Below are 55,580 nucleotides of genomic sequence, written 5' to 3'. Positions count from 1 at the left end.
CCGATAGCGTCTATCCGTCCTATCCGTACTGGGCGGCGATATCGTTCACGGCCGCGCGGACATCTTGCCGCCGATAGCCGAGCAGAGCGGTTTCCACGGGATCGGGTTGGTAATCGATGAAGTTGCCGCGCCCTTGCGGGATCGCCACGTCGGGCAGCAGGGGCATTTCCGCGTCCCGTTCCTCCAGTTGCACATCGGGCCGGCCGGCCGCGTCGAAGAACATCTGGAAGTAATCCCGGAACGACAGATTTTCGTCACCGACGAGATAGGCCTTGCCCGGGGCGCCCCGTTCCAGCGCGCCTTCGATCGCTTCGGAAAGCGAAGTGAATGACATGAAATTGGTGCCGCCGGTCGGTGCGTAATGCGGGATCGGCAGGTTTCCCTTGGCCCACTGGGCGTAAGGTTCGAAGATCGCGCTGGGCAGGCCGGGGACGGTGCCGACCATGAAGGGGGCATTCACGCTGCAGACGTCAAAGCCAGCGCGACCCTCGGCACGCGCCCCTTCGCAGGCGGCAAGGCGCGATTGAATGTAGACATTGCCGTCCAGCAGGTGCGGAGCGGCCTGGGGGTAAAAGCTGCCGAGTTGCACCGCACGGGATACGCCCGCCTCGCGTGCGGCGGCGAAGAACGCGGGAATGGCCACGTCATTGGCGTGGCGTAGCCATGCCCCGAAGTCCGCCCCTGCGGGCACATGGCGCGGATCGTTACCGGCGGCAAAGACGACCCAGTCGAACCCCGCCAGTCGATCCGGGGTGAAATCGCCGGTCACATAGTCGCCCTGGAGATAGGCGAGCTTGGCCATCGGCGTGGCGGCATTGGCGCCTATACCGCGCCCGGTGATGGTGACCTGATGGCCTTTTGCCGCAAGATGAAGGGCGGCATGGCCCCCAAGGGCGCCAGTGCCCCCAACGACGAGAACTTTCATGGACAATCTCTCCGTACAATTGTGGTTCTATCGGTTTTCATTCGGCGGGGGCGGCGGGCCCGGATCGCCGACCGGCCGGTTCTCTTCCCAGTCGACGATCAGGTGCCTGCGGGTGAAGCGCCAGTCGGCACCATCCCGCCGCCATTCGTCCTGATAACGGATCGCCCAGCACATCAGGGCGTCTGGACCCTCTGCATTCGCAATGCGATGTTCCGCCGTGCACAGGGTCTCTCCACTGGCGTGGTCGCCCGCTATTTCCACGATCTGATCGTGGACGATGTGGCGGGTGGCCTTGAACGCGTGCGTCAGAAAATCGATGGATTGCAGGCAGGCCTCGATACCGCTCGCCACGAAACCGGGGCCGGCGATTTCCACCTCCTCTGCAAGAACTGCGCGCCAGTCATCCTTTGAGCGGCGGTCGGCGCCCCGCGCATAGAGTGCGGCGGCGCGGCGCAGGGCGGCGCGATCCTCGTCCTGCGGCGTCATGACGGGACTTTGAGGCCGTTGGCGCTGATGATCGGTACAACCGTCCATTCGCCTTGCGGGGTCTGCATCCAGCCCGAGGCCGCGAGTGCGCCTCCGTCAACGTGGATGGCTGTTCCGGTCACCCAGGAGGCAAGCGGGCTTGCAAGATAGAGCGCGGCTCCGGCGCAATCGGATGGATGGCCGAAGCGGCCGAGCGGGATCCACTTGTCCATATGGTCGCGGTGTTCGAGCGGGATCATGAGGCCCAGCGCGACTTGCGGCGTATCGGTGGTTTCCGGGGCGATGTCGTTGACGCGGATGCCTTCGGGGGCGAGTTCGAGTGCAAGGCTCTTGGTGAAGCCCACCAGCCCCGACTTGCCAGCCGCGTAGACCGAGCAATAGGGGATGCCGCGATAGGCCTCGATCGACGTGATGTTGATGATGGAGGACCCGTGCCCGGCCGCGCGCAGCAGGGGAATCATCGCGCGGTCCATCCGCAGGATATGGCCGAGATTGGTATCGAGAATTTCGTCGATCTCGTCTTCGCCCAGCATTTCGAAGGGGCGTGCATGCACGAAATGGCCGACGTTGTTGACGAGCACGTCCAGTTTCCCGAATTCCGACGCGATCCGCTCTGCAAGAACCTTCGGGGTTGCACGCTTGAGCACATCGCATTGAATGACTCGTGTGCCGGGCAGGTCGGCTTCCACGGCCTTCGCGCGTTCGGCATCGATCTCGGCAATGATCACCTGGGCGCCGGCGTCGTTGAAACTTTCCGCCACGGCTCTCCCGATACCGACGCCACCGCCCGTGACGAGAACTGTCTTTCCGGTGAAATCGAGCGCCTGCTGGGGATGGAATGGGGTGCCTGTCTGGCCCATCGTTTGCAATCCTCTCGTTATGTTTTTCAAATCGCAATATGCGTCGTAAAAACATTAAATCAATGCGCAAATATGGATATAGATTCGATAATAGCCCGTTTATGTTCCGTTAAATGGTTTCCTGTTTGCGAGATGGTTCCCTCTCGATTCAGGCGTCACCCAAGGGGTACATTGAGGATCGTTCAGTGGCAGGGCCGCCCTCTCTGGATTTTATGCGGATATTTTTGAGGTAAAAAATACGCAAATTGTACCTTGAAAAGGTAGTTTGCGTAATATAGCGTGATATCAATCGCACAATTTGCCGCATTGGTGAGGGCGCGACGGGAGGACGCAAGTGCCGTGGCGCTGGCGGCTACGCAGGGTGGCGTGATGCGAACACGGCCGCGCTCTGCGCGGGCCCGACCGTCGGGTGCTTGAGATCGTGAAAGCGGATTGAAATGGAATTCACGTTTACCGACGAACAGCGGATGATTGCGGAGACGGCGCGTGCCTTCTTCTCCGAAAATGCGACCAGTGCGCGCACGCGCGCGGCAATGGAGGGTGAAGGCATCGACCGGGCGCTGTGGCGTGATTTCTGCCAGGAACTGGGCTTTTCCGCTATCTCCATCGCGGAGGATGTGGGCGGGGCGGGCCTTGGCCTTGTCGAACTGGCCATCCTTGCCGAGGCGGCAGGCGCACATGTGGCTGCGTTGCCGATGCTGGGCAGCCTGATGCTGGCCGCGCAGGCGATTGCGGCAGGCGGCAGTAAGGTGCAGCGCGAGGCGTGGCTACCCGCGCTTCTATCCGGTGAGACGATTGCCGCTTTCGTCGAAGATGCCGGGCTGGAAGTGCGCGATGGGAAGCTGACCGGCGGTTCCGGCTTCGTTGCGCATGGTGCGCTGGCCGAACTTTTCGTGGTCACCGACGGCAGCGGCGCATGGTTGGTGCGGCGCGATGCGGCGGGGGTTTCCGTCTCTGCGCAGACGACGATGGATCAGACGCGCCCGCTGGCTGAAGTGCGTTTCGACGGCGCTGCGGCGGAAGCCCTTGCCGACCCGGCCGAAGCGCTCGCCGCGGCCAACCGCGCCGCGCTGGTCGGTCTGGCTGCCGAAGCGCTGGGCGGGGCGCAGGCCAGCCTGGATCGTACGGTGGAATATGCGCGGGAGCGCGTGCAGTTCGGCCGGCCGATCGGCTCTTTCCAAGCCTACAAGCACCGCCTTGCCGACATGATGGTGGAAATCGAGCAGGCCCGTTCGGCCGTTTACTGGGCGGCCTGCGCGGTGGACGAGGGGAGCGAGGAAGCTCCGCTGGCACTCCATGCCGCCAAGTCCTTCGCCGCCGATACCGCTTTTCGCTGCGCGGCGGACATGATTCAGCTCCACGGCGGTATCGGCTTCACATGGGAGCATGACACGCATCTGTTCTTCAAGCGCGCGCGTTCGATCCAGACGCTGCTGGGCAAGGGGGACTGGCACCGCGAACAGGTGGCCGCGATGATTTTGGGAGAAGCGGCATGAAGCTGGGATTTTCGCAGGCGGATGAGCATTTTCGCCAGGAATGCGCCGATTGGCTCAACGGCCAGATGGCGGGTGAATTCCGCGACATCAAGGGCATCACCAAGCTGACCGGCAGCCCCGAACGCCGCAAGGAATGGGAAAAGCAACTCGCCGCACATCGCTGGTCGTGCATCGGCTGGCCGGAGCAGTGGGGCGGGCGCGATGCGACGCTGGCCCAGCAGGTGATCTTTGCCGAGGAATATGCCCGCGCCGGCGTACCGGGCCGCGTCAACCACATCGGCATCGAACTCGCTGGGCCGACGATTCTGACGTTCGGCACCGAAGAGCAGAAGCAACGCTTCCTGCCCGGCATCGCGGCGGGTGAGACGATCTTCTGTCAGGGCTTTTCGGAGCCCAATGCCGGGTCCGACCTTGCCGGCGTACGCACCAAGGGGCGGCTGGAAGACGGGGAATGGGTGGTCAACGGCCAGAAGATCTGGACCAGCCTTGCCCATATCTCGGACTGGATCTTCGTGGTCACGCGCACGGAAGAGGGCAGCCAGGGCCCGCGCGGGCTGACCTTCCTGATGATGCCGATCGACCAGCCCGGTATCGAAATCCGCGGCATCCGCCAGATCAACGGCGATGCCGAATTCAACGAGACGTTCTTTACCGACGCTCGCTGCCCGGCGGACAGCTACATCGGCACAGTGGGCGAAGGCTGGAAGATCGCGATGGGCCTGCTTGCCTTCGAGCGCGGCGTGTCCACGCTGGGGCAGCAGATGGGCTTCCGCAACGAATTGGACGAGATCATCGCTGCCGCCAAAGCCAATGGCGCGGCGGGCGATCCGCTGATCCGCCAGCGTTTGGCCAAGGCAGAGATCGGCCTGCGCCTGATGCGTTACGGTGCGCTGCGGATGCTTTCCAACACCGATCATTCGCGCATGGATGGCGCCGCGCTGACCTACAAGATCCAGTGGGCGACATGGCGCCGCAGCCTTGGCGAGCTGGCGATGGACGTGCTGGGGCAGGCGGGCGAAGTCACGCCGCATCAGGATTACGAATGGGATACGCTGCCCAACCTGTTCCTGTTCAGCCGGGCGGACACGATCTACGGCGGCACCAACCAGATCCAGCGCAACCTGATCGCCGAGCGCGGCCTTGGCCTGCCGCGCGAACCGCGCTGGACGGCCTGACGCCGCGATGGAGCCGGAGGACCCGTTCGAGCGGCTGAAGTCCATGCCCCCGCGCGGGCATCACGCCCTGCTGGGCATCTATCACGTCGCGGCCGGGGCGGACTGGGCAGAGCTGGCCTGTCCGTTCTCGGCGGGATTCCTGATGGATGCCGGGGTGGGGTTGGTTTCCTCTGGTCCGGTCATCTCGCTGATCGATGCGGCGGCGGGGGCGGCGATCATTGCGCGCACGCGGCGGTGGGAGCCGATGGCGACGCTCGACCTCAGGGTCGATTACCTGCGCGCGGCGCGTCCCGAATGCACGCTCCACGCCCGCGCCACCTGCCACCGGGTGACGCGCCGCGTGGCCTTCACCCGCTGCGAAGTGCACGACGGCGATCCTGCCAATCCGGTTGCCTTCGCGGCCGCCAGCTTCTTTTTCACGAGCGAACCATGATCGAACGCGCCCCTTATGCACAATTGCTGGGTGTGCGCGAATGGACCGACGCGCAGGGCAATACCGGCCTCGTCATGCCGGCGTCCCCCGCGTTGGAGGGGAGGCAGGGTTTTCTCTATGGCGGCGTGATCGGCAGCCTGCTAGAACTCGCCTGCCTCGCCGCGCTGGCGGGGGAAGGTGAAGTGGCGGGAGAGCGCCCCCGCCCGATCAACATCACCATCGATTTCCTGCGCGGCGGGTTGATGGTCGAAAGCTATGCCCAAGCGCGCATCGTGCGCCTGGGCAAACGGGTGGTGAATGTGGACGCGACCTGCTGGCAGGCGGATCGCGAGAGCCCCATAGCCACCGGCCGAATGCACATCCTTAGAGCTTAATGGAAAGATCGATGCCGTAAGTCGCCGGATCATCGAACAGTGCAGCAGCGGTCACGCCGGTATTGGAGATGATGTTGATCTGCTGCTTGTTGGTGAGATTGCGGCCCCAGAGCGAGACGGTCGCCGTCGTCGGCCCCAGCGGCAGGTCCATCAGCGAGAGCCGCGCATTGAGCGTCAGCAGTGCCTTCTGGGTGTTCTCCGCATTCATATAATCGTTGGTGTAGGGCAGGCCCGCCGCCGCGAAGCCGGCGCTGCTGAACACGCTCGTGCCGACCACGATCTTGGAGCGCAGCGCCCCGTCCACGCGCAGGGCAAGACGCATCCCGTCATCCAGCGGCTGCACGTATTCGGCCGAAAGGTTCGACATGAAAGTGGGGCGCATCGTTTCGGGATAGTCTGAAACTTTGCTGACGCCGCCGCTCGCCAGAACTTCGGGCGAGATTTCCAGATACTTGAAATCGGTGACGCTGCCGCTGGCGCTTAGCGTCAGGTTCTCGATGGGGATTGCGGTCACTTCGAACTCCAACCCGAAGGCGCGGGCCTTGCCGAAGTTGGCGGTGTATTGGGAGGAGACGATCGGCTCGCAAATGCCGCTGGGCGAAGTCACGCAGCCGGATGAGGCGAAGATGGGCGTCTGCAGGTTGGAATACCGCACATGGAACAAGGCCAGGTTGGTACGCAGGCGGTGGCCCAGCCAGTCGGCCTTCAGCCCGCCTTCCCACGAATAGGCGCGCTCCTCCTTGTAGGGGATCGCTGGGCCCTGGAACACTTTGCCGGTCACGCTGTCCACCGCCAGCGGGCCCGCCGCCGTGCCGCCGGCGATGAAGCTGGTGACGTATTTGGCATAGAGCAGCAGGTCGCGCGAAGGCTTGTAGGTGACGTTCGCGAGGTAGCTGAAATTACCCTTCGAGTATGTGTAGGTCGATCCCGGCTCGCCCGCCGAAGTATCGAAGAAGGTCTTGTCGTCCTGCGTGTAGCGGATGCCGCCCGTCACATCGATCTGGTCGGTGGCGTGCCAGGTCGCCTGTCCATAACCGGCGACTTGCCGGACCTTGAAATAGAAGCTGCGGTCGAAATCGGTGATCGGCGTGCCGGGATGGGCATTGCCGGGGAAGATCTGGAAGGTATCGACCACCGGCAGACCGAACGGATTCTCTCCCGGCGGGGTGCGGCGGTTGTAGTAGAACAGGCCCGCCGTCGCCGCCACGGGCGTGGTGTCCACGTTAAACTGCAATTCGTTGCTGAACTGGCGCAGCTGGTTGCAGCAGCGCACCGACAGCGGAGAGAGCGGCGCGAAAGCGACGGGCGAACCGTCCGGCCCATAGGCGATCGGCACCGTCAGCGTGCCGGTTCCGTCCAGGTTCGAGGTGAAGGCATTGCGATCCAGCGAACGCCAGCTGGTGGTGTTCTTGATCGTCAGATGCTCGTTCGCGCGATAGGTGCCGACGATCAGGTGAGAGGTCGTCTTCGTCACGCTCTTGGTCGTCGTGTCGTTGAACACCACGTTGCCGCGCTTGGTCTGGATATAGTCGTCCAGCGTGGGCCCGCCGAAATAGACTTGCGAGGCGGTCAGTTGGTAGGCGGCGATCCCGCCTGGCGTATCGGGAAAGCCTAGCAGATAGACCGGCGGGGGCGAGAATTCCTGACGCGACCAGTCGAACTTGTAGTCGATCGTCAGGTCGTCCAGCGGTTTCCAGCGCACGGCCGCGTGGACGGCATCGGTGGTGCTTTCACCCAGCCGCTTGACCGACGTCAGCTTGCCCACTTCGCCCGAAGTCTCGTTCGAATAGTCGAGCGTGATCTGGTCGTAATTGCGCACGTCGTTGCGCTTTTCATTGTGGAGGTAGCTGACGGCCGCACTGATTCCGTGCCATTCGGGCAGATCGATCCGCGTCTTGCTGCGGAAGGAGCCGAAGCGGGCATAGCTGAAATCCTGCTTGGCCGCGAAGACGCCGCGCGGGCCGGACGTGATGTAGTTGATCGCGCCGCCGGTGGAATTGGTGCCGAACAGGGTGCCGGCGGGGCCGCGGATCACCTCGATCCGCTCGATATCGGCAACGTCGAAGATGATGCCGCTGAGCGAGCCGAGATAGACCCCGTCGATGTAGTAGGAGATGCCGTTGTCCACCGTCGGGTTGGACGCCGCGCCTGAAACCTGCCCGCGCATCATCGTGGAAGGGATCGCGTTGCCGCCCGGTTGGGTGACGACGTAGAGATTGGGCGCGACCGAACGCAAGTCGGCGATATTCTCGATCCGCGAATTGGCGATCTGGTCGGCGGTGATGGCTGTGACGGCGACCGGCACGCTTTGCAGGTTTTCCGAACGCTTCTGAGCGGTAACGATGATTTCCTGAATGGTGGTCACCGGCTGTGCGGCGGCGTCAGGTGCGGTCTGCGCGGACGCTGCCGTGGCCGTTATGGCCAGCCCCAAGGCCAGCGTAGAGCAGCCCGCGAAACGCGCGAGGTTCAGGTTCTTCATGCAAGTGCCTCCCCAATTTTTGTGGTTTTGTTCTGCCGTTCCGGTCGGTCTTCGCCTGTTTTGAGATTTCGGTGTGGCCGCAGATAGCCGCATCATCCCCTGATGCGCGTGCAGCCGTTCCGGCCCGCGCGGTACCGCGCGCCGCCGGGTCGGCCGGCCCCGCAGGACGCGGGACCGGCCTGGGAGGAGGCCGCCTTACTCGGCGGCCTGGAGAGTCGGTTGGTAGTCGGGATCATCCTCGTTGCAGAGGCGATTGGTATCCAACCAGAGCCCTTCCTCTGCCGGCGTGATCCCCAGTTCGCGGCGGATGTCGACGATCTGCTGGTCAACCCGCGCGCGCCAGTCCACCAGCATCAGCGGCATGGTCCAGTTGCGTCCTTGCTCGGCACCGCGGAATTCGGCTTCCAGATTGACGACCATCGCCTCCGGATAGTGCAGCCCGTCCTTCAGAATCGTCTTGGCCTTCAGGTAGAAGGCGATGCGCGAGAAGAAGGCGGAAAGCTCCGGATGGAAATAGCGCGCCTTGGCATGCATATTCGCGGTCAGCAGCGCGATCTCGCCGCCGTGGTTGGGGCCGAAGCCGGTCACCATATGCTCGATATCATGCGTCAGCGCGGTCTGGCGCAAGTAATAGGTGAAGTCGTTCACCACCTGCACTTCCTGGAAGAACAGGTCCAGCTGATAGCCCGAGTTCACCATGAAATCGCGGATCGCCGCGCCCAGCGTGCCGGGGGCGCAGTGTTCCAGTTCGGCGATGGTGAAGTCCGCCAGCCGCTTTTCCTCCAGCCAACGGCGGAATTCGGGCAGGCGGGCCTTCTCCATCTCGAACAGCTGGATGATGCGGGGCATGTCCTCCAGCTCGTGGAAGATCTGCGCGACTTCGGGGATATAGGCGGTGTTGGGCAGGTCCGGCCCGTTCCGGCGCAGCATTTCCTGCGCGATCAGTGCGCGCAGCGGCGCGTGGTTGAGATAGCGGGAGGAACTGACCAGCACAGAGCTTTGCGTGGTGATCGCCTTGATCGCGCCGTTGAAATAGGCGCGGTCGGCATCGCCGATCGTGGCTTCATTCATCGAGACATCCTTTCCTGCGTGGGGCGCGCTTCTCTCCTTGGGAAGCGCTGCCCCGGTTGGTCTTGTCAGGTCATTCGGCAGCTTCCGCGAAATTGCCCAGCGGCTGGATTGCGGGGGAGAGGAACTGGCCCGGCTTGGCGCCGGTATAGGCCCCGTTCTCGAACGTGGGCACGCCGTTCACCAGCGTCAGGCGGGTGGGCATCGCCTTGCGGGTGAAGCGCCAGGAATGGCCGCCGCGCCCGTCCGGCACGTCATGCGCCTTCTCCATCTCGCGCCGTTCCACTTCGGCAAGGTCGAACACGGCGATGTCCGCACGCTTGCCTTGTGCGATCACACCCCGGTCGTTGAGGTTGAAGTGGCCCGCCAGCTTGCCGGTCATGACGTGGACCGCCTCCTCGATGGAGAGCGAGCCTTCCTCGCGCACGTACTGGGTCAGCAGCAGCGCGTTCTCGCCGCCGCCGCAGAGCATCTGCAAATGCGCCCCGGCGTCGGAGATGTTGCCCACCGTCTTGGGATCGCGCATCAGCTCGATCGTCAGCGCCTCATCCTTGGGGAAGGGCGCCATGTGCACGGTGGAACGGGTGCCGTTGGCCAGAATCCACTCCGCCATCGCGTCGGATCGGTGCAGCCCGCGCTCATCGGCATAGGCTTTGAGCGTCACGTTGACCGGGCCGGTGCCATTCTCGCTGTCGATTAAGTTCAGCGCTTGCGGGTTCTTCAGCGGCGAATGATCCCAGGCGTTCTCGTCCCAGCTCTTGCGCGCGCGTGCCCGCCAGTCCAGATCGGCCAGCAGCCGCGCCTTCTCGCCATGATCCTCGGCCATGACGACTTCGTGCCACACATAGTCGTTGGATTGCGCGAAGATCAGCGACTTGACGATGGAAAGCACATTGGTGGGCGAAACGTGCGCGAAGCCGGGCCAGATATCGACATCCGACTCCCGCATCGTGCGCAGGCTTTCCTGCATAGCGGGCAGGATCGCCTTCTGGAAATCCAGCGTCGGCACTGCGCCCGCGATCTGCACGCGGATCTTGCGACCGCCCAGCAATTTCGCCAGCCGCTCAAGGTCGGCCGGGCCGGTCATGCGCATGAAGGTATCGACGATCACCTGGTAGCAGCAGTTGGGATAGCGCTCCATCACGTCGAACAGCGCGGCGAATTCTGCATCGTTGGCCTTCAGTGTGGGCACCGGGCGGTCCTGACCGTCATGATCGTGCAGATTGTCCGACATGCCCAGCGCGCCCGCCGCCAGCGCATCGTCCAGCAATTCGCACATGCGCGCGATTTCCTCGGGCGTCGCCTCGCGGTCCCACGCTTCCACGCCCATCGCGGCAAGGCGGATGGCGATATGGCCGACATAGGCGGCATAGTTCAGCGGCACCGTCACGTTCCGCTCCACCGATGCGCGGTATTCGGACCATGTGTTCCAGTCCCACGGCAAGTGCTGCAGGAACGGGCCTTCGGGAATATCCTCGAAGAACGAGAAGATGCCGATCATCTCTTTCTGCGCGGGCATGTAACGATGGAGCGGCGCGGTGGAAAAGCCGCAGTTTCCCAGGATCATCGTCGTCGCGCCATAGCCGGGCAGGGGATCGAGATCGGGCTGCCACCACATGGTGCCGTCGTAGTGCGTATGGCTTTCGATGAAGCCGGGGGTGACGTAGCAGCCTGCCGCATCGACCACGCGCTCGCCGCGCGGCTCCAGGCTGGGGCCGACCTCGGCGATCATGCCGCCGGTCACGCGCACATCGGCCGCGTAGGCCGGGGCGCCGGTGCCGTCGACCACGGTGCCGTTCCTGATCAGGATATCTTCCATTTTCGGGCATCTCCCACGCTGTTTTTGTCCCGACCCTCCAAGTGGCCGCCGGGCGATCGTTGTCGCCAGGAGAGGATAGAATGGGGTGGCTTTGAGCCGAAGAAACGGCTTGAAAATCGTATCATAATCTGCGCCCATGCGTATCGAAATGCGATACGATTCCACAAGCGATGCGATGCTCGGTGTGCTGCGCCGCCACTTGCGGCAGGAGGGTTGGACGGCGCCCCGTTTGGCCGAAACGATGGGCGTTTCGGAGGCGACGGCAAAGCGCTGGATCGTCGGCAAGGGACTCACGCTTGACCGGCTGGAACGCATGGCCGAACTGTGCGGAACCACCATTTCCGAACTGGCGCGGGAGGCGGAGCAGGCGCGCACCGGCCTCGCCCGCGAACTGACTTTGGCGCAGGAGCGGGCGCTCTCTGCCGACGTGTTTCTCTCCACCCTGTTCATGGCGCTTCTGGCAGGGGCCAGCCCACGCGAGATCGGTGAGGATTTCGGCCTTCCGCGCGCCACGCTGGATGCGGCCCTGCTGAAGCTGGAGCGGTTGGCGCTGATCGACCGCCTGCGCGGCGACCGTGTGCGCCCGCGCGTCGACCGGGCGCTGATCTTCCGGAAGTTGCCGCTGCGCAAGCTGTTCGAAACCCACCTGAAACAGCAGTTCATGGCGATGGATTTCGGCGCCCCCGATGCTGTTTACACTTCCGAACTGATCAAGCTGTCCGAAGCGGGGGTCGGGCAACTGGCCGAACTGATCGAGCGATTGCGCCGCGACGTGCAGGCACTGGGCGCCCGCGACCGTGAAACGAGCCTGCGGCCGGGACGCTGGCTCACCTTGCTCTGCGCGCTTCGGCCTTTCGATACGAGCGGAATAGCCGATGCCGCCGCCGGCCTGACCTGACGGCGATCAGGCCAGTTTCGGCCGGCGCCCCAGCCAGCGGACTGCGAACCACAACGCCAGCACGGCGCCCGATGCGGCTAGGATCGCCAGCGCGGCGGAGGCTCCGGCGTGGAGGCGGACTGGATCGAGCGCGAACTGCACCAGGAACGGGCCGCCGAAAATCGCCCCTTTCATCAGGCCGATCACGCGCCCACGATTGCTCTCGTCCGACAGGCCGATGGCATAGACCATCAGGCTGGGCATCAGCACGCCGATCCCCACGCCCTCGATCGCCATGCCGCAGGCGACCATCGGCGCCGTGGGCGCGTAGGCCATGATAAGCAAGCCGAAGCCGCTGCACGCCGCGCCGAAAACGAAGGCCAGATCCAGCGAGATCATCCGCCGGATCCGGCCATAGGCGAAACCGGTGAGCACCACCGTTGCCGCTCCGGACAGCGCGACGACGGCCCGGCCCGAACTGGTGGCCACGCCCACATCGACCAGCCGGTGCGGCAGATAGGCAGACGTGCCGGTTGCGATGCTGCCGACGATGAGGCCGAAACCGAAGATCGAGGGCAGTAGTCTTGCCGGAATGCCCGATGCCGCCGCCGCCCGCGCTCGCGCGGTGACGGCCGGTTTTTCGGGAATTCCTGCCAGCGCCAGCGCCGCCGCGACAAAGCCCACGGCATAGATCAGGAACGAGGTTCGCCACGCGGTGTCCGCCAGAGAACCGGCGACGATGGACAGCGCCATGCCCGCCAGCGCGCCGACAGACGGGATCACGCCGGACCAAACATTGCGCCCCTCCTCGTCCCAGTAATCACCGATCACCGAGAACGCCGCCGCGCCCATCGATCCCAGCACGATGCCGACGATCAGGCGGCCGAGAACCGCCTGCTCCAGCGTCGCCGCGAACAGTATGCCGCAGCCGGCAAGGCCGTAGAGCAGGCCGGAAACGAACATCACCCGGCGGTGGCCCAGCCGGTCCCCCAGCCAGCCGCCCAATGGCGATCCGATCAGCACGCCAAGGCCCAGCACGGTCAGCACCATGGTCACGGTGACATGGCCGCTTGCCGTGCCGAACTCACGCTCGATCTGCGGCAGGATGGGTGAAAGCGTGCTGTTGGCTACGCCGCTCATCGTTGCGAAAGCGATCAGCGCGGCGCGGCCGGTGAGTCCCAGCGGGGAAGGGCGCACGGCGTTGGATATACCGAGGCGGCTCATGCGCCGACTTCCGGGCGCCAGGCAACGCCGTTGATATGCCCGCCGCCGTCCACGAACAGCGTGTTGCCGGTCATGTACCCGCCGCCCTCGCTCGCCAGAAACACGGCGACTGGGCCGATGTCCTGCACGGCGTGGCCGAAGCGGCCTGCCGGCACTTGCGACAGGATTTCGTCCGCCTTCGCCGGATTGGCCTCGAAATAGTCGCGCGCCTGTGGGCTGGTGGCGGAGGGACAGATCACGTTGCAGGTGATCCCATGCGGGCCCCATTCGACGGCAGCCGTGCGGGTCAGCGCGCGCACGGCTTCCTTGCTGGCGTTATAGCCGGCGGTGAACATATGCGCGTTGACGCCGTTCAGCGAGCCGAGGTTGATCACTCGGCCGTAGCCTTGCGCCTTCATCACCGGAAACGCGGCGCGCATGGCGCGAAACACGGCCCAGTAATTGAGGTCGAAGCTCGCCGCCATGTCTGCATCGCTCTGGTTTTCCAGTCGCTTGGGAAAGCTAGCCCCGGCATTGTTGACCAGCACATCGAGCCGGCCGAGCCGCTCAAGCGTTTCCGCCACCATCCGCTCGATCTGTTCGGCCCGGGTCACGTCGATCTGCAGCGCGAAGGCGCGCACGCCGTGCGATTCGCGCAGCCATTCGGCCTCATGCTCAGCTTCGTCCAGACGGCGCTGCGCGATGACCACATCGGCGCCCGCCTCGGCCATGGCACGGGCAACGCCCTGCCCCACACCCTGTCCGCCGCCGGTGATCAGTGCGGCGCGTCCTGCCAGCGGCCGGGCGCCTTGTACCATCGCATCGTCCTTCATCGAGCTTGTCCAAGCCCCGCGCTTTCGGCGGAAATCACGGCGGGATCACCGGAGTGCAGGAACCAGAGCGCGTCGCGTCGAACGATGCGCCAGCCTACGGTGCGCCTTTGCCAGCGGTCGACATATTCGCCGGTGGAATCGAATATCGCGCCGAGTGGATCGTCCTGCCGCTGGTGCCGTGCCTGCACATAGGCGCGGCTTGTGGCTTCATCGCCGTCGATATCGACGATCATGCTGCCGATCAGATGTTGCGTGGGGCCGCACCGGTCGAGATAGCGGCGCATGTTGCGCTCCAGCGCGTCAATACCGATTTCTTCGCCCACGCCGTAGTTGAAGGTGAGGTCATGGGCGAAGACATCCGAAAGTTCGTCCCACTTTTTCCGGTCAAGGATTCTGGCAAATCGGGAAAGTCCTCTCACGATCTGCCTCTCGTCGAGCAAGGTCTGGATTTCAATCATCGCAGCATCCCTGTTGCGGCTTCAGTCGGCGAGCGCGGGGTAGTCGGTATAGCCGCGCCGGTCGTCGCCCATGCCGGTGTAGAAGGTTGCGCGATCCGCCTTGGCGAGCGGGGCGCCTACGCGCAGCCGCTGCGCAAGATCGGGGTTGGCGATGAAGGCGAACCCGAAAGAGACGGCATCGGCCTTGCCCTCGGCCAGCACGGCGCGCGCTTTTTCGGGCGTGAGCGCGCAATTCTCGATTACCGGGCCGGACCAGTGTGCGCGCACCAGTTCCAGCGCGTCAAAGCCGGTATTGGGGATGTGGATCAGGTGGCAATAGGCCAGCCCCAGCGGGGCGATGGCATCCAGCAGCGCCGCATACGTCTCGGCCGGGTCGGCATCGGCCATGCCGTTGAACGTGACGCCGGGGCAGATGCGCAAGCCCACGCGGTCTGCGCCGATGGCCTTGGCGAGCGATTCCAGCACTTCCACCACGAAGCGCACGCGGTTCTGTGCCGAGCCGCCGTAACGGTCGGTCCGCTGGTTGCTGTTGGAAGACAGGAACTGCATCGGCAGGTAGCCGCTGGCGCAGTGGAGTTCGACGCCGTCGATCCCCGCCGCGCGGGCATTGCGCGCGGCGGCCACGTATTCGGCGATGACGCCGTTGATCTCGCCGGTGTCCAGCGCGCGCGGCATTTCGGTGGGCACCGGCACGCCGTCGGGACCGGGAATCGGGTCCGGGCAGGGCAGCGCGGACGGAGCCACGGTTTCGGCGTCGGCGGCCTTGTTGGCGCGCACCGATGCGCGGCCGACATGCATCAGTTGCACGACGATGCGGCCGCCTTCGCCGTGAACCGCGTCCGCCACCTTGCGCCAGCCTTCGACTTGTGCGGGCGAATGGATGCCCGGCGTGCGCCAGTACCCCTTGCCGGTGGGGGAGGGCTGGGTGCCTTCGGTGACGATAAGCCCGGCCGATGCGCGCTGGCGGTAGTATTCCACCATCAGGTCAGTCGGCTCGTCCTGCGGCCCGGCGCGATCGCGCGTCATGGGGGCCATGACCACGCGGTTGGCCAGCTCGATGGCGCCAAGGCGGGCGGGTGTGAAAAGCGGATCCATGGCGCCCCTCAGCTACGCACACGCGGACGGGGCAGCGGGGCACCGCGCCGCATCGTTTCGATGAATTTTTCCAGCGGCGCGGGCGCGTCTACCGGGCCGTCGTGCGCCATGCCATGGCGATTCCAGTAGGTTTTCCAGCTTGGGAACAGGTCGTGGAAGCTGCCTTCGTAGGGGGGCTCACCCGGCCAGCGCATCTTGCGCTCACCGATCGGCGGGCGGTTCAGGTCGCTGGCGTACCAGTAGAGCGGCAGGCGGCGGCGGAAAAACCAGCGGCCGTCGATCCGTTCGTACCGGTCGAAATACATCATCTGCATGACCACCCAGTCGCCGCCGGCCTCATGCTCGTTCTTGGAATAGACGACGCCCTGCGCATTGTCGGCATCGTCGAAGTCGATCACATGGCCGCCGATGTGGTGCGAGGTGCCGGTGAACTGGCGCGAATGCGTCTCGTCGAACCAGTCGCGCAGGGCTTTGCGACCAGACTGGCCGCCGCCGACTTTCACGTCTGCGGGAAACAGGTTCACCCACGCATCGCTGTCACGCATGTCGAGCGCGAGGGCGTACTTGGCGGGAAGCTGGCGGATGGCGTCCAGCGATTCAAGGCGGTCTATCCGCGCCAGCAAGGCGTCGTTTCCAGGCATTGCGATCTCTTGAAAAAGAGTGAGTTCAGGCGGCGAGCGGGGACAGGCGGCCAAGGCAGCCATTGGCCCAGCCCAGGATGTCCTCGCCCCCGGTGGAGACGAGTTCGTCGACATCGCCGATCAGCAGATCATGCGTGCCGTAGGCCACACGCTCGCGGATGTGGCAGAAGATGTTGGCGGGGGCGCCCTCGATGAACCAGACCCGGCCCCGGCGCTGCCATTCGGGCTGGGTGAAGCGCAGCGCGCGCGCTTCCGGCCGGGCGAAAGGCTCCATGTGACCTTGCCGCGCGCTATCCAGCAGGTTGATGCAGAATTCGCCGCTGCGCACCAATGCGTCGTGGCTGGAGCCCGAACGGTTGACCGCGATCGCCATCGAGCACGGCTCCAGCGAGACGGGCATGATTGCCGACATTGCAAGGCCCACCGGATCGCCGGTCTCCGGATCGAAGCTTGTGACCACGCCGACGGGTGCTGGAAGGTGACGCAGCACGTGCTTCAGCCGGGCATCCAGCGTGGGTTGTTCCAGGGTGCGGTTCAGTGCCGCCTTGGCATCGTTCATGTGCCTGCTCCCGTAAGTCACCGGGAGCTACGCAAGCGCGTGCGACTCAACGATGACGTTTTAGATTTGCGTCATCGTATATATATTAAATTACGCAAATGCAAACCAGAATGGGCTCCATCCGATCAATTCGCGAAATCTGGCGCTCAATCCTCGTCGGCAATGTGGTCCGGCGGGGTGATCTTGGCCATGCGCGCCTCGTACTTCACGGTGCTGACTGCGATCGAGGTTTCGACATGGTGCACGCCGTCGATCATCAGCACGAGCTCAGAGGCGATGTGTTGCAGCATCTCCAACTCGTCGAACAGACAGAGCGCGGCGATGTTGAACTGGCCCATCGTCACCAGCACGGCATTGATTTCCGGCAGTGCGCCGATCGCTTCCGCAACCTCGCGCACGCGGTGCACGTCGGCCTGCACGTTGATGAAGGCCAGGCGCGATTTCTTGCCCATTTCGAAGCCGGTGATCGCGGTAAAGGCGATCAGGCCGTCCTGCTGCAGCCGCTTGATACGGCCGCGCACGGTGCCTTCGGTAACGCCCAGTTCCGCCGCGATCTTGCGGTTGGAAACGCGCGCGTCACGCGCAAGCAGGTCGATCAGCTGGTGGTCGAGTGCGTCGAGCACGGGGGAGGACATTGTTCAGCGATCCCTTGCTTCGATCGGCGCGACGTCGAACTGGTACTTGATGATATCGACGACCACGGCGGGCGTCAGCGAGCGGATGCCGCGCACGGTGGACAGATCGTCGAGCAGGAAGCCGGACAGATCCTCGAACCCCTGCAGCGCCACCAGCATGTCGATGTCGTACCGGCCGGTGACCAGATGCACGGCGAAGACTTCGGGCAGCGCGGCCAGATCTTGCGCCACGTCGTTTACTGGGCGGCCGTCCACTTCCACCGCGATTTTGAGCAGCACGTTGTAGCCGTGGGCGGAGAAGTCCGAAACGGCGACGACGCGCAGCTGGTTGGCATCTTCCAGCCGCTTGATGCGGGTGGAAACGGTGGTGGCGGTCAGCCCCAGCGTCTCGGCAATCTGCTGGTTGTTGGCGCGGCCGTTGAGGCGCAGCAACTCGACGATCTTGGCGTCGGTCGCATCGAACTGGAACGTTTGCGTCATGTCTTCCGGCAACCTGCTTCCCGAACGGAGCGTGGAACGAGCGGCCGGTTTGCGCATGGAGCGCTTGCTCGTCAACCTCATAGTGACTGCTGGAAACGCGCGGCAAGGCCGAAAACCGAAGCGCCAAAGCCGCTTACTTGGTGCGACGATGGTGTGTATGCGTAGAATTCAGATTGTGCATCTACGCGGCGTAAATCGGCCGTTTCCATCGTTCGCCCCCTTTTCCCTTGATCGCGTGTGCCCGGCCTCAGGCCGGTTGCGGATGGCGGGCCGCGGCGATTTCCCGCACCGCCTCGGCCGCGCCACGCATCGCCCCCTCGATGTAGCCGACGCCGTTGGCATCGCCCACGACATGGACGTTGAAGCCCGCCGCCTCGATCGCCTGCGCCAGCGACAGGTCGCCTTCCGCCCCGCGCGCGACGATCACGTTGTCCGCCGCCACGCTCCGCACCTGCCCCTCATTGTCGGTGAAAGTCACCGTGTCCGCACCGATGGCGATGTCGCTGGCGCCGCCGTGCAGGCCCACGCCATGCTCTGCCAGTTCGGTCAGGATGCGCATCCGGCGCACCAGCATCAATCCGCGCCCCAGCCGGGGGCCTTCCTCGATCACATGAACCGTGCGGCCGCGCTCGCTGAGGAATTCGGCCAGTTCTAGCCCGACCAGTTCGCCGCCGACGATGACCACGCGGTCCCCCAACGGCATCCAGGTATGCGTGGCCTTGCGCACCAGCGAAAGATTGGCGGTGGCCCCCGTCGCCGCGCCGACTTTGGTAGCGAGGCGGGTGAACAGCCCGGTCTTGCGCTTCAATTCGTCCGAACTTTCGCCCAGCATCATCCGGCGCATGTCGTCGCCGGAGAACACGTGCGGCAGATCGCCGCCGGGGATCGGCGGCATCCCGCGCACCGCGCCGGTGGCGACGATCACGTCCTCGACGCCGAGGTCGCGGAGCAGTTCGGGGGTGGCCACCGTCGAGAGCCGCACATCCACACCCGCCTCGCGTACTTCCCGGCGCAGCCAGTCGAGAATGCGTTCGTTGGGTTCATAGGCCAGGCTGGCGAAGCGCAGCGTGCCGCCCAGCCGGTCCGACTTTTCGATCAGCGTCACCTTGTGGCCCAGCGCCGCCAGCCGGCGCGCCGATTCCATGCCGCCGGGGCCGCCGCCGACCACCGCGATGGGGCGCGGCGACCCGGCCTCCGGCTCGCCCTGATACTCGCGCCCCAATGCGGGATTGACTGCGCAGCGCACCGCTTCGCCCATGTAGATCGCGCTGATGCAGGTGTAGCAATAGATGCAGGGGCGCACGGTGTCCGGCGCGCCTTCGGTCAGCTTGCGCGGCAGGTGTGGGTCGGCCAGCAGCTTGCGGCCCATGGCGACGACGTCCAGCTCGCCGCGCCCGATCGCCCGGTCCGCCACATCGGGCCCGACCCGGCCCGAACCGAGCACCGGAACCGATACTACCTCGCGAATGGCGGCCACGGATTCCAGGTTCCAGCCGGGCGTCTGCGGCGTGTGCGATTCCGAATGGAGCTTGCCCTGATCGGTATCGTGATAGGCGGTGACGGTGATCGCGTCCGCCCCGGCCGCCTCCACCAGCTTCGCCAGATCGCGGGCGAGGTCGATGGTGATGCCGCCCGGCTTGCCCACATCGCGCGAATCGATCTTGATCCACACCGGGAAATCCGGCCCCACTTCGGCGCGGACTGCCTTAAGCACGTCCAGCGCCAGCCGCGCGCGGTTTTCCAGCGGGCCGCCGTAAGCGTCCGTGCGGGTGTTGGTATAGGGCGAGATGAAGGAGGACAGCAGATAGCCGTGCCCGGCGTGGATCTCCACACCGTCGAAGCCGGCCTCTTTCGCGCGGCGGGCACCGGCGGCGAACTGGAAGACGGCAAGGTCGATGTCCGCCTGTTCCAGCGGCTTGACCGCCGGCGGCGTCATCCCGGCCAGCGGCGCCAGTTCCTCCATCAGGAAGTATTCAGTGAAATTGCCCTTCGGCGGCTTGGGATAGGCGGGTGCCCAGAGCGGATGGCCCCAGCGCGCGTGGCTGTAATTGGCGACGAGGCCGCCGTGGTGAAGCTGCGCGGCGATCTTCGCGCCGTGCGCGTGGACGCGGTCCGTCAACTGGCGCAGGCCGGGAATGAAGCGGTCTTCCGAAATCGCTGTCTGGCCCATCGACACCGCGCCGACCGGCCAGGCCACGCCCGCCACGCCGGAGATGATGAGGCCGGCGCCGCCGCGCGCCTGTTCCTCATGATAAGCGATCAGCCGTTCGCCCACGGTGCCGTCGTCTTCGGAAAGACTCACCCCCATGGCGGTGACGGCGATGCGGTTGCGAATCTCCATCGCGCCGATCCGAAGCGGGGAAAGCAGGTGCGGATAGGTATTGGATGTCATGCGGCTGGCTCTCTCATTCCCCGGGGGCGCGGCTGGATAGTGGCGTCAGGGCGGCGGAAAAGCGGCAGACCGGCGATTGGCAGGGCCGTAACCCCGTGCAATATCGCATTTTGCCTCTCCCATCGCCTTTTGGCTTGTCATTGCGCAAATTATTGGCGATGATTTTACGATAATCAAGGCAAACTTGGTTCACGGCTTGGCGATATGCGTCGTAGCGATGGAACCGGGGGCGATGAACCAGACGGAGAGATGATGGCGGATCGGCTCGCAGGCAAGAGGCTTGTGGTGATCGGCGCGGGCACCGGCATCGGTGCCGCGACCGTGGAGCGCCTCTGCGCCGAAGGCGCGCGTGTCGCCGTTCTGGATATCAATCTTCCTGCGGCGCAGGCAGTCGCCACGCGCATGGTTGCCAAGGGGCATGAGGCTTTCGCGCTGGCGGTGGACATTGTGGACGAGGCATCCGTCAATGCCGCGATAGCCGCAGCGGCGGACCGGCTGGGCGGGCTGGACGGTGCGCACGTCAACGCCGCCGATTTGCGCGCCATCTTTGCGGACAGCGATGCGCTGGCGCTGGATCTTGCGGTGTTCGACCGGACCATCGCGGTGAATTTGCGCGGCCATCTGCTGTGCACGCGCGCCGTGCTGCCGCATCTGTTGTCGTCAGGCGGCGGGGCGATCGTCTACACAAGCTCCGCCGCCGGCGACAGCGGGGACCCGGAACGGCCCAGCTATGCCGCGTCCAAAAGCGGGCTCAATGCACTGATGCGGCATGTCGCCTCGCGCTGGGGGAAGCAGGGGGTTACGGCCAACTGCGTGGCCCCCGGTTTCGTGATGACGCCGGAGATGATCGCGGGCGGGCAGGTGCCCCCCGCATGGGCCGATCTTTGTCTGGCGCAGACCCGTTCGACGCGGCTGGGCAGGGCGGAGGATATTGCCGGGGTGGCGGCCATGCTGCTGTCCGAAGACGGGCGCTGGATCAATGGCCAAGTCGTCCACGTCAACGGCGGCGCACTGCTGAATTGAAATCGTAGAACCGAATATCGGCCGGTTTCCTGCACGCTGACCACTGGCGGGACCGGCCACCGAATGGAGAGAGGAAGACTATGGCACAGGACAAGCAGACGACGCGCAAGTTGCGGTACGCGATCGTCGGCGCAGGCATGGCGGGGCTGCTCGCCGGGGTGAAGCTGCGGCAGAACGGAGAGGAGTTCACCCTTTTCGAAAAGGCCGACAAGCTGGGCGGCACCTGGCGTGAAAACCGCTATCCGGGCCTCACCTGCGACGTGCCTGCCCATGCCTATACGTACGCGTTCGAGCCTTATCCGGAATGGAAGGCCTATTACGCCGCAGGCCCCGAGATTCAGGCCTATTTCGAGATGGTGGCGGACAAGTACGATGTGCGCCGCTCCATCCGCTTCGGCTGCGAAGTCGCCGGGCTGGTGTGGGATGAGGCCGCCGCCGAATGGACGGTGACGCTGGCCAATGGCGAAAGCCACCGCTTCGACGTGGTGATCGCTGCCTCCGGCGTGCTGCACCACCCCAAGACGCCCCCCATCGAGGGGCTGGAGAGCTTTGCCGGGCATGCCTTCCACACCGCCCGCTGGGATGACGATGCCCCGATCGACGGCGCCCGCGTAGGCCTGATCGGCTGCGGATCGACCGGCGTGCAGATCCTGACCGCGATCAACAAGCGGGTGGAGAGGCTGGTGCATTTCCAGCGCTCTCCGCAATGGATCATGCCGGTGCCGCAGTTCCCCTATAGCGACGAGGACCGCGCCGCCTTCCGCGCCGATCCCGCGCTGATGGACGCGATCCGCTATCACGAGGACTATATCGGCGCGATCCGCCGCTTCACCGATGGCATCACCGATATCGACGGCCCGGAAATGGCGGAGATCGAGGAGATCTGCCGCGTCAATCTGGAGAACTCGATCCGCGATCCGCAGCTGCGCGAGAAGCTGCGCCCCGATTACCGCGCGGCCTGCAAGCGGCTGATCTATTCGTGGTGCTTCTATGAGGAAGTGCAGAACCCGTCCGTCTTCGTGGAGACCGGGCGCATTGCGCGAGTGGAGCCGGAAGGCGTGCGCATGCAGGATGGCACGTTCCACCCGCTCGACACGCTGATCCTCGCCACCGGCTTCCATGCCGATCGCTTCATCCGCCCGGCAACGGTGACGGGAGAGGGCGGCCGTTCGCTGGATGAGGCATGGGCCAAGCGGCCGACTGCCTACTACGCGCTCAGCGTGCCGCACTTCCCCAACCTGTTCCTGCTCAATGGGCCGACGGGGCCGGTCGGCAACTTCTCGCTGATCGACATTGCCGAACGGCAGTGGGACTACGTGGAGCAATTGCTGGACCGGTTGCGCACGGGCGAAGTGCGGCAGATCGCGCCGACTGCGGCTGCGCATGCGGATTATGAAGAACGGCGGATCGACGCGGCGAAGAAGACGATCTTCGGGTCGGGCTGCACCAGCTGGTATCTGGATGCAGAAGGCGTTCCGGCCAGTTGGCCGTGGAGCTACGACGCCTTTGCCGACGCCATGCGCACGCCGATCTTCGCGGATTACGGGCTTTCCGACGCATCGTCGGTGCAGGCCGATGCGGCCCGGTCAGGGCAGCTTGAGGAAGAAGCCCCGGCTTAATTCGGTCGGGAAGTAGGGATGCCGTCGCCCGTTCAATCTGGCGGCGGCGACTCGCCTGTTGAGGGCGACGTTTCTTCCCGCACGACAACGGGGCATGAGGGAGAGTTTGCATGGCGCGTGACGCCGAAGTTTTCGCAGGCGGCGTGGCCGTCATCACCGGGGCTGGATCGGGCATCGGCGCGGGTCTTGCCCGGCGCGCAGGCGCGCTGGGTATGACCGTGGTAGTTGCCGACATCAATCAGGCCGCCGCGCAGGCGACGGTCGATGCCATCCAGTCCGCCGGCGGTGCAGCCGAGGCGGTCCGGGTAGACGTTTCCAGACCCGAGGAACTCGATCGGCTGGCCGATCACGTCTTCGCCACGCATGGCGACGTGCGCCTGCTCGTCAACAACGCGGGGATAGAGACGGTAGGCTTCACCTGGGAGATCCCTGTCGCCCGCTGGGAGGCGACGCTGGACATCAACATCCACGGCGTGATCCATGGCGTGCGCGCCTTCGTGCCGCGTATGTTGGAGAGCGGCAAGGAGGCATGGATCGCCAACTTGTCCTCGATCGGCGGCTTCTCGGTCATGCCGGCGCAAACCGCCTATATCGTCACCAAGCATGCGGTGCAGGCCTTCAGCGAGTGCCTCTATCTGGAGATGCAGCTGAAAGAGGCGCCGATCCACGTCTCCTCGATCATTCCCGGCATGCTCAAGACCAACATCTTTAATGCCGACGCCGGCGCCGGTGAGCCTGAAGCCGCCGCCAGTCACCGCCGCAAGATGGCCGAGATGATGAGCGCTTGCGGCATGGATCTGGACGAAGGCTGCGGCCTGTTCCTGGAACAGATCGCGGAGAACAAATTCTGGGTCCACAGCCAGCCCGAGATGAGCCGGCAAGTGCTGGAAGGCCGCATGGCCTTCTTCCAGAACGAGACCCCGCCCTTCATGCCGGACATTGCGCGTGAGATCGTTGAAGGCTGATTTTCGCGAAGAAACGGCTTGATTACGCCGCTGCCGAGTGAGTTGCGAACAATGGATGGGAGATTTACGATGATGATCGAGTTGGCGGATCTGGCCGCGCGCCTTGCCGTGCTGGAGGATAAGGAGGCGATCCGTGCGCTCAAGGCCCGTTACCTGCGCGCCTGCGATCTCAAGGAGCCGGAAGTGGTGCGAGACTGCTTCCTGCCGACCGGCGCGCGCATCGCTTACGAAGGATTCCCCGAATTTGCGGACCGCGATGCCTTCGTAGAGGTGTTCAGCCAGATGGCCTGCCAGCCCGGCGTGCATGACATTCACCACGCCACCAACTGGGAGATCGACCTTGTGGGGCCGGATGAGGCGCGCGGGGTCTGGTCGCTCAATTTCCGCACCATCCTGATGAGCGCCCAGCGCATCACCCGCCTCGCGGTGGAATATGAGGATGTCTACCGCCGACATCAGGGCCGCTGGTTCATTGCGGAAACGGTGAGCCGGGTGACGTCGATGATTACCGAGGAAATCGCCGAAGACGGTGCGCTGCGCGTCATCGCCTGCGGCGAAGTGCCAGTGGCTGCTTGAGTAGCTGCCTGAAAGAGATCTGAGAGAGGATATGGGAATGATCGATTACGGATTGGCCGGCAAGGTCGCGCTGGTCACCGGCGCAAGCGGCGGCATCGGCCGCGCCGCCGCGCTGGCCTTCGCCCGCTCTGGCGCCAGCGTGCTGGTCAGCGACGTCAATGAGGAAGGCGGCCGTGAAACCGTCTCGCTGATCGAGCAGGCCGGCGGCAAGGCCGTCTGGCAACGCTGCGACGTGAGCAAGGGGGATGAGGTGAAGGCGATGGTCGCCGCCGCGGTCTCCGCATTCGGCCGGCTCGACTATGCGTTCAATAATGCCGGGATCAACTCCATCGCCGCCAACGAATATGAGGATGAGGTCTGGGCGCGCAGCGTAGGCATCAATCTGACCGGCGTGATGCTGTGCATGCGGGAGGAAGCGGAAGTGATGCTGGCGCAGGGCGGTGGCGCCATCGTCAACACGGCATCGATCAACGGTCTGGTGGGCAATCCCAGCCAGCCCGGCTACACTGCCACCAAGCACGGCGTCATCGGCCTTACCCGCCACGGCGCGTTGCGCTGGGCCAAGGCGGGCATCCGCGTCAATGCGGTGTGCCCCGGCGTGATCGAAACGCCGATGACCGCGCCGCTGGTCGCCGATCCGCAGATGAAGCAAGTGATCGAGGGAATGACCCCGATGGGCCGCATGGGCAAGGCGGAGGAAATTGCCGAGGCGGTCGTCTGGCTCTGCAGCGACGCGTCGGCTTTCGTCACCGGTCATCCCATGGTGATCGATGGCGGCGCGACCGCCATCTGATCGATAGGACGCTCGCCTGAACTGTCAGGCGAGCGCTTCGCGTAGTCCCCTCCCGGCGCGCTCCATCCATGGCAGCGCGCCGGGCACCGCCTGAAACATCGACAGGAAGCCGTGGATCATCCCCGGCGCGATGGTGCTGTCGACCTTCACGCCCGCTTCGCCCAGTCGCGCGGCATAGGCCATGCCTTCGTCGCGCAGCGGATCGTGCTCGGCCGTGATCACCGTGGCCGAAGGCAGCCCGGCAAGATCGGGCGTGCCCAGCACGCTGGCGAGCGGGACGTGATCGGCCGTGTCGCTGCCCAGATAGTGCTGCCAGAACCAGCGCATGGCATCGGTGGAGAGGAAATAGCTGCCGTCGCCATTCTCTGCGTAGGAGGCGTGGCCGAAGCTGTTGCAGGTGACCGGATAGGCCAGCGCCTGATGGCGCAACGCCGGGCCGCCTTCGTCACGCGCGCGGATCGCGACTGCTGCGGCAAGGTTGCCTCCGGCGCTGTCGCCCGCCACGGCCAGTCGCTTGGCATCGACACCCAACGTTTCGCCATGGGCCGCTGCCCAGACCAGCGCGTCGTAGCAATCGTCAAGCGGCGTGGGGAACGGATGTTCGGGCGCGAGGCGATAGCCGACCGACAGCACCGCCGCGCCGCTTTCGCGCGCCAGTTGGCGGCAAGTGGCATCATGCGTGTCCAGCGTGCCGATCACCCAGCCGCCGCCATGGTAGAAGACCACCAGCGGCGGGGTTTCATCTCCGGTTTCAGCCGCGCCTTCGGGCAGGTAGAGCCGCGCCGGAATATCGCGGCCGGGCAGTGGCAAGACCAGATCCTCCACCCGCGCCACTTCGGGCGGCGGGGCGAAGGCCATCGGCTGGTCGCTGGTCGCCCGCAACGCTTCGGGTGTGATCGTGGCGTAATCGACTTTCGGGGCGGCGGAGAACATCTCCAGCAGTGCCTTGATATGGGGATCGAGCATCCTCGGGGCGTTCCTCTCCTTGACCGGCGGGCGCGTTCGCCTCGCCGGTGTCATTCCTCAGTCTGGTCTGCGGGCGGTCAGCGTCAATAGACCGCAGCCGGGTTCTTCGGGCGCGGGCTGCCCAGCATCTCGCGGTGTGAGGGACGCTCGCGCCCGCGATCGGTAACGCCCAGGGTGCGGGCGACTTCGGCGGTGATGAGCGTCTGGCCGGAAAGCTCCTCGCGATCCGGTGCGTTCTGGATCGCTTCCAGCACATGCGCGGAAAATTCCGGGTTCTCCGCCATTTCCGCGAAAGCCTCATACTGTTCGGGATTGGTGCGGCGGGCGATCTCTGCCCGTTCGGTGACTTGCGGGCCCAGCCATAGTGAGACGGCGACAACGCCGGTGCCGCGCAGATCGTGCTCCATGTCGTGCGCAAGCTTGTCGAGCCCGGCCTTCTGCGCGCCATAGGCGGGGCCGTGCATGTAGCAGGAAGCGCCGAAGGAAGAGGTCATGGCGATGCAGCCCGATCCCTGCGGCACCATCATCCGCGCCGCGTGCCAGCTGGCGACATAGGCGGAGCGCAGACCGACATCGAGAATCTTCTGTGCGTCCAGCTCCTTCTCCCAGAACGGCATCTTGGCGATCAGCTGGTGATGCATATAGGCGGCATTGTTGACGAGCACGTCCAGTCGACCGGATTCCTGCAGGATACGGTCGAACAGCGCGGCGACTTGCGTATCGTCGGCATGGTCGCAGACCACCGGGATGCCCGTGCCGCCCAATTCGTTCACGCGGGCGGCGGTTTCCGCCACCGTGCCCGGAAGCACCGATCCGTCCCACCCCTTGGCATCGCCCGGCACGGTCGTGCGGCCGGTGACGTAGACGGTGTAGCCCATTTCGCCGAAGCCGCGCGCAATGCCCGCCCCGGCGCCCCGGCTTGCGCCAGTGACGAGCGCGACCTTTCCGTTTCCTTGCGCCATTTTCTCTCTCCCGTTGGTTCTATTTGTCTACAGTCAGCGCGTGCGTCAGTCCGCGAACTGGAATTGGCTGGTCGGGATCACATCGATCCGCGAAAAGTCGATGAAGCGCGTGCAGCTGTCCATCATGATGCGGGCGTTCTCTTCGAACTTGGCGGGATCGCCGGCCGCGTCGAAGACCACTTCCGGCGCGGACATCGCCTCGGCCGGGAAGCACTCTTCTACGAAAGCATCGTAGGCCGGCGCATCTGCCGTGAGCGGGCGCACGACGATGTTCTGCACGTATTCGAAGTTCGATTGCGTCTCGATGGCGACGCGGGTGTGTTCGCCCACCCAGTGCGCGAGCGCGGCGTCGCGGCTCATATCGCGGCGGAACGCTAGGAATGTCGACTGACTCCAGCCCCAGGTCCGCGCGTCGGGCCGGGGCGGGTGCGCGTCGTTGGCGATGATGGTAGATTCGCAGACCAGCCATGCGGCGAAACGGTCGCAATATTCCGCCAGCACGGCGTCTACCGCGCCGCGAAACCGGCTGTTGGCCGAATCCAGCCAGAACTGGACGATCGCATCCTGCTGCGGGGCCTGCCAGCGCTGGATCATCTGGTCGGCCGGCGCGACGGCCGCATCGCGCAAGTTCAGCCGCACGCGCTGCGCACCGGCCGCCTGCAGCGCGGCGGGCAATCCGGCCAGCAGCCGCTCCGCATAGGCGGCGCGATTTTCATCCTGAGGTGCCCAAAGGGCAGCGACGATCTTCTCCACGTTCTGTCGTCTCCCTCAGTCGAAGTTGGCCTGCCCGCCGTCGAGCGGGATGGTGGCGCCGGTCAGATAGCCAAGGTCGGTGCCGCACAGGGCCACCAGCGCGCGGCCGATGTCTTCCTCAAGCCGGCCGATCCGGCCGAGCGGAATGGTGCGGAAGAAAGCTTCGGCCTCTGCCGGATTGTGTTCGATCCAGCCTTTGAGGCCGGGCGATTCCCCATGCGGCGCGATGGTCAGCACGCGCACGCCGGCGCGGCCCCACTCGGCGGCGGCAGCGCGGGTCAGAGCGCGGGTGGCCTGCTTCACGGCGGCATAGGCGCCGTATCCGGTCATGTCCCAGCGGATTCCGGCGGAGGAGGCGAAGTTGAAGATCGTGCCGCCGCCGCGCGCCGCCATCACCGGCTGGACGCGCTTCATCAGGCGGAAAGTGGCCAGCGGACCGGATTCGAAGCCCGTAATGAATGCCTCGTCCGTCACATCGTCCAGCTTGCCCAGCGGCACTTGCTGCGCGTTGTTGACCAGCACGTCGATCCCGCCGAACGCGGCGCAAGTGGCCTCTACCGCCGCGTCGATGTGCTCGGCATTGCAGACGTCGCAGGCCAGTGCCTGCGCCTCGCCGCCTTCCGCGACGATCGCCTGCCTCGCCTGTAGCACCTTGTCATAAGTGCGGCCTGCCAGCATCACCTTCGCGCCGGCCTGCGCCATCGCCCGCGCCACGCCCAGGCCGATGCCCTGTCCCGCGCCGGTAATCAGCGCCACTTTACCTTCCATCTCCACCATTATGCTCTTTTACCCGAATGACTCGTAAAAAATGACGTGTCATTTTACGCATGGAGTTGACAGGAGCGCAATATCAATCGCAACATGCGTCACAAGATCCTATAAAGAGGCCGGGCTGCCGGCCGGGTGAGAGGCATGACCGGGAATTCGAGCGCGCAGTGGGACAGAGTCGTCGATGTCGTCGTCGTCGGATCGGGGGCAGGCGGGATGCTGTCCGCGCTGGTCGCGGCGCATAACCGGGCCGATGTGCTGATCGTCGAAAAGGACCCACTGTGGGGCGGCACTTCCGCCACGTCGGGTGGCGGCATCTGGATTCCGGGCAGCGACCAGGCGCGTGAAGCCGGGTTTGTGGACGATCTGGACGATGCCTTCCGCTATGTGCGCGGGCTTTCGGCCACCAATGTGCCCGATGCCAACATCCGCGCCTACGTGGACAATGCCGCGCCCATGCTGCGCTGGGTCACCGCCAATACGCGCGTGCGCTATCAGGCGCAGCCCTATCCCGACTATCATGCGGAAAATCCGGGCGGCTCGCCTACCGGATTCCGCACCCATCTGCCGTTGGAGTTCGACGGCAAGCTGCTGGGCGCGGCGATCCGCACGCAGCGCTTTCCTTCCCCGGCAGCCAGCCTGTTCGGCTATCTCCAGTGGACCTTCGCGGAGACCTACGAGCTGCTCTACCGCACCAAGGGCTGGTTCACGCACCTTGTCGCCAACATGGGCAAGTATTGGCTGGACCTACCGTTCCGCTTCACTTCGCGCAAGGATCGCCGCCTGACTCTGGGCACGGCGCTGACGGGAGCGCTGCGGCTGGCGCTGGACGAGGCAGGCGTGCCGGTGTGGCTGGCGAGCCCGATGCGGGAGATCGTGCGCGAGGATGAGCACGGGGACGGCCGCGTCACCGGTATCGTGGTGGAGCGCGACGGCAAGCCCCTGCGGATCGGCGTGCGCAAGGGCGTGGTGCTGGCGGCGGGCGGGTTCGACAAGAACCAGCAGATGCGCGATGCCAATGCGCCGCTTTATCCGCAGGCGAAACTGTCCGGCGGCGTCACCAGCAATACCGGCGATTCCATCCGGGCTGGCGCGGCGATCGGGGCGGGTACGATGAACCTGCAATCGGCCTGGGCCGCGCCGGTGTTCTACGTTCCGGGTGAGGATCGCGGCAGGCTCTGCACGATCGAGCGGGCACTGCCGGGCTGCATCATGGTGAACCAGAAGGGCGAGCGCTATCTGAACGAGGCGGCGTCCTACCACGTCACCGGGCAGGAGATGGCGCGCCGCCAGCGCGACCATGGCGATGCCAGCCCTAGCTGGATGATCTTCGACAATCGCTATCGCCATCAGTTCCCGATGGGCCCGTTGCTGCCGCTGGTGCCGGACTGGCTGCAATCGCGCGGCGTGCGCCAGATCCTGCGCAAGGGGCAGAGCGTGGAGGAACTGGCGGCAAAGATCGGCATGGATCCGGCCGCGCTGGCCGGCACCGTGGCACAGTTCAACGTCCATGCGGCGGAAGGCCGCGATCCCGTCTTCCATCGCGGAGAGGCGGCCTATGACAAGATGTACGGTGATTACCGCCATGGCCCGAACCCTTGTCTGCGCCCGCTGACGGAAGGGCCGTTCTATGCCCTGCCGATCTATCCGGGCGACATCGGTACTAACGGCGGCCTGCGCACCAATGCGCGCGCGCAAGTGGTGGACGATCACGGCGCCGCCATCCCCGGCCTCTATGCCGTGGGCAACAATGCCGCATCGGCCATGGGGGAAAGCTATCCGGGTGCTGGCGTCACCATCGGCCCGGCCATGACCTTCGGCTACATCGCTGCACGGGACCTGACCGGCGCGAACAGCTGATCGCGCCGATCCTTCCCGCTACCTTAAGACAGGTAGCGGGCGCGGTATCCGGCGAAGGCGTCGCGCACCGTTGCCATGTCTACCCCGAAGCGCTCCGGCGCGTAGTCGTGTGTCGGGCGTTGTTCGCGGCTGTTCCCGGCCATGAATTCGGCCAGCGCGGCTTCGTACGGCGCCACGCCCATCCGTGCCAGCACCCGTTCCGCCTGCCCGATGGGATCGCGCGCGACGGCGCGGTAATCGATATCGACAAACCTATGCTCGCCGATGCGGGCGCGAGCCTGTTCGAACAGGGCCATCCATTCGGCCAGCCGGGCGGACCAGAACTGGCCGACTTCCCGATCGTCCACCGTCGCCGCCAGCTTGTAGAGCGCGGCTTCCATGCTGACGTAGGAGGGCACGACCTCTGCCGGATCGCGGTGCGTCATGATCAGCAGCGCCTCCGGAAAGGCGCGCGCGGCCAGTTCGGCGTAAGGCAGGTTGGAGGGGCTTTTGAGGATCCACTTCGCCCCGCGCCGGGCCGGATCCTGCCATTGCAGGTACTTGAGGATGGTCTTCAGATCCTCATGCCCGCGTGACTGGTCGTATCCGTCCAGCCAGCGCGCGAAGGAGGGGACGAAGCTCATGCCCTCGATCATCGTCGAAACGAACATCTGGCCAAGGATGAGGATCTCCTCGTCCGGCGCCTCGGGGTCGAGGGGGTGGATCGATACGAGTTCGGGCGATACCTGGAGCCAGCCGTCGATCATGGCCTGCGCATAGGCGCGTCGTTCGCGTGGATCGCCGGGGGTCTCATCCGGGAAAGGCGCGAAGTTCTGCGCTTCGTACCAGCGGACCGCGGTCATTCCCGGCGCGGCGGCCAGCAGGCGGTGGAAAATCGTGCTGCCGGTGCGCGGCAGGCCCAGGATCACGCCGGCCACTTCGACATGCTCGTCAAGAATTTCCGGCGCGCGGCGGATGTCTTCGATCATCCGCAGCCGGCTGGTCAGCCCCTTCACCACGACTTCCCGCTGGGCGGCATAGCCGGCGGGCGTCAGCCGGGCTTCGCGGTGGACCGCCTCTACATAGCGTTCCATCGGTTCCAGGAACCAGGTGTCTCCGAAATCATTCAGCCCGGCGCGCTGCCGGGCAGCGTCCAGCAGAGCGTCGCAGGTGAACGATGCCGCTTCGTCCGTGGGGGCGATCGTGGCCATAGGGTCAATCCTCTCCTTTATGCCGTGCCGTCTTCGGCCTTGGCGTTATTTCTGATTCACGCCCGACTATGGGCAGGGCCGATATCGTCCGGCCCCCAATAGCCGCGCAGGTAGGTGATCCGGTTCTGCGCGTCGAAGCTGCAGACATCGATCGAGCGAATGCGCAGGCGCGGGCTGTCCGGCGGGGTGAATTCCACATCGAAGGCAAGCGCCGCTTCCCGACCCTGCGATCCGCGCGGAGGGCCGAGCGGATGGATGCGCGTTTCGAACGCGACCGTATCGGCAAACCATGCCCGGATTGCCGCGCCGGTCTTCGCTTCGGTGCCCACTGGATCCTCAATCACCGCGTCCGGCGCGAAGAGCGCGAGAATGCCCTCAACGTCGCCCGCGTTGATGCGCTCGACATAGGCATCTAGCGCCGCCTTCATGGCCGGCTGATTCGGCAATCCCTCTGTAGAATTTGATTCGATCATGGATTTGCGTAATACATGAGGTAATAAAATCTGAAAATCGAAAACAATATGCCGTAGCGGTGAAAGGATCAGGGGACGATGCCCGATTGGCAGGAGCAGTGCGATCGCATGGCGATCATCGATCTGGTCGCGCGCTATTGCCGGGGGTGCGACCGGCGCGATTTCGCGCTGGTCCGCTCACTCTATCATGACGATGCGGTGGACGATCACGGCACGATGTTCCGCGGCGGGCCCGATGCCTTCGTCGAGTGGCTGCCGGAGGCGATGGCGCCATGGGAACTGACCATCCACGCGATCGCCAACAGCGTCGTGGTGATCGACGGAGACCGGGCGGAGGGCGAGCACCTCGTGCGGGCATGGCACTGCACGCATCCGCCGGAGCGGACCGAATATATCGTCCACGGCCGCTATCTCGACCGCTACGAGCGGCGGGACGGAGCATGGAAATTCCTCCACCGCCAACTCGTCTTCGATCATGGAGAAGTGCGCGCGGTGGACGAAGACGCGATGGCAAAACTGGGCGCGGAAGCCAGCCATGGCCGCGCCGACGGGGACGACCCTTCGTGGGCGTTCAAACTGTTGGCGGGCCTGTCACGCGCGCCCTGAGGGCCTCGGTCAGAAAGGCGATCAGGGCGCTCAATCCCGCGCTGGGCGGCGCCTTGGCGCGATGGAGCAGCCATAACGGGCAGTCATGGCGTGGATCGGGCGGCGCAAGGCGTTCCAGATAGGGCTCGCCATCGGCCGCGAAGCACCAGAGCGTTGCGTTGCCAAGCCCGGCCAGCACGGCCTGCTTCATCTGCGGCCAGGCGTTGAAGGTGGTCAGCCCGGCCTTTTCCGCCGCCTCGCCGGCCGGATTGCTGGCCGTCCACTGGCTGCCGGGCAGGGCGGCGTCGAGTTCGAAACCCCAGCCCAGTTGCGCAGGCTGTGCCGCCCCGTCCCGCCGGGCGTATGGGGCCTGCGCCAGAGTCGCCAGCTCCACGCCCCAGAGCCGCAGCGGCGGCTTGCGCACAAGCGCGATGGCCAGATCGGCGCGGCGGTAGGTCACCGCGTCGATGGGATCGAGTTCGCCCAGCAGTTCGATGGACACTTCCGGATGGTGACGGCGGAATTCGGCGAATTCGGGCAGGAACTCGCTGACGATGCCCCCGCTGCCCGCCACGCGCACCGGGCCTTGGGCCAGATTGGGCAGCGCCAGATCGCTGCGCATCCGGGCGACTTCCCGCTCTATCACTTCGGCGGCGGCCAGCAGCCGCTTGCCGGCGCGGTTGGGCGCGGGGCCCAGCGGTCCCTCCTCGAACAGCGCGACGCCCAGCGCCGCCTCCAGCGCATCGACCCGGCGGCCGACCGTCGTGCGGTTGATGCCCAGTTGGCGCCCTGCGGCGGTGTACGAACCGGCGCGCACGGCAGCCAGAAAGATCTGAAGATCGCTCCATTCCATAAGGCGTGCATATTTGCACAACCTATGTGCAGGTCAATTCTCTTCGCAAATCGCCAATCGAACGGCTAAATGGACAAGGAATGCGCCGCCGTAAGCAGGCGCAGCATAAGGAGTCGATGCAAATGGCCACTACCAGCGACTATGGCCTTGGGCCTCACGCATTTCCGCGTGGCTGGTTCATGATCGGAGCGGCAGAGGAGGCGACGCGCACGCCCGCCGCGATCCGGTATTTCGGCAAGGATCTGGTGCTCTATCGCGGCGAATCGGGCACGGCCTATGTCGTCGATGCCTATTGCCCGCACATGGGCGCGCATCTGGCGAAGAACAGCACGTCCTACATCGTGCGTGACGCCGAACATGTTGAAGGCGAATCGATCCGCTGCCCGTTCCACGGCTGGCGCTACGGCCCGGACGGCGCGTGCAATCACATCCCCTATTCGGATTTCGTGCCCAAGGCGGCGAAGCTGGGCACCTACAAGGTGGTCGAGCGCGCCGGCATCCTGTGGATGTGGCACGACGAGGAAGGGCTGGAGCCGGATTACGACCTGCCCCAATTCGGCGGCCATTACGGTGAGCCGGGTTGGGTGGAATGGAAGATCGACTTCATGGGCGATCTCAACGTCCACGGTGTCGAGATCGTCGACAACATGGCGGATTATGGCCACTTCGTGCCGATCCATGGCGCCAAGGATTTCCAGTACTTCGCCAACGAGTTCCAGAACCACGTCGTCCACCAGTACTACAGCGCAGGACACCGCACGTTGACGGCTTCGGCCGAGGATCAGCTGGTGCTGGATACCTGGTACGAAGGGCCGGGCTTCCTCCAGTCCGAAATGGCCGGTGCGTTCGACAGCTTCATCATGATCGCCAATACACCGATTGAGGATGGCCGTTCGCGCGCATGGCACGGGCTGATGGTGAAAGTGCACGACGGCTCGCGCGAGATCGCCGATGAGGATCGCGCCAATGCGGCGATGTATCAGGAAGGCAGCCGCCTTGCCTTCGCGCAGGACGTGGAAATCTGGGCGAACAAGCGCGCCTGCCTCAACCCCATGGCAGTGCCAGCGGACGGGCCCTACGGGAAAGTGCGCAGCTGGTATCGCCAGTTCTTCAATCCCCGCGCCAAGGCTCCGGAAATTCAGGGCCGCGTGAACGGTCTGGTGGTCACGCTGGACAAGCGACCCGGTAGCGTGGCCGCCTGATCGGGGCGGCCTGTTTCGGCAGGCCGCTGCTTTACTTTACAACATCGAAGGGAGGGAACCCGTGGCGACATTTCCAGCGGGGTGTACGCTGCTGTTCGGCGGCAGCGGCGGAATTGGGCAAGGCGTGGCACGTTGCTTCGCCGATGCCGGTAGCGACGTGGCAGTGGTCTATCGCAGCAAGCCCGATAAGGCGAAAGCGGTCGCCGCTTATGCCGAGGCGCAGGGCCGCAAGGCGAGCGTTCATGCGGCGGACGTCACCGACGCGGCGCAAGTGCAGGATGCCATCGCCGCCGCCATTGCCGAACACGGCCGCATCCACACGGTGGTCTGGGGCGCCGGGCCGCTGGTCAACCAGCGCTATCTGGCCGAAACGCCGATGATGGAATGGCGCCATGCCTTCGATGTCGAAGTGCACGGCTTCTTCGCAGCCGCGCAGTCGGTGATCCCGCATATGCGCGAGCAGGGCGGCGGCAGCTTCGTGACGCTGGGGTCTGCCGGGCACGACTGGTGGCCGGCGCGCGATGGCATGTCGGTGGCGGTGAAGGCTGCGAACGAACAACTGATCAAGGGCATCGCCAAGGAAGAGGGTCGCTTCGGCATCCGCGCCAATTCGGTCCTGGTGGGCGTGATCGACGCCGGGCAGCTCCACGAACTGACCCAGCAGGGGCAATTCGATCAGGCCTGGGTGGAAGAGACGCAAAAGCTGCTCTGCCTGAAGCGCTGGGGCACGGCGGTAGAGATCGGCCATGCTTGCGTCTATTTCGCGAGCAACGAGGGCGGATATACCACCGGCCAGTCGATCTCGGTCTCAGGGGGATTCGGAGTCTGACCTCTTCCTGAGCATCAGGTTTCGATTGTCAGGGCCGGGGGCGTGCGGAATGGCACGCCTCCGGCCCTTTTCGTTTGCGTGCGGCGCAGGAGCGAGAGGGCGCGGATTTTCGCGGCTTCGGCGGTGTTTTTGCCTTTTATCATTTGCGGATTGTATTGCGATATTCATGCGCAATCATCACATAAAATATGACCTTGATGGCATTTTGCGTAAGTGATAGGTCTAAAGAAAGAGCAAGATCATAAAGCAAAGGGAAAGGTGCCGCACGGGCTTCCTGCCGATTTCCGGCAGTGGATCCACTCGGCCATAGCACGAAGTATCACACTCGCCGCGACATGACGTTTCGGCAGGCGACCGCCTTCGTGCCTTTCCCCGGACCTGCGGCCCCCGCCGCACAAGAACACAAGAACGATGTCGAGTGGAGAGGGAGACAATCGTGACCAAGAAGAAGGAACTGGCATCCGCCGTGCGGATGCGGGCGAAGCATTGCTGGCTGTCGGGCGCGGCACTGGCGGCATTGTTACCGATGACGGCACAGGCGCAGGACAGCGGGCAAACCGCGCCGACCCCGGCCGTTGCACCACAGGCCCATGCCGCCACGGCGGGCATTACCGAGATCATCGTCACCGCCAACCGCCGCGCGGAACGCGGGCAGGACGTGCCGATCGCGATCACCGCAATCTCGCCTGACCGGCTGGAAAAGCAGAGCATCGGCAAGGAGCAGGACCTTCAGGCCAGCGTCCCTTCGCTGGTGGTGGGGCCCAACGGGCAGGGTTCGCGCGATTCCATGTCCTTCACCCTGCGCGGTCAGGGCGCGACCTTCCAGGCATCGCCCGGCGTGGTCGTCTACATGAACGAAGTACCGCTGCCGGGCGCGCTGACGCTCAGCCAGCAGGGCGGGCCAGGCAATTTCCTGGATCTTGAGAGCATGCAGGTGCTGGCGGGGCCGCAGGGCACGCTGTTCGGCCGCAACACCACTGGCGGCGCGGTGCTGCTGGTGCCCAGGAAGCCCGGCGAACTGCTGGGCGGCTGGATCAAGGGCGAATTCGGCAATTACGACCGCACTTATCTGGAAGGCGCGGTGAACCTGCCGATCGTCGAAGAAAAAGTGCTGCTGCGCGTGGCCGGCGCCTATCACGACCGCGACGGCTTCACCCGCGACGTCACTTTCAACAAGGATCGCGATGACGAGCACTGGTATTCCGGCCGCATGGGCCTGACCCTGCGCCCGGTGGACGGTGTCGAGAACTACACGATGGCCTACTACTCGAAGTCCAGCAACAATGGTGCAGGGCTGGTCAATCGCGGTTTCAACATCGATGCGCTGAAGAGCCGGGGCTTCTGCGCCGATGCCCCGGACACGCCCGGCCCCATCGGCGTGCCCTGCGACGTCTACCGTGCGGTGACCGCCAATGCGGAGGCGCTGGGCCCGCGCAAGACCGCGTTCTCCACCGATGTGTTCCAGCGCACGGTGACCTGGGGCGTGACCAACACTACCTCGATCGACCTGTCGGATACGGTCACGCTGCGCAATATCTTCAGCTACCAGAAGCTGAAGCTGGGCTATCGCTATGACGGCGACGCCTCGATCCTGCAGCAGCACGATGCCGATCCCGGCGTGGTGCCCGCGCCCGGCGTGGTGACGATGCCGGTGCTGGGCTATCCGGTGACTTACACCAACGCCACGCTGGACACCGAAGAACCGCGCGATAACATGCGCCAGATCACCGAGGAACTGCAGCTTCAGGGCAAGACGCTGGGCGGCCGGCTGGACTGGACCGTGGGTGGTTTCTACTACGACCAGAAGCCCGACGGTCCGCAGGGATCGCGCGCCATCGTCTATTGCCCGGCGCTCTACACCGGCTTCTGCGAGGCGGGATACAACACCTATGGCACCAGCACGAAGTCCAAGGCGCTCTATGCGCAGGCGACGCTGGACCTTGGCGCGCTGACCCCGGCGCTGGACAATCTGCGCTTCACCGGCGGCTTCCGCTACACCTGGGACCATATCGACGGTTTCGCGTCCCAGTATCAGCGTTCCACCGCCGATCCGACCAAGGCGGTCTGCGGATCAGACAGTTCGCTGGTCGATTTCGCGACAGCGGCGGCAACCTGCCGTCTGGAAGCCTCGCTGCGGACCAAGGCACCGTCGTGGACGGCAGGGCTGGACTACAAGATCACGCCCAGCATCCTGATCTTCGGCAAAGTCAGCCACAGCTACAAGGCGGGCGGTTTCAACCAGTATGCGGTGTTCGAGAATACGCGCACCTTCAAGCCGGAGAAGGTCACCAGCTACGAAGCGGGCGTGAAGTCCGACTTCTTCCTGGGTGAAGTGCCGTTCCGCCTGAATACGTCGGTCTATCACGTGGACTACAAGGACATCCAGCGCGCGACGGGAGACTACAACCCGGCCACCAACGCCGGCGGCGCGCGCACCAACAATGCCGATGCGCGGATCAACGGCGTGGAAGTGGAAGCATCGATGCGGCCGTTCCCCGGCCTGGAGATCGGCGGCAACTTCAGCTATACCGACGCGAAGTACACCAAGTATGAGTTCGAGACGAACACGCCGATCATGGCCTGCAATGGCTATGTGCTGCCAAAGGCCTATGGCGGAACCGGTATAGCCGACAGTTCGTGCCTCGATTTCCAGTATACCGCGCCGTACATCTGGAGCATCCACGTTTCCGCCGATCACGACCTTGGCGGCGATCTGGGCACGCTGACGCTTTTCGTGAACTATTCGCACACATCGCGCCAGTATACCGAGGCGGTGCAGCTGCCGCAGAACCAGCCGGGGGCCTATCTGGAGGCTTTCGGCCTGCTCAGCGCCTCGCTCGATTGGAAGGGCGTGGCAGGCACGAATTTCGATCTTGGCCTGTTCGGCACCAACCTGACCGACAACCTCTACCGGATCAGCAATTCCGACGTCTATCAGGACACCGGGCTGCTCTATCGCGCCACGCTCTATGGCGAGCCGCGCATGTACGGGGTGCGGCTGAAGTACCACTTCGGCGGCGAATGACGGCGAACTGCGCCTTTGCGGACCGGCGGGGCCTGTGCGCCGCGTCGGTTCCGCTGCGGGCAGGAGACAGGCCATGAAAAGCATTTGCGCGCTGGTGCATCGGCCGGATCGGGACCGGGCCTTTTTCCAGCGCTATTACGAGGACCACCACGCGCCGTTCGCGGCGCGGCTGTTTCCGTTCCGGGGCTATGCGCGCAATCATGTGGACGCGGCGGAAATCTTTGGCTGGGACACGATTTCGGAGTTCTGGGTGGACGATCCGCTGGCGCCGCTGCGCGTCATCGAAGGGCCGCACGCCGCCGCGCTGCGCGCGGATGAGGAGCGCTTTCTCGACCACGCGCGGCTCGCCCCGGCGCGGGTGGAGGAGCATGTGCTCTCCGCCGGCGATCCCGCCGATGCGGGCGGGCGCCGCCTTGCGGTCTTGCTGGAATCCGCCGCCAGTAACGATCTCTGGCACGGCCGCGCGATGGGCTGGGCGCGCAGTCTGGCCGAGCGGCGGGCGGGCGTGGCGCTGGACATTCTGATCGACCGGAACGGCGGCTTTCCGGCCGATGCCGTGCTCTGGCTGCCGGGGCATGACGACCCCGGGCCGCCGCCGGACGAGCTTGTAGCGCAGCCGCTGCGGATGCACCGCCATGAGACGGACATGACATTCAATCACCATGATTTCGACAATGAAGGACATGCATAATGGGAAGGCTTGAAGGCAAGGTGGCGATCGTCACCGGCGGCGCACGCGGCATGGGGGCGGCAACCTGCCGCCTCTTCGTGGCCGAAGGGGCCAAGGTGGCCATTGCCGATGTGCTGGATGAAGCCGGCGCGGCTCTGGCCGCCGAACTGGGCGATGTTGCCGGGTTCTGGCATCTGGACGTGACGAGCGAGGCCGATTGGGCCGCCGTGGTTCGCGACGTTGAGGCGCGTTTCGGGCCGGTCGACGTGCTGGTCAACAATGCCGGCATCCTGCACTTCGCGGGGCTGCTCGATACCACGCTGGCCGATTACCGGCGCGTGCTGGACGTCAATCTGGTCGGCGAATTTCTCGGCATCAAGGCGGCGGCGCCGGGCATGGTGGCACGCGGCAAGGGCGCCATCGTCAACGTCTCCTCGGTAGACGGGATGAAGGGTGCGAATGGCCTTTCCGCTTATGCCTCCAGCAAGTGGGGCGTGCGTGGGCTGACCCGCGTGGCCGCCATGGAACTGGGCCACAAGGGCGTGCGCGTGAACTCCGTCCACCCCGGCGGTGTCGATACGGTCATGACCAACCACGACGGTTCGCCGCGCGACAAGGTGGACGAACGCTTCGGCAATATCCCGCTCCAGCGCGTCGGCGCGCCGGAGGAAGTGGCGGCGGCGACCGTGTTCCTGGCCAGTGACGAGGCATCCTATCTGGCCGGCGCGGAAATCGTCGTGGATGGCGGCATGATCGTTGGCGCCTATTATCAGGGAATGCCCGGCGCACCGGGAATGGACTGATGGGGCGAATGGACTGATCGGGCGAAAGGGAAGAGAGATGGAAAAGCAGAACTTCGAACCCGCGCTGGGCGCGCCGTCCAGTCCTGTGGTGGTGACGGGCGGAGCCTCCGGCATTGGCCTTGCCAGCGCCCGTGCATTGGCGGCAGTCGGCCGTCCCGTGGCGCTCTGGGATATCAATGAGGCCGGCGCGACGGCTGCGGCGGCGGAAATCGCCGATGCCTGGGGCGTTGCCGCCATCGGGCTGGCGGTCGATTTGCGCGATCCGAAGGCGATTGCGGAGGCTGCCGCGAAAACGCGCGAAGCCTTGGGTCTGGTGGGCGGGATCGTCCATTCGGCCGGCACCGCCGAAGTGACCGGGATCGACGGGGTGACGCCCGAATTGTGGGACAAGGGCATCGCCCTCCATGTGCGCGCGATCGTCAGCCTGGTGCAGGCGTTCCGCGCCGACATGCGCAGTCTGCCCGGCAGCAGCGTGGTGGCGCTTTCCTCCATCAACGCGACTTTGGGTAGTGGGCTGATCCCGATCTACAGCGCGGCGAAAGGCGCGGTGATCTCGTTGGTGCGTTCGATGGCGGACGAGCTTTCGGCCGATGGCATCCGCATCAATTCGGTCAGCCCCGGCCAGATCGATACGCCGATCATCGCTGCCGCCAAGGCCGCGCTTCCCGGCGTGTTCGAACGGCGCATCTTCCTCGGCCGTTTCGGCGCGCCGGAGGAAGTGGGGCGGGTGATCCGCTTCCTGCTCTCGGACGAGGCCAGCTACATCACCTCGTCCGAAATCGTGGTGGACGGCGGCAATATCCATTCGCCCCGTCAGTAGGGAAAATAAGGCTAGGCCCCCGGCATCGCGCCGGGGGCCTAGCCTTATTCGAAGCTTACGACCACGCGCAGGGCATCGCCCGATTTCATCAGCGCGAAGCCCTCGTTCACGCGCGCCATCGGCAGGCGGTGCGTTACCAGATCGTCGAGATTGAGCGTGCCATCCGCATAGTGCTCGAGCAGCGCCGGAAGCTGGCTGCGCCCACGCACATTGCCCATGAACGATCCCTTGACCGTGCGGCCCAGTTGCAGGTCGAACGGCACGATCTGCATCGTCTCGCCATCTGCCGGCACGCCTAGCACGACGCAGCAGCCCCAGCCGATGCGGGTGCTTTCGAAAGCCTGCCGCATCAGTGCCGCCTTCCCCACGCATTCGAAGGCGAAGTCTACGCCCCCGCCGGTAATGGCGCGAATGGCGGCAACCGGATCGACGGTTGTGGGATCGATGAAATGGGTAAGGCCGAAGCGCTCGCCCTGCGCCTCGCGGACCGGGTTCACGTCTATGCCGATGATCGTCCGGGCCCCGGCCAGCCGTGCACCCTGCACGACGTTGAGGCCGATGCCGCCTAGGCCGAACACGACAACGCTCGCGCCCTCATGCACATGCGCCGTGTGCAGCGCCGCGCCCACACCCGTCGCCACGCAGCAGCCCGCAGTGCAGGCCAGATGCAGCGGCACGTCGGCGCGGATCGGGGCGACATTGCGTTCGTGCATGACCATGAACTGGGCCAGCGATCCGACGCCCGAATAAGCGGAAACAGGCTTGCCGTTCAGCGAAAAGCGCGTCGGCTGGGTGGCGATTTCGCCAAGGAATAGTTCGCAAAGGTTGGTCTTGCCGGACAGGCAGTTGGCGCAGGCGCCGCATTCGCCGATGGCCAGCGCGATCACGTGATCTCCCACCGCCACCGTTGCGACTTCAGCGCCCACCGCGCGAACGATCCCCGCGCCCTCATGCCCGACGACGACGGGGAAGGGATAGGGCGCCGCCTTGCCGTCAAGCTGGCTGAGATCGGTGTGGCACAGTCCGCTGGCCATGATCTCGATCAGGACTTCGCCCTCGCCCGGCGGGGCGAGGTCCAGCTCCTCGCGCACCAGCGGTGCGCCGGGCGCGTGGCAGACCATTGCTTGAACTTTCATGCATTTTCTCCGGAAAGCTGGGCTGCAGGCGGGGGCGTGCGGCCAAGGATCATGTCGGCCGCCTTCTCCGCGATCATGGCCACGGGGATCGCCGTGTTCCCGCCCACCAGATGCGGCATGACGGAGGCATCGACCACGCGCAGCCCGTCCACGCCGCGCAGGCGCAATTGCGGGTCCAGCACGGCCCCGGCGTCCGCGCCCATGCGTGCGGTGCCGACCGAGTGGTAATCGGCCTCCGCATGGGCGCGGACATGGGCGTCCAGCGCTTCGTCGCTCTCTATGGAGGCGCCGGGCGCCAGTTCCTCGCCCCGGCATGTGTCGAACGCGGGCTGGGCGAAAATGCGGCGGGCGGCGCGGATTCCCTCGCGCATGACGCGGCGGTCGTGCTCGGTGCCGTTGTAATTCTGGTCGATCACCGGCGGAGCGGCAGGATCGGCGCTGGCCAAGGTGACGGTGCCGCGTGCTTCGGGGCGGGCGACGTTGATGTGCGCGTAGAAGCCGTGGCTCGGCTCCATCTTGCGGCCGTTGTTGGCGAAGAGGGCCATGACCAGCAGCATCTTGATGTCGGGCTCCGCCAGCGCCGGGTCTGATCGCACGAAGGCGGCGACCGACATGCCGGGATCCGCCAGCGGCCCGCTGCGCGCGGCGAGATATTGACCCATCGCTGCGATGCCGCGCAGCGGGCTCAGATAGCGCAGCATCGACCAGGGCTTGGTCGAACGGTACTTCACATGGGCGGCTAGGTGGTCCTGCAGATTGCGGCCGATTTCCGGGACATGCGCTACCACGTCGATCCCGTGGCCACGCAAGTGCTCCGCATCGCCAAGCCCGGACAGCATCAGCAGTTGCGGCGTGTTGATCGCCCCGCTGCTGACGATCACTTCGCGCCGGACAAGGGCGGTGTGGTGCTCTCCCTGCCGGAGATAGATTACGCCGCCAGCCCGCTTGCCCTCGAACAGCACGCGCAAGGCCTGCGCGCCGGTCAGCACGGTCAGGTTGGGGCGATGGCGCACCGGGCGGAGATAGGCAGAGGACGCGCTCGAGCGCCGCCCGTTCCCGATGGTGAGGTCTACCGGCCCCACCCCGTCGCGCGCCGTGCCGTTGAGGTCCGCGCAGAACGGATAGCCGGCCTGCTGGGCCGCCGAGGCGAAGGCCTGGGCGAAGGGGTGATCCTGCCCGGCGCGGGTGACGGCGATCGGTCCATCGTCGCCGTGCCATTGGTCCCGCGACGGGGCATAGCTTTCCAGCCGGTGAAAGTATGGCAGCACTTCAGCAAACGACCAGCCCGTGCATCCCTGTGCCGCCCAGCGGTCATAGTCCGAATGGAAGCCCCGGTCGTAGGTCATGCCATTGATGGAAGATCCGCCGCCCAGGACCTTGCCGCGCGGCAGATAGAGCGGCCGGTCATCCAGATGCCGCTGCGGGGCGGACATGTAGCGCCAGGCATGGCTGCCGCGCATCATGATTGGCAGCAACCCGCCCGGCGCCGCGATCAGCGGGCTGCGGTCGTTTCCACCCGCTTCCAGCAGCAGCACGCGGCACCTGGGATCGGCCGAGAGTCGGTTCGCCAGGATACAGCCGGCGACCCCCGCGCCGGCAATGACGAAGTCGAACTGCGGTGCATCGCCGGTTCGGGCGATTCCATCAGCCATGCTCTCTCCCAACGTCTTTTATCGAACGCACGCGGCAGATTTGCTTCGCGTACTGAACCGTCATTTGCGTAAATATGTCATCAAAAATACGCGCGAACAAGAAACATATTGCCATATGATTTGATGAATCATATTCAATGAAGGTGAATCGGATGCGCGAAAGCGCGGCGTGAATATGATGCGCAAACGCGCACAGGGTTTCGGGAGAGAAAGATCGTGAATAGGTTCCTGGCCGCTTCGGCCCTCGCCACCAGCATGTCCATCGTCGCCGTCCCGGCACTTGCCCAGGATGCAGGGCAGGACAATGCCCAGTCTGCGACGGCGACAGCGCAGCCGGCGAAGCAGGAAGTGGAGATCGGCATCGGCGACATCGTCGTTACCGCGCAGAAGCGTTCGGAAAACGTCCAGAACGTGCCCATTGCCATCTCGGCCGTCAGCAGCGCCTACCTTGACAGCCGCGGCGTCGATTCCATCGACAAACTGGGCACCATCGCGCCCAACATGAAGATCGAACGCGCACCGGGTTCCAAGACCGTCTCGCAGATTTCCATCCGTGGTTCAGTGACGATCAATCCTGCAATCACCTGGGAGCCGGCGGTCGGCCTCTATCTCGACGGAGTCTACATCGCCAAGGCGCAGGGCTCGATCTTCGACATCGCCGATCTGGAACGCGTGGAAGTGCTGCGCGGCCCGCAAGGCACGCTCTATGGCCGCAATGCGCTGGCCGGCGCGGTGAACCTGATCACGCGCAAGCCCAGCGGCGAACTGGGCGGCACGATGGAAATGACGTACGCCAGTTTTGACGAGATGAAGTTCCGCGGTGTGCTGGATCTGCCGAAGATGGGCATCTTCTCTGTAAAACTCTCCGGCCAGTACCGCAGCCGGGGCGGGTTGATCGATATCGTACCCAACCCCATCCCGAACGTGCCCGCCGCGCTGCCGCCCCGCGTGAACAAGACGGACTCGATCAACAGCGGCAGCTTCATGGTGCAGGTCCGCGCCGAACTGGCGGACAACGTCACCGCGGACTACACCTACGACTACAGCCGCAGCAAGCAGACGCCGCAGCTATCGCAGTTGCTGCAGGTGAACCAGAACGGCGACCCGCGTGACATCTTCGATCCCAATTCGCCCAGCTATCCCTTCGTTGGCGCGAATTTCCCGCTCAATCTCTATACCGATCCCAAGCGCGTCACGACCGCATCGATCGATGCCGATGTCTACGAAAAGACCCGCAGCTACGGCCATGCGCTGACGCTGACCGGCGAATTCGGCGCGGCCACGGTGAAGTCCACCACCGCCTATCGCAACCTGAAGTACGATGACGGACTCGATCTCGACGGTTCGCCGCTGCCGGTGGCCTATACCCAGCGCCTGACCGACTATCACGCCTTCAGCCAGGAACTACAGGTGACGGGCAAGGCCCTGTCCGACAAGCTTTCCTACGCGGCGGGTGCCTTCTACTTCACGGAGAAGGCGGCAACCGACAATCCGCAGAGCTATTTCGGCGGCGGCACCGATCTCGATTCCGATTACGGATCGCACACCAAGGCCTTCGCGTTCTACACTCAACTCGATTACGAAATCCTGCGCGGTCTGAAGCTGACCGTGGGTGGGCGCTACACGCATGAGAAGAAGGACATCAGTCGCTTCTTCCGCATCAATTACGATGCGGCGAACGGCATCACCTCTCCGGTTGTCGTGGCAGACATTCCCTATGGCGGCGTGCCCGATGCCAAGTACAACAGCTTCACCCCCGCCGTGACGCTGGGCTATGAAGTGACCGACCAGGTCAATGTCTATGCCCGCTATGCCAAGGGCTTCAAATCGGGCGGCTTCAATGGCGAGACCAACGTCTTCGTCGCGCCGACGCCGGAATGCCCCTCGGGCGCACTGGAACTTTGCAATCCATACAAGCCCGAAACGGTCGACAGCTACGAACTTGGTATCAAGACCAAGACCTTCGGCAACCGCCTGATCTTCAATATTTCCGCCTTCCGGGACGAGCACAAGGACATGCAGCTGGCGGTGTTCACCGCCGGGCTTGGCGCCGCCTCCATCGTGCGCAATGCCGGTGCGGCGCGCATCCAGGGGCTTGAGTTCGAAACGGTGTTCCATCCCTTCGACGCGCTGACGCTGAACGGATCGCTGGCGCTGCTCGATCCCAAGTACAAGCGCTTCATGGATCTGGTGAACGGCGTGGAGACCAACGTGGCCGACAACCGCGCCTTCCCCCATGCGCCGAAGGTTACGGCATCGGGCGGCGCGGACCTGCGGGTTGCCGAAGGCGATTGGGGCAAGCTGAACCTCTACGCCGATGTCAGCTACGTCGCGAAGTACTACACTTTCCCCTATGCGCTGGTGACCGACAATCCGTCGGACCAGAATGCGCACACCACGCAGTCCAAGGGTCGCACCATCGTCAACTTGCGCGCTAGCCTGACCAAGCTGCCGCTGCTGGGCACCGATGCGGAACTTTCGTTCTTCGTGCGTAACCTGACGAAGGAAGCCAATCCGGGGAACTTCATCGACTTCGGCCCCAGCTTTGGCGGCATGGTCGTGGGCTATTTCCCCGAACCGCGCACTTTCGGGGTGACGGCCGGCGTGAAGTTCTGACACAGCGCCGGAAACAAGAACGAGAACGGGAGACGGCCATGCTCTTTGCAGGCAAGAAGGTACTGATTACCGGCGCGGCATCGGGCATTGGCCGCGCCACCGCAATCCGCTTCGCGGCGGAAGGCGCAGCGGTCACCATTGGCGATCGCAATGCGGCGGGTCTGGAAGAGACCGCCGCGCTGATGGCAAGCACGCCGACGATCCAGACGTACGATGCCACCGACCTGGCATCGTGCCGCGCGCTGGTGGACGTGGCGGCGCGCGATGGGCTGGACGTGCTGTGCAACATCGCCGGAATGTTGAAGTGGGGATCGTCGGAGACGTTCTCGCTCGACGATTTCGAACTGCTGCTGAAGATCAACACTACCAGCGTCTTTGCGCTCTGCCAGGCGGCGCTGCCGCATCTGGTGAAGAGCGGTGGCAATATCGTCAACACCGCCAGCACCGCCGCGCTTCAGGGCATTGCCTATACGATCGCCTATTCGGCATCGAAGCACGGCGTGGCGGCGATCACCAAGGGGTTGGCCATCGAGTACGGTGCCAAGGGCGTGCGCGTGAACGCGATCTGCCCCGGCCATGTCGAAACCCCGATGACGCGCGACACGCCGGTGCCGGAAGGCGATATCGACTGGTCGGTGGTGATGCGCAATGCGCCCAAGCTGCGCGACGGGTCATGCTCGCCGGATGACGTGGCGAACATGTTCGCCTTCCTCGCCAGCGATCAGGCCAGCAAGGTGACCGGCGCGCTGTTCACCGTGGACGGCGGTCAGCTCGCGGGCTGAGCGGGAGTCAGCAGGATGCGCGCCGCCTCGCTCCCATCCAGCAGGGCATTGCGGCGGTGAACCACCCGCCAACCATTGGTGCGACGTTCCAGCGTCCAGCGGTTGGCGGCCACGCGATAGGGCGCGAACCCTTCGGGGCCATGGCGGAATACGACGCTGTGGCCCCGTGCGGTGGCTCTATCGCCATCGATCTCCACGGCCACGGGGCCCAGCAGATGCGCGCAGCCATCGGCCATCAGCGCGCGGTGCGTATCCCCCTCTATCAGCGCGGCGATCGCGGCATGGCCTTGCGCCTGCGCGAAGCCGACCACTTCATAGATGCCGTCCTTGGCCCAGAGCGCGGCCAGCGCCTGTGCCTCGCCGGCATCGGCCAGCGGACCATAGCTGGCGATCAGATCGCGGATCGCCTCGCGGTCTTCCAGCAGGCGCAACCGTGTGGCCAGCGATTCAAGCAATTCGGACATCGTTTCTCCCATCGGAAAGGGGTTTGCAGCCATGGCGGAACAAGGTCATCTCGATAGTGTCTGGCGCCAGTTCTGCGCCGCGCTGGCGGAGGCGGGTGAAGTGCTGGCGCGGCCGGCCGCGCCCACCACGCCGATCGATCAGGCGGAAGGGCTGCGCTATCTCAGCCGCCTGACGCGCACGGCGCTGAACATGTTGGTGGACTCCGCCGATCCCGATTTCCCGCGCCTGTTCATGCTGTGCGACGACAGGATCAAGATCGGCGCGGACAATCCGGACAACATCTACCAGCAATGCGTCGTCAGCCCGGACCGGATCTATCGCATCACCGGCAAGCGCAACACGGTTCCCTACTTCTCCATCGGTAGCAAGGCTAACCGCTACGCCACCGACGGCACGATGGTCTCCACCGGAGAGCTTGAGTTCGCGGACATGAAATTCGGCCCGGACGGCAGCTTCGAAGTGATCGTGAGCCGCACGCGGCATCCGGGCAACTGGCTGCCGATGGCGGACGACACGTCGCTGTTGATCGTGCGCCAGACGTTCGACGACAAGCGCACGCAAGTCGCGGCAGACGTCCATGTAGAGCGGATCGGCGCCGGCCCTGCGGTTCCCGCCATTCTCACGCCCGCTGCGATCGAGGGGCAACTGATGGGCGCGGCGCAATGGGTGCGGGGCACCGCCAATACCTTCGCGGACTGGTCCGAATGGTTCAAGAGTCAATCCAACGCGGTCTATGACGGCGATCAGCAGGTGTTCTGGAAGGCCGGCGGCGATCCGAACATCTGGTACGGCCACCTCCATTTCGATCTTGCGCCGGGGGAGGCGCTGGTGATCGAGGCGCAAGTGCCCGAATGCCGCATGTGGAACTTCCAGATCGACAACTGGTGGATGGAATCGCTGGATCACGTGCATCAGAAGGTCTGGGTCAACGGCTCTCAGGCCCGGTACGAGGCGGACGGCAGCGTGGTGGTGGTCTGCGCCGATGCCGATCCGGGCTTCGGCAACTGGATCGACCTTGCCGGGCATCGTTCGGGCACCGGGCTGTGGCGCTGGATCGGAGCCAGCGAATATCCGGTGCCGCGCTGCCGCGTCGTCAAGCTGACGTGACGGGTATGGGCCGAAATCACAGCTCGACAATCGAGAGGATGTGGCTGGCCTGATCCGGAAATACGTAGTCGAATTCGAAATGCATGGCCTCGCCAAGCTGGCCGGCGCGGATCAGGTCGGTCTCCACGAAGACCTGCACGCCGCCCCGGCCATAGGCAAAGCGCGTGCAGTCGCCGAAGACGGGTGAAGCATCCAGCCGTGCGTCCACGGCAGCGTCTCCCGGCCGTGCGCGGTTCATGGTTACGTGGATGCGATTGCGATAGTCGGGATCGTTCGCGGTCAGATCGCGCAAGGCAAGCACCAGACTTTCCAACTCCTCAAGCGAGGGGATCAGAAAGCCGAAATGGAAGCTGGCTTCGGGATCGGCGGCGAGCATCGCACGGTAAGAACCGACCACTTCGTGCTCGTGCTCCGTGCCGATGCCGAGGGCAGCGCGGATCGTCTCGATCAGACGGACCTGGGGAGCGGGGAGGGCAGAGAGGTAGACGATTCCGTCGCCGCGGGCGAAATGGCCGGAGTTGACTACGAAGCGATAGAAATTGCCGCCGGGTAGGGGCAAGGCCTGCGTCTGGATCAAGCCGAACAGCGATAGCAGCCGCGCGGCGAGGGGGCCGTCTTCGGGCGCGGCATAGTGCAAGGCCAGATGGCCCATGGACTGCCCCGCCGGGGGCAAGGTCTGGTCGATAACGTCGGACGGAGATCGGGTTGCCATGGCCGTTCCTCTCGATGGCTTCTGCTGAGCCTTTGTCGCGCGGTCGATCAAGGCCAACGCGAATGCCACGGCATAGTGGAGAAAGGAGTCTCCGCAATCAATATTTGCGTAAAAATAATTTCCATAATTGTGATATTAGCCACAAAATGTGATTTTCAGTTGAGGTTATGCGTATATTTGAGCGCCGAATTTCGTTAGAATGCGGAGATGGATTCTATCCGCTCCCATCGCCTTTCCCTGGATCACATCACGGCCGTCGATGCGACACCGCGGCTGTTGGCCGAAACGGCTGCGCAAGCGGGCTGCTCGGGCATCTGCTTGTTTATGGAGCCGATGGCGGTGCTGCCCACGATGCCGCCGTTCGATCTGCTTCACGACCCGCACGCCCGGCGAGAATTGGCGAGGTGCCTTGCCGATCTCGGGATCGCGTTCGATCTGGCCTACCCCTTCACTTTGACCGGACGGACCGATCCGGCGTCTTTTGCAGCGGCCTTGGAGACCGCTGCAGAACTGGGGGCGGATCTGGTGAACGTGCTGGCTTACGATCGCGATCCTGCGCGTCGCCTCGATATCTTCGGCCGGTTTTGCGATCGCGCGGCTGAGTTCGATCTGCGCGTGGCTGTCGAGTTCTATCCGCCCTCGCAGATCGGTTCGCTGGCGGCGGCGCTGGAACTGGTGGGGGCGATCAAGCGACCGGGGCGGGTGGGCGTCAATGTCGACATCCTGCACCTCATCCGCTCGCGCGGCACGCTGGCGGAATTGAAGGCTGCACCGGCCGGTTCGATCCTGTACGGCCAACTCTGCGACGGCATGCTCGCTGCGCCCGAGGATATCGAGCACGAAGCCTCCCGCGCGCGTTTGCTGGCCGGGGAAGGGCAGTTCGATCTGGCAGGTTTCGTGGCCGCGCTTCCGCCGCAAACGCCGATCAGCGTGGAAATACCGCGCGATCACGCCCTTGCCCTGCCGCGCGAACGCCGCGTGGCCGAAGCGTTGGACAGCGTGCGTGCGGCGCTGGGTTGGAACTGAAGGAAAAACGGCGAGGAGCCTCCCCGCTCCCCGCCGTTACCTGAGCCGTATCTGACTTGGGGGCCAGATGGGTCAGGCCGCGCGGAGCTGGGCCAGTTCCGCTGCGGATAAGGTGAGGGTGGCCGCCTTGACGCTCTCGGCCACCTGTTCCGGCGTGGAGCCGCCGAAGATCGGTACGGTCTGGTCGGGCTGGTTGGTGAGATAGGCCAGCACCACTTCGTTCACCGATACGCCGTGCCGCTCGGCCAGTTCGAGAACGGCGGCTAGGCGGGCGTCGTTGGCCGGATTGGCGTAACGCGCGGTGAGTTGATCGCCGAGATCAGCACCGCTGGCACGCTTGGTGAAGTAGCCCCCGCTCTGCGCGGCGTAGGCCAGGATCGGCAGCCCGGCGGCATGCACGCCCTCGTATTCGCCCTCGTAATAATGGACGTAGCCCTGCTGCGCGGCCGCGGCGATGCCTGGCACGGCAAGACCCCAGAACGTTTCGGAAGCGACGAAGCCTGGCTTGCCGATCGAGGCGGCGTAAGTGTTGGCGGCCTTGATGCGCTCAGCCGACCAGTTGGAGGCTGCGAAGTGCCGGATGCGTCCGGCCTCCTGATGGCCGACGAGGGCGTTGACGATGATCTCGACTGGAGCGTCCTCGTTATCCATGTGCAGGAAATAGAGGTCGATCGTGTCCACGCCGAGGTGATCGAGGCTCTGGGCAAGGTCTTGCGCCACATCCTCGGGCGTGCAGCGGTTGCGATAGTCGCCCTTCCGCAGATCGAAAAAGCCGCCCTTGGTGGCGATGACGAAATCCTCGCGCTTGCGGGCCTTCAGCCAAGCGCCGACCGCACGCTCGCTGGCTCCTGCAGGGGCATCCGGCATCCAGTCGCCATAGGACCGGGCCGTATCGATGAAATTGCCGCCAAGCCCGGCGAACGTGTCCAGGATGGCATTCGAATGCGGCTGGTCGATCATCCAGCCAAGCATGTTGGTGCCGTAGCACAGCGGGCTCACCGAAAGATCGGTGCCGCCAAGGGGTACGCGTGAAAGCATGTGGCAATCTCCCGCGAAAGTCAGGCAACCTCGTCCCATTGGATGAGGTGGGTGATATCGGTACGCTCGGCCGGCTTCAGGCCGGTTTTCGCCAGCATGTGCTCGGTGATGCGCGTATCGGGGCGGATCGGCTGAACCACCTCTATCACGCGGTCGTACTCGGTGCGGGCGACCTTCCATTGCCCGCCCTCACGCCGATAGCGGTCGCGATAGATAGCGCTGCCGAACGTATGGTCGCCGCGTTCCAGATCGATGAAGATGTCTTCCAGATACCATACCCCTTCGGCCGAATTGTCGCCGGTCAGGATGATTTCCGGGCTGTGCCCGTGGTGCATGGCCAGCGCGCCCGAATGGAACGAGTTGGCGAGGAAGGTCAGCATCTCCGCCTTGCCAGAAAATGTCACGCGATAGGCGCCGCCGCGATAGTCCACGGCGATGTCGTCGGTGAACAGGCCTTCCAGCAGAGCCATGTCGGCCGTGTCGATGCCGCGGAAATAGCGGTGCTTGAGCATGCGGATCTCTTCGAGATCGGTCAGTTGCTGAAGTGTCATGGCCATGATGTCAGTTTCCTTTGGATGCGGCCCAAAGCGCCTCGGCACGGGCCTTCAGGGCGCGGCCGCTGTCATCGAAGGCGCGCTTGACCCAGGGGCCGGCGAAGCGGTGGACGTGAATGCCGTTCATGCCGAGAAAGGCGTCGGTGGAGGCATAGCGGCAGGATTCCGGCCCGGTCGCCGCGATCACCTGATCGCGCCGGGCCGGGTAAGGCCATTCGCGCGACCACGGCAGCGACCATGAGAGCAGCCGCTCCGGCTCGAAACCGCAGACGAATTCGCAGTTGGGCACCAGCGTGCCGGGCACGGCATAGTTCACCAGCGCCATTTCCACCGGAGCGCCCATTTTCAGCGTGGAGCGGGCGCGCACGCAGAAGGGGTTCCAGTCGGCATAGGCGTCCAGATCGGTCAGCACCTGCCAGACCACGCGGGCAGGGGCGGCGATCTCCACCGTCTCGCTGACGGTCACCGCTTCCGGATCCAGCCCTTCCAGCGGGTCTTCGGCCAGCGAACGCGCGGCCTTCATCCAGTCGAGGTCGATCCATTCGGGCAACATATGCATCTCCCTCAGGGTGCGACCCAGTCGCCGCCGTTGACGTCCAGCGCGGCGCCGGTGATCTCGCTGGCATAGTCGGACAGCAGGAACAGCACGGCCTTGGCGCAATCGGCGTCGGGCGGGATGCGGCCCACCGGGATCTGCGCCACGCGTTTCTTGCGGAAGGCCTCGGCGCCGTCGCCCAGCGTTTCCAGCCAGGTCTCCAGCGGAGCGCCCATCATCCAGCCCATCAGCGCGGTATTGACGCGGATGCCCGTTCCCGAAAGTTCGACGGCCAACTGACGCGTCATCTGGTTCAGCGCCGCCTTGCCCATGGCATAGCCGCCTTCACCGGGCATGGGTTTGCGCGTGGCGAGGGTGGAGACGTTGACAATCGAGCCCGTCCCTTGCGCCTTCATCGTCGGGATCACGGCCTGCGCCATGCGCAGGCCCCCGATCGCGATCACGTCCAGCGCAGTGCGCAACTGGTCCAGGTCGTGGCTTTCCAGCGGCTGCCAGTCGGGGTGGTAGTAGGCCGAGTTAGCCAGACCGTCGATACGCCCCCACTTCGCCAGCGCCGCCTCCGCCAGAGCGCGGCATTGCGCCATGTCAGCGACGTCGCAGGGTACGGCGATGGCTTCTCCGCCCTGGGCGCGGATGTCGGCGGCCAGCGCTTCGATGGCATCGCGAGAGCGGGCCGAGACGATCACGCGCGCACCGTCGCGCGCGGCGGCGCGGCAGAGCGCCTGCCCCATGCCGGGGCCGGCGCCGGTGACGATGACGACTTTGTCCTTGAGAATCATGCCAGTTCTCCCCCCGTTACGGCTTTCGCCGCGATTGTTTCAGCGGCCACTGCGCGGCCTGCCTGTCGTCCGAAGAAGGTGCAGTCGGCCAAGCTGAGGCCCGAGCTATAGCCATGCCCCCATGCCGGCAGACCCGACGTGCAGCGCCCGGCCGCGTAGAGTCCCGGAACCGGCCGCTCATCGAGGCCCAGCACGCGCCCGTCCAGATCGGTGTGCAGCCCGCCGAGCGTGAAGAAGGAGAAATAGGAACTGTCGAAATTCAGTTCGAGCGCCACGAACGGCCCCTGATCGAGCGGCGTCAGGATCGGCGCCTGCTTGTCGAACAACGGATCGCGGCCTTCGTGGGCATGGCGGTTGTAGAAGGCCATCGTGGCCGCCAGCGTGCCCGTGGGCATCTCCAGTTCGGCTTCGACCTCCTCCCAGGTCTCGCCCGTCGCGGCGATGGCGATGCGCGCGATTTCCAGCGGCTGCACGAAATGCGCCATGTCCAGCAGCAGGAAGAGCTTGCTGCCCGGCTGGTCCAGCATCGTGCGGCTGACCCGGCCGTGGTAGCAATCCTCGTTGATGAAGCGCTGGCCCTGCTCGTTGACGAAGACGCCGTAGGCGTGGCTCTCCGGCATCGTCCAGGGGCAGGTGGTGAAGAACTGGTCCATGTGGATCGCGTCCCCACCCGCGCCCATGCCGAGCAGGATGCCGGTGCCGTCGTCCTTCTCGCCGATGGGATCGTGGATCTTGCTGGTCAGCGGGGCATAGCGGCGCAGCATGTCGGGGTTCATCGCGAAGCCTCCGGTTGCCAGCACCACGCCCTGACGCGCGCGGACGAAGCGGTTGGCATTGTCGATCCGGGCGATCAGGCCGACGATGTGTCCGTCTTCTTCGATCAACGCGACGACACGGGCGTCGGTCATCACGTGCACACCGGCATCGCGCGCGCGGGCTTCCAGAATGTCCACCAACGGCCGTCCGCCGCCCCAGCCCATGTGCTGGATTACATGGCCGCGCGGGGCCGGTTTGGCGTGATCGCGAAACGGCGCTGCCGCTTCGCTGCCGGACCAGATCAGGGTGGAATCGTCAGTTGGCTCGATGTGTTTTCCGGGCAGGAAGTTGCCGCGATAGGGCACGCCCTGCGCCTTCAGCCATTCGTAGTGGGCCAGGGACTCGCGGGCATAGAGGTCGCACTTCGCCTCGTCTGCACAGGGGCCGCCGGCCATCTTCAGATAGCGGGCGAAATCCTCGGTCGCGTCCTCGAACCCGGCGCTGCGCTGGGCATCGGTGCCGCCGCTGCCGCCGATGTAGATCTCCCCGCCGGACAGTGCCGAAGCGCCGCCGCTGCCCGAATTGCGTTCGAACAGCAGCACTTCGGCCCCGGCACTGCGGGCCTCGATCGCGGCGCAAGCTCCGGCCGCGCCGAAGCCGCCGACGGCAACGTCCGTCTCATGATCCCAGCGCGGCACGTCCGCGGCCGGGAAGGGCTTGTGCAACGAAATTTCCGCCATGGTTCTCCCCCGGGCATCCTCTCTTGGCAGTGCGCCCCCGTCTTTGCGCGGAGGCTGCACCTGTTGGACTCAGGCCGTCTGGGCTTTCAGCATGTCCAGGGCGACATCGACGATCATGTCTTCCTGGCCGCCCACCATCTTGCGGCGGCCCAGTTCGACCAGGATCGTGCGGGTATCGAGGCCGTAAGTCTCCGCCGCCTTCTCTGCATGGCGCAGGAAGGAGGAGTAGACCCCGGCATAGCCGAGCGCGAGCGTCTCTCGGTCGACGCGGACCGGGCGGTCCTGCAGCGGCCGTACGAGATCTTCGGCCGCATCCATCAGCGCCATGACGTCGCAGCCGTGGTTCCAGCCCTTGCGGTCGGCAGCGGCAACGAAGACTTCCAGCGGCGCATTGCCCGCGCCCGCGCCCATGCCCGCCAGCGAGGCGTCGATGCGCACCGCGCCTTCCTGCGCGGCGACGATCGAGTTGGCGACGCCCAGCGAGAGGTTGTGGTGCGCGTGCATCCCGCGCTGGGTCTCCGGCTTCAGCACCCGGTCATAGGCGGCAAGGCGCGCGGCCACGCCGTCCATGTCGAGCGCGCCGCCGCTGTCGGTAACATAGACGCAGTGCGCGCCGTAGCTTTCCATCAGCAGGGCCT

54 protein-coding genes (1 of these 54 only partly in view) are annotated in these 55,580 nt (G+C 65.0%); 22 read left to right on the top strand and 32 right to left on the bottom strand.

Annotation, left to right across the window (positions count from 1 at the left end):
• Positions 1–19 precede the first annotated feature (19 nt).
• From EDF56_RS23455 to EDF56_RS23445, 3 genes are read right to left on the bottom strand one after another with little or no spacing between them, the layout of a single operon-like run.
• Positions 20–925, bottom strand: coding sequence for an NAD-dependent epimerase/dehydratase family protein (locus tag EDF56_RS23455; protein ID WP_132392159.1), 906 nt, complete (start codon positions 923–925; stop codon positions 20–22).
• A 27-nt stretch (positions 926–952) separates the two neighbouring features.
• Positions 953–1,411, bottom strand: coding sequence for a nuclear transport factor 2 family protein (locus tag EDF56_RS23450; RefSeq protein ID WP_132392157.1), 459 nt, complete (start codon positions 1,409–1,411; stop codon positions 953–955).
• Positions 1,408–2,271 (bottom strand): SDR family NAD(P)-dependent oxidoreductase, encoded by an 864-nt coding sequence (locus EDF56_RS23445; protein ID WP_132392155.1) that lies wholly within the window; start codon positions 2,269–2,271, stop codon positions 1,408–1,410. The genes EDF56_RS23450 and EDF56_RS23445 overlap by 4 nt, the downstream gene beginning before the upstream one ends.
• Before the next feature lie 437 nt (positions 2,272–2,708).
• Here EDF56_RS23445 and EDF56_RS23440 point away from each other — a divergent pair, with 437 nt between their 5' ends.
• The 4 genes from EDF56_RS23440 to EDF56_RS23425 are packed head-to-tail and all read left to right on the top strand — an operon-like array spanning position 2,709 to position 5,749.
• A complete protein-coding gene (locus tag EDF56_RS23440; RefSeq protein ID WP_132392153.1) occupies positions 2,709–3,767 on the top strand; it encodes an acyl-CoA dehydrogenase family protein in 1,059 nt (352 codons plus the stop codon).
• Positions 3,764–4,942 carry an acyl-CoA dehydrogenase family protein gene (locus EDF56_RS23435; protein ID WP_132392151.1) on the top strand — a complete coding sequence of 393 codons (1,179 nt, stop codon included), beginning with the start codon at positions 3,764–3,766 and terminating at the stop codon, positions 4,940–4,942. The genes EDF56_RS23440 and EDF56_RS23435 overlap by 4 nt, the downstream gene beginning before the upstream one ends.
• A 7-nt stretch (positions 4,943–4,949) precedes the next feature.
• Entirely contained in the window at positions 4,950–5,375 is a 426-nt protein-coding gene (locus tag EDF56_RS23430; protein WP_132392149.1) for a PaaI family thioesterase, read from the top strand.
• Positions 5,372–5,749 (top strand): PaaI family thioesterase, encoded by a 378-nt coding sequence (locus EDF56_RS23425; RefSeq protein ID WP_132392147.1) that lies wholly within the window; start codon positions 5,372–5,374, stop codon positions 5,747–5,749. Before EDF56_RS23430 ends, EDF56_RS23425 begins: the two co-directional genes overlap by 4 nt.
• On the opposite strand, the gene EDF56_RS23420 is transcribed toward EDF56_RS23425, so the two are convergent.
• From EDF56_RS23420 to EDF56_RS23410, 3 genes are all read right to left on the bottom strand, one after another.
• Positions 5,739–8,228 (bottom strand): TonB-dependent receptor, encoded by a 2,490-nt coding sequence (locus tag EDF56_RS23420; RefSeq protein ID WP_132392145.1) that lies wholly within the window; start codon positions 8,226–8,228, stop codon positions 5,739–5,741. The genes EDF56_RS23425 and EDF56_RS23420 overlap by 11 nt on opposite strands.
• A gap of 195 nt (positions 8,229–8,423) precedes the next feature.
• Complete coding sequence (locus tag EDF56_RS23415; protein WP_132392143.1) at positions 8,424–9,299, bottom strand: Coq4 family protein; 876 nt, start codon at positions 9,297–9,299, stop codon at positions 8,424–8,426.
• Positions 9,300–9,369: 70 nt separating this feature from the next.
• Positions 9,370–11,115 (bottom strand): D-aminoacylase, encoded by a 1,746-nt coding sequence (locus tag EDF56_RS23410; protein ID WP_132392141.1) that lies wholly within the window; start codon positions 11,113–11,115, stop codon positions 9,370–9,372.
• A 136-nt stretch (positions 11,116–11,251) separates the two neighbouring features.
• Between EDF56_RS23410 and EDF56_RS23405 the strand changes: the two genes are divergently transcribed.
• Positions 11,252–12,013, top strand: a complete 762-nt coding sequence (locus EDF56_RS23405; RefSeq protein WP_243652811.1) for a helix-turn-helix transcriptional regulator — start codon at positions 11,252–11,254, stop codon at positions 12,011–12,013.
• Between the two features lie 6 nt (positions 12,014–12,019).
• On the opposite strand, the gene EDF56_RS23400 is transcribed toward EDF56_RS23405, so the two are convergent.
• From EDF56_RS23400 to EDF56_RS23360, 9 genes are all read right to left on the bottom strand, one after another.
• On the bottom strand, positions 12,020–13,216 hold the full coding sequence (locus EDF56_RS23400; RefSeq protein WP_132392139.1) for an MFS transporter: 1,197 nt from the start codon (positions 13,214–13,216) through the stop codon (positions 12,020–12,022).
• Complete coding sequence (locus tag EDF56_RS23395; RefSeq protein ID WP_132392205.1) at positions 13,213–14,013, bottom strand: SDR family oxidoreductase; 801 nt, start codon at positions 14,011–14,013, stop codon at positions 13,213–13,215. Before EDF56_RS23395 ends, EDF56_RS23400 begins: the two co-directional genes overlap by 4 nt.
• Positions 14,014–14,024: 11 nt before the next feature.
• A complete protein-coding gene (locus EDF56_RS23390; protein ID WP_132392137.1) occupies positions 14,025–14,486 on the bottom strand; it encodes a nuclear transport factor 2 family protein in 462 nt (153 codons plus the stop codon).
• A gap of 21 nt (positions 14,487–14,507) precedes the next feature.
• Positions 14,508–15,581 carry an alkene reductase gene (locus EDF56_RS23385; RefSeq protein ID WP_132392135.1) on the bottom strand — a complete coding sequence of 358 codons (1,074 nt, stop codon included), beginning with the start codon at positions 15,579–15,581 and terminating at the stop codon, positions 14,508–14,510.
• A gap of 8 nt (positions 15,582–15,589) precedes the next feature.
• Positions 15,590–16,222 (bottom strand): nuclear transport factor 2 family protein, encoded by a 633-nt coding sequence (locus EDF56_RS23380; RefSeq protein WP_132392133.1) that lies wholly within the window; start codon positions 16,220–16,222, stop codon positions 15,590–15,592.
• 25 nt (positions 16,223–16,247) lie between these two features.
• Positions 16,248–16,781, bottom strand: coding sequence for a flavin reductase family protein (locus tag EDF56_RS23375; RefSeq protein WP_132392131.1), 534 nt, complete (start codon positions 16,779–16,781; stop codon positions 16,248–16,250).
• A gap of 146 nt (positions 16,782–16,927) precedes the next feature.
• Positions 16,928–17,416 (bottom strand): Lrp/AsnC family transcriptional regulator, encoded by a 489-nt coding sequence (locus EDF56_RS23370; RefSeq protein WP_132392129.1) that lies wholly within the window; start codon positions 17,414–17,416, stop codon positions 16,928–16,930.
• A 3-nt stretch (positions 17,417–17,419) separates the two neighbouring features.
• Complete coding sequence (locus tag EDF56_RS23365; protein ID WP_132392127.1) at positions 17,420–17,896, bottom strand: Lrp/AsnC family transcriptional regulator; 477 nt, start codon at positions 17,894–17,896, stop codon at positions 17,420–17,422.
• A gap of 247 nt (positions 17,897–18,143) precedes the next feature.
• Positions 18,144–20,288 (bottom strand): FAD-dependent oxidoreductase, encoded by a 2,145-nt coding sequence (locus EDF56_RS23360; RefSeq protein ID WP_132392125.1) that lies wholly within the window; start codon positions 20,286–20,288, stop codon positions 18,144–18,146.
• Positions 20,289–20,540: 252 nt separating this feature from the next.
• On the opposite strand from EDF56_RS23360, the gene EDF56_RS23355 reads away from it, so the two are divergent.
• From EDF56_RS23355 to EDF56_RS23335, 5 genes are all read left to right on the top strand, one after another.
• A complete protein-coding gene (locus EDF56_RS23355; RefSeq protein WP_132392123.1) occupies positions 20,541–21,311 on the top strand; it encodes an SDR family NAD(P)-dependent oxidoreductase in 771 nt (256 codons plus the stop codon).
• Positions 21,312–21,391: 80 nt separating this feature from the next.
• Positions 21,392–22,930: an NAD(P)/FAD-dependent oxidoreductase gene (locus tag EDF56_RS23350; RefSeq protein ID WP_132392121.1), complete on the top strand. Its 1,539-nt coding sequence runs from the start codon at positions 21,392–21,394 to the stop codon at positions 22,928–22,930.
• A 110-nt stretch (positions 22,931–23,040) separates the two neighbouring features.
• Positions 23,041–23,895, top strand: a complete 855-nt coding sequence (locus tag EDF56_RS23345; protein WP_132392119.1) for an SDR family NAD(P)-dependent oxidoreductase — start codon at positions 23,041–23,043, stop codon at positions 23,893–23,895.
• Positions 23,896–23,964: 69 nt separating this feature from the next.
• Positions 23,965–24,471, top strand: a complete 507-nt coding sequence (locus tag EDF56_RS23340; protein ID WP_132392117.1) for a nuclear transport factor 2 family protein — start codon at positions 23,965–23,967, stop codon at positions 24,469–24,471.
• A 31-nt stretch (positions 24,472–24,502) separates the two neighbouring features.
• Positions 24,503–25,264, top strand: coding sequence for a glucose 1-dehydrogenase (locus EDF56_RS23335; protein ID WP_243652810.1), 762 nt, complete (start codon positions 24,503–24,505; stop codon positions 25,262–25,264).
• Between the two features lie 24 nt (positions 25,265–25,288).
• Here the strand turns inward: EDF56_RS23335 and estDL136 are convergent, their stop codons facing one another.
• The 4 genes from estDL136 to EDF56_RS23315 form a co-directional block, all read right to left on the bottom strand.
• Complete coding sequence (gene estDL136 / locus EDF56_RS23330) at positions 25,289–26,230, bottom strand: chloramphenicol hydrolase (protein ID WP_132392113.1); 942 nt, start codon at positions 26,228–26,230, stop codon at positions 25,289–25,291.
• Between the two features lie 83 nt (positions 26,231–26,313).
• The gene (locus EDF56_RS23325) at positions 26,314–27,192 is read right to left on the bottom strand and encodes an SDR family NAD(P)-dependent oxidoreductase (protein WP_132392111.1); all 879 of its coding nucleotides are present in this window, start codon (positions 27,190–27,192) and stop codon (positions 26,314–26,316) included.
• A gap of 45 nt (positions 27,193–27,237) precedes the next feature.
• Positions 27,238–27,945: an EthD domain-containing protein gene (locus EDF56_RS23320; protein ID WP_132392109.1), complete on the bottom strand. Its 708-nt coding sequence runs from the start codon at positions 27,943–27,945 to the stop codon at positions 27,238–27,240.
• 15 nt (positions 27,946–27,960) lie between these two features.
• Positions 27,961–28,722, bottom strand: a complete 762-nt coding sequence (locus EDF56_RS23315) for an SDR family oxidoreductase (RefSeq protein WP_132392107.1) — start codon at positions 28,720–28,722, stop codon at positions 27,961–27,963.
• A gap of 135 nt (positions 28,723–28,857) precedes the next feature.
• Here EDF56_RS23315 and EDF56_RS23310 point away from each other — a divergent pair, with 135 nt between their 5' ends.
• Positions 28,858–30,573, top strand: coding sequence for an FAD-dependent oxidoreductase (locus EDF56_RS23310; protein WP_132392105.1), 1,716 nt, complete (start codon positions 28,858–28,860; stop codon positions 30,571–30,573).
• Positions 30,574–30,596: 23 nt separating this feature from the next.
• Here EDF56_RS23310 and EDF56_RS23305 read toward each other — a convergent pair whose 3' ends face one another.
• A complete protein-coding gene (locus tag EDF56_RS23305) occupies positions 30,597–31,763 on the bottom strand; it encodes a sulfotransferase (protein WP_132392103.1) in 1,167 nt (388 codons plus the stop codon).
• 56 nt (positions 31,764–31,819) lie between these two features.
• Positions 31,820–32,191: a nuclear transport factor 2 family protein gene (locus EDF56_RS23300; protein ID WP_132392101.1), complete on the bottom strand. Its 372-nt coding sequence runs from the start codon at positions 32,189–32,191 to the stop codon at positions 31,820–31,822.
• 123 nt (positions 32,192–32,314) lie between these two features.
• Here EDF56_RS23300 and EDF56_RS23295 point away from each other — a divergent pair, with 123 nt between their 5' ends.
• The gene (locus tag EDF56_RS23295) at positions 32,315–32,842 is read left to right on the top strand and encodes a nuclear transport factor 2 family protein (protein WP_132392099.1); all 528 of its coding nucleotides are present in this window, start codon (positions 32,315–32,317) and stop codon (positions 32,840–32,842) included.
• Here the strand turns inward: EDF56_RS23295 and EDF56_RS23290 are convergent.
• Positions 32,808–33,674, bottom strand: coding sequence for a LysR family transcriptional regulator (locus EDF56_RS23290; protein WP_132392097.1), 867 nt, complete (start codon positions 33,672–33,674; stop codon positions 32,808–32,810). The genes EDF56_RS23295 and EDF56_RS23290 overlap by 35 nt on opposite strands.
• 122 nt (positions 33,675–33,796) lie before the next feature.
• On the opposite strand from EDF56_RS23290, the gene EDF56_RS23285 reads away from it, so the two are divergent.
• The 6 genes from EDF56_RS23285 to EDF56_RS23260 all read left to right on the top strand — a co-directional run bounded on the left by EDF56_RS23285 (position 33,797) and on the right by EDF56_RS23260 (position 41,023).
• The gene (locus EDF56_RS23285; protein WP_132392095.1) at positions 33,797–34,876 is read left to right on the top strand and encodes a Rieske 2Fe-2S domain-containing protein; all 1,080 of its coding nucleotides are present in this window, start codon (positions 33,797–33,799) and stop codon (positions 34,874–34,876) included.
• Between the two features lie 61 nt (positions 34,877–34,937).
• Positions 34,938–35,705 carry an SDR family oxidoreductase gene (locus tag EDF56_RS23280; RefSeq protein ID WP_132392093.1) on the top strand — a complete coding sequence of 256 codons (768 nt, stop codon included), beginning with the start codon at positions 34,938–34,940 and terminating at the stop codon, positions 35,703–35,705.
• Between the two features lie 436 nt (positions 35,706–36,141).
• On the top strand, positions 36,142–38,730 hold the full coding sequence (locus tag EDF56_RS23275; protein WP_243652809.1) for a TonB-dependent receptor: 2,589 nt from the start codon (positions 36,142–36,144) through the stop codon (positions 38,728–38,730).
• A 73-nt stretch (positions 38,731–38,803) separates the two neighbouring features.
• Positions 38,804–39,421 carry an EthD domain-containing protein gene (locus EDF56_RS23270; protein ID WP_132392091.1) on the top strand — a complete coding sequence of 206 codons (618 nt, stop codon included), beginning with the start codon at positions 38,804–38,806 and terminating at the stop codon, positions 39,419–39,421.
• Complete coding sequence (locus EDF56_RS23265; RefSeq protein WP_132392089.1) at positions 39,421–40,203, top strand: glucose 1-dehydrogenase; 783 nt, start codon at positions 39,421–39,423, stop codon at positions 40,201–40,203. Before EDF56_RS23270 ends, EDF56_RS23265 begins: the two co-directional genes overlap by 1 nt.
• 37 nt (positions 40,204–40,240) lie before the next feature.
• Entirely contained in the window at positions 40,241–41,023 is a 783-nt protein-coding gene (locus EDF56_RS23260; RefSeq protein ID WP_132392087.1) for an SDR family oxidoreductase, read from the top strand.
• Positions 41,024–41,067: 44 nt separating this feature from the next.
• Here EDF56_RS23260 and EDF56_RS23255 read toward each other — a convergent pair whose 3' ends face one another.
• Positions 41,068–42,159 carry a zinc-binding dehydrogenase gene (locus EDF56_RS23255; RefSeq protein WP_132392085.1) on the bottom strand — a complete coding sequence of 364 codons (1,092 nt, stop codon included), beginning with the start codon at positions 42,157–42,159 and terminating at the stop codon, positions 41,068–41,070.
• A complete protein-coding gene (locus EDF56_RS23250; RefSeq protein ID WP_132392083.1) occupies positions 42,156–43,811 on the bottom strand; it encodes a choline dehydrogenase in 1,656 nt (551 codons plus the stop codon). Before EDF56_RS23250 ends, EDF56_RS23255 begins: the two co-directional genes overlap by 4 nt.
• 216 nt (positions 43,812–44,027) lie before the next feature.
• On the opposite strand from EDF56_RS23250, the gene EDF56_RS23245 reads away from it, so the two are divergent.
• A complete protein-coding gene (locus tag EDF56_RS23245) occupies positions 44,028–46,427 on the top strand; it encodes a TonB-dependent receptor (RefSeq protein WP_132392081.1) in 2,400 nt (799 codons plus the stop codon).
• Positions 46,428–46,465: 38 nt separating this feature from the next.
• Positions 46,466–47,209 (top strand): SDR family oxidoreductase, encoded by a 744-nt coding sequence (locus EDF56_RS23240; protein WP_132392079.1) that lies wholly within the window; start codon positions 46,466–46,468, stop codon positions 47,207–47,209.
• On the opposite strand, the gene EDF56_RS23235 is transcribed toward EDF56_RS23240, so the two are convergent.
• Positions 47,194–47,673: a nuclear transport factor 2 family protein gene (locus tag EDF56_RS23235; RefSeq protein WP_243652808.1), complete on the bottom strand. Its 480-nt coding sequence runs from the start codon at positions 47,671–47,673 to the stop codon at positions 47,194–47,196. The two genes, EDF56_RS23240 and EDF56_RS23235, sit on opposite strands and share 16 nt — an antisense overlap.
• A 31-nt stretch (positions 47,674–47,704) precedes the next feature.
• Between EDF56_RS23235 and EDF56_RS23230 the strand changes: the two genes are divergently transcribed.
• Positions 47,705–48,781, top strand: a complete 1,077-nt coding sequence (locus tag EDF56_RS23230; RefSeq protein ID WP_132392077.1) for a DUF1214 domain-containing protein — start codon at positions 47,705–47,707, stop codon at positions 48,779–48,781.
• 16 nt (positions 48,782–48,797) lie between these two features.
• On the opposite strand, the gene EDF56_RS23225 is transcribed toward EDF56_RS23230, so the two are convergent.
• Positions 48,798–49,493, bottom strand: a complete 696-nt coding sequence (locus EDF56_RS23225) for a hypothetical protein (RefSeq protein WP_132392075.1) — start codon at positions 49,491–49,493, stop codon at positions 48,798–48,800.
• 207 nt (positions 49,494–49,700) lie between these two features.
• Here EDF56_RS23225 and EDF56_RS23220 point away from each other — a divergent pair, with 207 nt between their 5' ends.
• Entirely contained in the window at positions 49,701–50,519 is an 819-nt protein-coding gene (locus EDF56_RS23220; protein ID WP_279389733.1) for a TIM barrel protein, read from the top strand.
• Between the two features lie 72 nt (positions 50,520–50,591).
• Here EDF56_RS23220 and EDF56_RS23215 read toward each other — a convergent pair whose 3' ends face one another.
• From EDF56_RS23215 to dmpG, 6 genes are all read right to left on the bottom strand, one after another.
• Positions 50,592–51,557: an aldo/keto reductase gene (locus EDF56_RS23215; protein ID WP_132392073.1), complete on the bottom strand. Its 966-nt coding sequence runs from the start codon at positions 51,555–51,557 to the stop codon at positions 50,592–50,594.
• A gap of 20 nt (positions 51,558–51,577) precedes the next feature.
• Entirely contained in the window at positions 51,578–52,114 is a 537-nt protein-coding gene (locus EDF56_RS23210) for a nuclear transport factor 2 family protein (protein ID WP_132392071.1), read from the bottom strand.
• Between the two features lie 4 nt (positions 52,115–52,118).
• The gene (locus EDF56_RS23205) at positions 52,119–52,664 is read right to left on the bottom strand and encodes an SRPBCC domain-containing protein (RefSeq protein ID WP_207904971.1); all 546 of its coding nucleotides are present in this window, start codon (positions 52,662–52,664) and stop codon (positions 52,119–52,121) included.
• An 11-nt stretch (positions 52,665–52,675) separates the two neighbouring features.
• Entirely contained in the window at positions 52,676–53,446 is a 771-nt protein-coding gene (locus EDF56_RS23200; RefSeq protein ID WP_132392069.1) for an SDR family oxidoreductase, read from the bottom strand.
• Positions 53,443–54,942 (bottom strand): FAD-dependent oxidoreductase, encoded by a 1,500-nt coding sequence (locus tag EDF56_RS23195; RefSeq protein WP_132392067.1) that lies wholly within the window; start codon positions 54,940–54,942, stop codon positions 53,443–53,445. The genes EDF56_RS23200 and EDF56_RS23195 overlap by 4 nt, the downstream gene beginning before the upstream one ends.
• A 69-nt stretch (positions 54,943–55,011) precedes the next feature.
• Positions 55,012–55,580: the 3' portion of a 4-hydroxy-2-oxovalerate aldolase gene (gene dmpG, locus EDF56_RS23190; protein WP_021234620.1), read on the bottom strand. 469 nt of this gene lie beyond the right edge of the window; 569 of the gene's 1,038 nt are visible here — the last part of the coding sequence; its start codon lies off the right edge, out of view — the gene reads right to left on this strand; its stop codon occupies positions 55,012–55,014.

This window comes from Novosphingobium sp. PhB165 (assembly GCF_004341845.1).
Lineage (GTDB): Bacteria > Pseudomonadota > Alphaproteobacteria > Sphingomonadales > Sphingomonadaceae > Novosphingobium.
This window is presented reverse-complemented; position numbering and strand designations above follow the sequence as displayed.

Excerpts from the sequence above, each read along its gene's own strand:
- EDF56_RS23455 (WP_132392159.1), bottom strand. The coding sequence starts at position 925 with ATGAAAGTTCTCGTCGTTGGGGGCACTGGCGCCCTTGGGGGCCATGCC.
- EDF56_RS23450 (WP_132392157.1), bottom strand. The coding sequence starts at position 1,411 with ATGACGCCGCAGGACGAGGATCGCGCCGCCCTGCGCCGCGCCGCCGCA.
- EDF56_RS23445 (WP_132392155.1), bottom strand. The coding sequence starts at position 2,271 with ATGGGCCAGACAGGCACCCCATTCCATCCCCAGCAGGCGCTCGATTTC.
- EDF56_RS23440 (WP_132392153.1), top strand. The coding sequence starts at position 2,709 with ATGGAATTCACGTTTACCGACGAACAGCGGATGATTGCGGAGACGGCG.
- EDF56_RS23435 (WP_132392151.1), top strand. The coding sequence starts at position 3,764 with ATGAAGCTGGGATTTTCGCAGGCGGATGAGCATTTTCGCCAGGAATGC.
- EDF56_RS23430 (WP_132392149.1), top strand. The coding sequence starts at position 4,950 with ATGGAGCCGGAGGACCCGTTCGAGCGGCTGAAGTCCATGCCCCCGCGC.
- EDF56_RS23425 (WP_132392147.1), top strand. The coding sequence starts at position 5,372 with ATGATCGAACGCGCCCCTTATGCACAATTGCTGGGTGTGCGCGAATGG.
- EDF56_RS23420 (WP_132392145.1), bottom strand. The coding sequence starts at position 8,228 with ATGAAGAACCTGAACCTCGCGCGTTTCGCGGGCTGCTCTACGCTGGCC.
- EDF56_RS23415 (WP_132392143.1), bottom strand. The coding sequence starts at position 9,299 with ATGAATGAAGCCACGATCGGCGATGCCGACCGCGCCTATTTCAACGGC.
- EDF56_RS23410 (WP_132392141.1), bottom strand. The coding sequence starts at position 11,115 with ATGGAAGATATCCTGATCAGGAACGGCACCGTGGTCGACGGCACCGGC.
- EDF56_RS23405 (WP_243652811.1), top strand. The coding sequence starts at position 11,252 with ATGCGTATCGAAATGCGATACGATTCCACAAGCGATGCGATGCTCGGT.
- EDF56_RS23400 (WP_132392139.1), bottom strand. The coding sequence starts at position 13,216 with ATGAGCCGCCTCGGTATATCCAACGCCGTGCGCCCTTCCCCGCTGGGA.
- EDF56_RS23395 (WP_132392205.1), bottom strand. The coding sequence starts at position 14,013 with ATGGTACAAGGCGCCCGGCCGCTGGCAGGACGCGCCGCACTGATCACC.
- EDF56_RS23390 (WP_132392137.1), bottom strand. The coding sequence starts at position 14,486 with ATGATTGAAATCCAGACCTTGCTCGACGAGAGGCAGATCGTGAGAGGA.
- EDF56_RS23385 (WP_132392135.1), bottom strand. The coding sequence starts at position 15,581 with ATGGATCCGCTTTTCACACCCGCCCGCCTTGGCGCCATCGAGCTGGCC.
- EDF56_RS23380 (WP_132392133.1), bottom strand. The coding sequence starts at position 16,222 with ATGCCTGGAAACGACGCCTTGCTGGCGCGGATAGACCGCCTTGAATCG.
- EDF56_RS23375 (WP_132392131.1), bottom strand. The coding sequence starts at position 16,781 with ATGAACGATGCCAAGGCGGCACTGAACCGCACCCTGGAACAACCCACG.
- EDF56_RS23370 (WP_132392129.1), bottom strand. The coding sequence starts at position 17,416 with ATGTCCTCCCCCGTGCTCGACGCACTCGACCACCAGCTGATCGACCTG.
- EDF56_RS23365 (WP_132392127.1), bottom strand. The coding sequence starts at position 17,896 with ATGACGCAAACGTTCCAGTTCGATGCGACCGACGCCAAGATCGTCGAG.
- EDF56_RS23360 (WP_132392125.1), bottom strand. The coding sequence starts at position 20,288 with ATGACATCCAATACCTATCCGCACCTGCTTTCCCCGCTTCGGATCGGC.
- EDF56_RS23355 (WP_132392123.1), top strand. The coding sequence starts at position 20,541 with ATGGCGGATCGGCTCGCAGGCAAGAGGCTTGTGGTGATCGGCGCGGGC.
- EDF56_RS23350 (WP_132392121.1), top strand. The coding sequence starts at position 21,392 with ATGGCACAGGACAAGCAGACGACGCGCAAGTTGCGGTACGCGATCGTC.
- EDF56_RS23345 (WP_132392119.1), top strand. The coding sequence starts at position 23,041 with ATGGCGCGTGACGCCGAAGTTTTCGCAGGCGGCGTGGCCGTCATCACC.
- EDF56_RS23340 (WP_132392117.1), top strand. The coding sequence starts at position 23,965 with ATGATGATCGAGTTGGCGGATCTGGCCGCGCGCCTTGCCGTGCTGGAG.
- EDF56_RS23335 (WP_243652810.1), top strand. The coding sequence starts at position 24,503 with ATGGGAATGATCGATTACGGATTGGCCGGCAAGGTCGCGCTGGTCACC.
- estDL136 (WP_132392113.1), bottom strand. The coding sequence starts at position 26,230 with ATGCTCGATCCCCATATCAAGGCACTGCTGGAGATGTTCTCCGCCGCC.
- EDF56_RS23325 (WP_132392111.1), bottom strand. The coding sequence starts at position 27,192 with ATGGCGCAAGGAAACGGAAAGGTCGCGCTCGTCACTGGCGCAAGCCGG.
- EDF56_RS23315 (WP_132392107.1), bottom strand. The coding sequence starts at position 28,722 with ATGGTGGAGATGGAAGGTAAAGTGGCGCTGATTACCGGCGCGGGACAG.
- EDF56_RS23310 (WP_132392105.1), top strand. The coding sequence starts at position 28,858 with ATGACCGGGAATTCGAGCGCGCAGTGGGACAGAGTCGTCGATGTCGTC.
- EDF56_RS23305 (WP_132392103.1), bottom strand. The coding sequence starts at position 31,763 with ATGGCCACGATCGCCCCCACGGACGAAGCGGCATCGTTCACCTGCGAC.
- EDF56_RS23300 (WP_132392101.1), bottom strand. The coding sequence starts at position 32,191 with ATGAAGGCGGCGCTAGATGCCTATGTCGAGCGCATCAACGCGGGCGAC.
- EDF56_RS23295 (WP_132392099.1), top strand. The coding sequence starts at position 32,315 with ATGCCCGATTGGCAGGAGCAGTGCGATCGCATGGCGATCATCGATCTG.
- EDF56_RS23290 (WP_132392097.1), bottom strand. The coding sequence starts at position 33,674 with ATGGAATGGAGCGATCTTCAGATCTTTCTGGCTGCCGTGCGCGCCGGT.
- EDF56_RS23285 (WP_132392095.1), top strand. The coding sequence starts at position 33,797 with ATGGCCACTACCAGCGACTATGGCCTTGGGCCTCACGCATTTCCGCGT.
- EDF56_RS23270 (WP_132392091.1), top strand. The coding sequence starts at position 38,804 with ATGAAAAGCATTTGCGCGCTGGTGCATCGGCCGGATCGGGACCGGGCC.
- EDF56_RS23265 (WP_132392089.1), top strand. The coding sequence starts at position 39,421 with ATGGGAAGGCTTGAAGGCAAGGTGGCGATCGTCACCGGCGGCGCACGC.
- EDF56_RS23260 (WP_132392087.1), top strand. The coding sequence starts at position 40,241 with ATGGAAAAGCAGAACTTCGAACCCGCGCTGGGCGCGCCGTCCAGTCCT.
- EDF56_RS23255 (WP_132392085.1), bottom strand. The coding sequence starts at position 42,159 with ATGAAAGTTCAAGCAATGGTCTGCCACGCGCCCGGCGCACCGCTGGTG.
- EDF56_RS23250 (WP_132392083.1), bottom strand. The coding sequence starts at position 43,811 with ATGGCTGATGGAATCGCCCGAACCGGCGATGCACCGCAGTTCGACTTC.
- EDF56_RS23240 (WP_132392079.1), top strand. The coding sequence starts at position 46,466 with ATGCTCTTTGCAGGCAAGAAGGTACTGATTACCGGCGCGGCATCGGGC.
- EDF56_RS23235 (WP_243652808.1), bottom strand. The coding sequence starts at position 47,673 with ATGTCCGAATTGCTTGAATCGCTGGCCACACGGTTGCGCCTGCTGGAA.
- EDF56_RS23230 (WP_132392077.1), top strand. The coding sequence starts at position 47,705 with ATGGCGGAACAAGGTCATCTCGATAGTGTCTGGCGCCAGTTCTGCGCC.
- EDF56_RS23225 (WP_132392075.1), bottom strand. The coding sequence starts at position 49,493 with ATGGCAACCCGATCTCCGTCCGACGTTATCGACCAGACCTTGCCCCCG.
- EDF56_RS23220 (WP_279389733.1), top strand. The coding sequence starts at position 49,701 with ATGGATTCTATCCGCTCCCATCGCCTTTCCCTGGATCACATCACGGCC.
- EDF56_RS23215 (WP_132392073.1), bottom strand. The coding sequence starts at position 51,557 with ATGCTTTCACGCGTACCCCTTGGCGGCACCGATCTTTCGGTGAGCCCG.
- EDF56_RS23210 (WP_132392071.1), bottom strand. The coding sequence starts at position 52,114 with ATGGCCATGACACTTCAGCAACTGACCGATCTCGAAGAGATCCGCATG.
- EDF56_RS23205 (WP_207904971.1), bottom strand. The coding sequence starts at position 52,664 with ATGTTGCCCGAATGGATCGACCTCGACTGGATGAAGGCCGCGCGTTCG.
- EDF56_RS23200 (WP_132392069.1), bottom strand. The coding sequence starts at position 53,446 with ATGATTCTCAAGGACAAAGTCGTCATCGTCACCGGCGCCGGCCCCGGC.
- EDF56_RS23195 (WP_132392067.1), bottom strand. The coding sequence starts at position 54,942 with ATGGCGGAAATTTCGTTGCACAAGCCCTTCCCGGCCGCGGACGTGCCG.